Genomic DNA, 57,001 nt, shown 5'->3' with positions numbered 1-57,001 from the left:
CACTCGTCTTAGGGGCGCGGGGAACTGCGCGACAAGCCACAACGGACCCGCGCCCGCCAACGCACCGAACCCCCCGAGCTACTTGGCGCGATCAAAATCAATCGCGCTGTAAGCCCGCAGCTTGCTCAGCCGATGCTCGGAGTTGATCTGCCGCACCGTCCCCGACTTCGACCGCATCACGATCGACTCGGTGGTAGCGGTCTCCGACCGGTACCGAACCCCCCGCAGCAACTCCCCGTCCGTGATCCCGGTCGCCACGAAGAACACGTTCTCGCCGGCGACCAGGTCGTCGGTGGTGAGCACCCGGTCGAGATCGTGCCCGGCCTCGATCGCCCGAGCCCGCTCCTCGTCGTCCTTGGGCCACAGCTTGCCCTGGATCGTGCCGCCCAGACACTTCACGGCGCACGCGGAGATGATGCCCTCCGGCGTACCGCCGATGCCGAGCAGCATGTCTACGCCGGTGCCCTCGCGCAGCGCGTAGATCGACCCGGCGACGTCACCGTCGGAGATCAGCTTGATGCGCGCACCGGCCTCCCGGATCTCCTTGATGATCCCCTCGTGCCGCGGCCGGTCGAGGATCACCACCGTCACGTCCTCCGGCGTGGAGCGCTTGGCCTTGGCGACGCGGCGGATGTTCACGGACACCGGCGCGTCGATGTCGACGAAGTCGGCGGCCTCGGGTCCGGTGACCAGCTTGTCCATGTAGAAGACGGCGGACGGGTCGAACATCGACCCGCGGTCCGCGGCCGCCAGCACGGCGATCGCGTTCGGCATGCCCTTGGCCGTCAGGGTGGTGCCGTCGATCGGATCGACGGCGATGTCGCACTCCGGCCCGGTCCCGTCACCGACGCGCTCGCCGTTGAAGAGCATCGGGGCCTCGTCCTTCTCGCCCTCGCCGATGACGACCACGCCGTTCATCGACACGGTGGAGACGAGGGTCCGCATGGCGCGCACCGCGGCGCCGTCGGCGCCGTTCTTGTCGCCCCGCCCGACCCAGCGGCCCGCGGCCATCGCGGCGGCTTCGGTCACCCGGACGAGTTCGAGGGCGAGGTTGCGGTCGGGGGCTTCGCTGGGGACTTCGAGCTCGGACGGCAAGTGATGATGCTCGGTCATCGAGGCGCACCTTTCTGATACGACGACGGCCGGATGAGGGTTCGACCCTCGACTCTATCGTCAGTCCGACAAAATGAGCAGGGGACCCCACGGATGAGCGAGCCGGGCACCTGCGACGATAGGGGACGTGGCAGGTTCGAACGGCAAGCAGAAGACGGTCCGGGACATGATTCTCTCCCTGGGCCTCATCGGGATCGCGGCGGCACTCATCTACGTGTTCATCCCGCACGACGACTCGCCTCCGGACCTCCCGCGGGTCGACTACCGCGTCGAACTGCTCACGGCGCGCCGCGCCGCCGCCTATCCGGTGGCCGCGCCCGAGGGCCTGTCCAAGGACTGGAAGGCGACCTCGGTCCGCTTCCAGGGCGACCAGTTCGACGCCTGGCACCTGGGCTTCCACACGCCCGACGGCCAGTACGTGCAGATCGAGCAGTCGACTCAGAAGCCGTCGACCTTCATCGACCAGGCGACCCAGGGGTCGAACGCGACGAAGGCCACCGAGGAGATCGCCGGCCGCACCTGGACCCGCTACACCGGCGGCCGCTACGACGCCCTCGTGCTCCCCGGCAAGAGCTCGACGACGGTGGTCGCGGGCACGGGCTCGTTCCAGCAGCTGACGGAGATGGCCCGGGCGCTGAAACTGGAGTAGCCCATACGCATGACGAAGGCCCCCGGCTGTGAAGCCGGGGGCCTTCGTCATGCGTGGTCACGCAGGCCGTCGTTGGCTCAGACCGTGGTGACGACCTGGTCGTAGGCGAGGCGCGGGGAGCGCGGGAACCAGGCGTCCTCGCCCGGCTTGCCGATGTTGACGACCATCAGCGGGGTGTGGTCGTCGTCCAGGAACTCCTTCTGGACGCCCGCGAAGTCGAGGCCGGTCATCGGGCCGGCGGCGAGACCGGCGGCGCGGACGCCGATGATGAAGTACGCGGCCTGCAGCGCGGCGTTCAGGCCGGCGGCACCCTCGCGGGCCGGGCGCTCGGAGAAGAAGACGTCCTTGGCGGCGGGGAAGTGGGGGAAGAGGGTCGGCAGCTCCTCGTGGAACTCGTTGTCCGCGGAGAGGATCGCGACCAGCGGGGCGGTGGCGGTCTTGGGCTGGTTGCCCTCGGCCATGTGCTTGACCAGGCGCTCACGGGCCTCGGCGGAGCGGACCAGGGTGACGCGCAGCGGCGACTGGTTGAAGGCGGTCGGACCGTACTTGACCAGGTCGTAGATCGCCTGGATCTGCTCGTCGGTCACCGGCTCGTCGGTGAAGGTGTTCGCGGTACGGGCCTCGCGGAAGAGCAGGTCCTGGGCGGCGGGGTCAAGAACGAGAGACATGCGGGAACTTCCTCGGTAGGGCGCCGGGATCCGATCCGGACCGTGGTCCGGATCGACTGACGAGAGCGACGGTACGCGAAGGAAGGTTCAAGGTTCAACAATAAACGGGACGTGGTGATCCGCTTCACAGCGGACCGCCGCCACCGCCCCTCGTCGTGCGCTACTCGCCGCCGGCTTCTTCCGCGGCCTCTTCCTCCGCGAGGGCTGCGTCCAGCCGGGCGCGTGCCCCGTCCAGCCAGCGCCGGCACACCTTGGCCAGCTCCTCGCCCCGCTCCCAGAGCGCCAGGGACTCCTCCAGCGTCGTACCGCCCGCCTCGAGGCGTCGTACGACCTCGATCAGCTCGTCCCGTGCCTGCTCGTAGCCGAGCGCCTCATCCACCTTGCTGGTCATCCGCCCACCCTATGCATCGACTCGGACCGTGCCCTGTTCCCGTGTTCTCAGCGTTCCCGGTCGGTCCGGACCACCGTGAACTCGCCCTCGGCCACGCGCGCCCGCAGTGGCTCGTCCGTCCCCACCTCGTCCGGGGCGCGGACGACATGCCCGTCGGACTTCTGCAGCACGGCATAACCACGCTTCAGGGTCGCGGCGGGGGAGAGGGCCACCACGCGCGCGTGTGTGTGCGTCAGCTCGGAGGCGGCGCGGTCCAGGAGATGGCCGAGCGTGCGCCGCGAACGGTCGACCAGCGAGGCGACATGATCGGCCCGCTCGTCGATCATCCGGTGCGGATCCTGTATCGAGGGCCGCGCGAGCGCCTGGGCGAGCCCGCGCTCCTCCCGCTCGACGAGCGCCTCGACGCACCGCCGCGCCCGGTTGCGCAACTGCTGCACGCGCTCGTACTCCTCCCCGACATCCGGTACGACCTTCTTGGCGGCGTCGGTGGGGGTGGAGGCCCGCAGGTCGGCGACGTGGTCCAGGAGCGGGTTGTCGGGCTCGTGCCCGATCGCCGACACGACGGGCGTACGGCACGCGGCGACGGCGCGCACGAGCTGCTCGTCGGAGAACGGAAGGAGGTCCTCCACGCTCCCGCCCCCGCGCGCGACGATGATGACGTCCACCTCGCCGGCCTCGTCGAGCTCCTTCACGGCCTGCACGACCTGCGGGACGGCGTGCACGCCCTGCACCGCGACGTTGCGCACCTCGAAGCGGACGGCGGGCCAGCGGTGCCGGGCGTTCTCCAGCACGTCCCGCTCGGCGGCCGAGGCGCGGCCGCAGACCAGCCCGATGAGCTGCGGCAGAAAGGGCAGTGCCTTCTTCCGCTCGGGCGCGAACAGCCCCTCTGCGGCGAGCGACTTCTTCAACTGCTCCAGCCGCGCGAGCAGTTCCCCGACCCCCACGGGCCTTATCTCGGCGGCCCGCAGGGACAGCTGCCCCCGCGGCGCGTACCACTCCGGTTTCGCGAGTACGACGACCCGCGCGCCCTCGCTCACCACATCGGCGACGGCGTCGAACACCTGCCGGTAGCAGGTGACGCTGACCGAGATGTCGTACGACGGATCCCGCAGGGTCAGGAACACCACCCCGGCGCCGGGCCGCCGCGAGAGCTGAGTGATCTGGCCCTCGACCCAGACGGCCCCCAGCCGGTCGATCCACCCACCGATGAGCCGCGACACCTCACCGACGGGCAGGGGCGCTTCTGCGGACGTGTTGAGAGCCATGCGGCGAGGGTAACGGCCAAGACCGACAACCCCGGCTGTGTCTTTCAGCCCGTCCGGCGTTTGAGGACGAGGCCGTTCAGGCCGATGGCGGGGTCTGGCGGGCGCAGCTCCAGGGACGGGACGGGTAGGGGCGGCGGGGGCGATGTGCGATCTTCGACCCGCCGGACGTGGCCCTACGATGGGTCCCATGACTGCTTCGCCTGGCCGCCGTGTCCTGCTCGCCGCCCCCCGGGGCTACTGCGCGGGTGTGGACCGCGCCGTGATCGCCGTCGAGAAAGCCCTGGAGCAGTACGGGGCTCCGATCTATGTCCGGCACGAGATCGTGCACAACAAGTACGTCGTGCAGACCCTGGAGAAGAAGGGCGCCGTCTTCGTCGAGCGCACGGAGGAGGTCCCCGAGGGGAACATCGTGATGTTCTCCGCGCACGGCGTGGCCCCGGTCGTCCACGAAGAGGCCGAACGCGGCAAGCTCGCCACCATCGACGCGACCTGCCCGCTCGTCACCAAGGTCCACAAGGAAGCCGTCCGCTTCGCCAAGGAGGACTACGACATCCTCCTGATCGGGCACGAGGGCCACGAGGAGGTCATCGGCACCTCCGGAGAGGCCCCCGAGCACATCCAGCTCGTCGACGGGCCGGGGGACGTCGCCAAGGTCGAGGTCCGCGACCCGTCCAAGGTCGTCTGGCTGTCCCAGACCACCCTCTCCGTCGACGAGACCATGGAGACCGTCGACGCACTGCAGGAGAAGTTCCCGCAGCTGATCTCCCCGCCCAGTGACGACATCTGCTACGCCACGCAGAACCGTCAGCTCGCGGTGAAGCAGATGGGCGCCGAGGCCGAGCTGGTGATCGTCGTCGGCTCCCGCAACTCCTCCAACTCCAAGCGGCTCGTCGAGGTCGCCAAGCTCGCGGGCTCGCGCGAGGCCTATCTCGTGGACTTCGCCGACGAGATCGACGAGGCCTGGCTGGAGGGCGTGTCCACGGTCGGCGTCACCTCCGGCGCCTCCGTCCCCGAGGTCCTGGTCGAGCAGGTCCTGGAGTGGCTCGCGCAGCGCGGCTTCGAGGACGTCGAGATCGTCAAGGCGGCCGAGGAGTCCATCACGTTCTCGCTGCCCAAGGAGCTCCGCCGCGATCTGCGCGAGGAGGCGGCGGCGCTGATCGCCGAGCGAACCGGCACCTCGCCGGAGTGACTGTCAGTCGTCCGTCGTAACGTAGAGCCATGCAGATCTTCGGTGTGGACATCGGTGGATCCGGGATCAAGGGCGCCCCTGTGGACCTGGACAAGGGCGATCTGGCGGAGGAGCGCTGCAAGGTGCTCACTCCGCACCCGGCGACGCCCGACGGGGTGGCGGACGGCGTGAAGCAGGTCGTCGACCACTTCGGCTGGACCGGCCCGGTCGGCCTCACCTTCCCCGGCGTGGTCACCGGCGGATCCACCATCCGTACGGCGGCCAACGTCGACAAGGGCTGGATCGACACGGACGCGCGCGCGTTGTTCGGCTCCCGCCTGGGCGGCCTGCCGGTGACGGTGGTCAACGACGCGGACGCGGCGGGCGTCGCCGAGATGCACTTCGGCGCGGGCCGCGGCCGCCGCGGCACGGTCATCCTGCTGACCTTCGGCACCGGCATCGGCAGTGCCCTGTTCGTCGACGGCACCCTGGTGCCCAACACCGAGCTGGGCCACCTGGAGCTGCACGGCCACGACGCGGAGAAGCGCGCCTCCAGCAAGGCCAAGGAGGACGGCGAGCTGACCTGGGAGCACTGGGCGCACCGCGTGCAGAAGTACCTCGCCCACGTCGAGATGCTGTTCTCACCCGAACTGATCGTCATCGGCGGCGGCGTCAGCCGTAAGTCCCAGAAGTTCCTGCCCTTCATCGACGGCATCAAGGCGGAGATCGTCCCGGCGCAGCTGCAGAACAACGCGGGGATCGTGGGCGCGGCGATGCACGCCGCGGAGAGTCAGAACTGGGCCTAGGACCTGCCGTTTGGATCAGCCCGGCGTCGCGGGCCCTGGCACGCACTCCCCCCACTGCCTTAAGAACTCCTATCAAAATGCTGCAACTTGCCTTGGAATCTCGGTGTCTGATGGGTTGTTAGCCTGGACATGAGAAGGGGTGAGCAGCCGCCGTGGATCGTGCCGGACGGGCTGTGGGAGCGGATCGAGCCGTTGCTGCCGGTTGTGCCGCGCCGCACGGATCACCCCGGTCGTAAGCGTCTGGACGACCGGAAGGTGCTGTCGGGCATCCTGTTCGTGCTGTACACCGGCATTCCGTGGGAGTTCCTGCCCCAGGAGCTGGGCTTCGGCTCCGGTATGACCTGCTGGCGGCGCCTGCGTGACTGGAACGACGCGGGCGTCTGGCAGCGGCTGCACGAGTCGCTCCTGGCCGAGCTGAACGCCGCCGGCGCGCTGAACTGGTCGAGGGCGGTGATCGACGGCTCGCACGTCAGGGCGCTCAAAGGCGGCCCAAAACAGGACCGAGCCCGGTCGACCGTGCCCGAACAGGCTCCAAGCACCATCTGATCACCGAAGGGCACGGCATCCCGCTGGCGGTATCGCTGACCGGCGGAAACCGTAACGACGTTACCCAGCTCATCCCCCTGATCCAGGCCGTCCCGCCCGTACGCGGCCGGCGCGGACGGCCCCGACAGCGACCGGTCGCGCTCTACGCCGACCGCGGCTACGACCACGACAAGTACCGCAAACAGGTGCGGGCCCTGGGGATCACCCCGGTGATCGCGCGGCGCGGCGTCGAGCACGGTTCCGGGCTGGGCGTGCACCGCTGGGTGGTCGAGCAGAGCTTTGCGCTGCTGCACTGGTTCCGCCGACTGCGCATCCGCTGGGAGATCCGCGACGACATCCACGAAGCGTTCCTCAGCTTGGCCTGCGGCATCATCTGCTGGCGACGACTGGTCAACCTCTCACTTTGTTAGGAGTTCTAAGGGCGTGGGGGACCCCCAGCCGCGTTGTCGTCACTCTCCCCCACTCTCGAATTCGCTCGAGCGGGAGGGGTCCCCACCGCTCCGCGTCGCCCGCCGCGGCAGCGGCTGAGGTCACAGCTCCTCCGCCTTGCAGCTGCACGCTCCCCACTCTCGGCTTCGCTCGAGCGGGGGGGACCCCATGACCCCGCTCAGGGCAGCCGGGAAACCCCCTTGGCCATAGCCGACCTGATCCGAACGACAGGCCCTAGTACCCGGGCGGACGGCGGCCGCCGGTGCGTCGGCGGCGCATCAGGGCCGCCTTCCGTCCCGTGACGATCAGGCCCGCGACGAGGGTCCCCCCGTACAGCCACCCGGCCTGGGTGGCGAGCGCCGTCACCATGCCCATCAGGCGGCCGAGCAGCCCGCCGCTGCTGTCGGCCACCGGGAACAGGCCCGCCGCGAAGGCGATCGGTACGACGACGGGTGCGGTCGCCAGATCGCTCCTGCGCACCCAGACCGCGGTCAGCAGGCACACCGGCAGGAACAGCACGCCGTACAGGGTGAGCGACGCCCCGAACAGCAGCTGGTCGAGACAGCCGAGCGTGAGCATCACCGCCCCGCTGAACAGCCCGCTGCCCAGCCCGGTCAGCCGCGGGTTGGGCAGCCGCCGTACCGCCTCGGCCGGCGGCGGGCCGGGCTGTCGCGCCGCCGGGCGGGTGGCGGGGCGGCGCTGTCCGGCAGGTCGCGCACCACCGCCCGCACCCCCAGCGCTTCCGCCGCGCTTCGCCTGCGGGGGCAGCGGGGGCGTGCCGCGTCGTGCTCCGTTGTGCGGTGGTCCCGACCCGTGTTGCTCCACCGGACCAACTTAGGTCGGTTTATGTGTGCAATCGGCCCTCAGACACGCCGAGGGGCGGAGCCTGGCCAAGCGTTCGACGGGGAGCCGGGGCGGGGACCGGTACGCCGTAGACTGGTGGATCGGCCCGCCCGCGCACCGAAGAAGGACCGGGCCCACCGCCCCAGTCCCCTGATGTCTCTCACGTACGGGAAGTCGCAACGTGTCGCTCACGATCGGAATCGTCGGCCTGCCGAATGTCGGCAAGTCGACCCTGTTCAACGCCCTGACCAAGAACGACGTGCTCGCGGCCAACTACCCGTTCGCCACGATCGAGCCCAATGTGGGCGTCGTCGGCGTCCCCGACCCCCGGCTGACGAAACTGGCCGAAATCTTCTCTTCGCAGCGCATCCTCCCGGCGACCGTCGACTTCGTCGACATCGCGGGCATCGTGAAGGGTGCGTCCGAGGGCGAGGGCCTGGGCAACAAGTTCCTCGCGAACATCCGTGAGTCCGACGCGATCTGCCAGGTCATCCGCGCCTTCAAGGACGAGAACGTCGTGCATGTCGACGGCAAGGTCTCGCCGAAGGACGACATCGAGACGATCAACACCGAGCTGATCCTCGCCGACCTCCAGACCATCGAGAAGGTCCTGCCCCGGCTCCAGAAGGAGTCCCGGATCAAGAAGGACGTGGCTCCCAAGGTGGCGGCGGTCGAGGCGGCCAGGGAGATCCTGGAGAAGGGCGACACGCTGTTCTCGGCGGGCATCGTCCAGGGCTCCGGCAACGAGGAGCTCCTCCACGACCTGCACCTCCTGACGACCAAGCCCTTCCTCTACGTCTTCAATGTCGACGAGGACGAGCTGGTCGACGAGGACTTCAAGGCCGAGCAGCGCGCCCTGGTCGCGCCCGCCGAGGCGATCTTCCTCAACGCCAAGCTCGAGGCGGACCTCGCCGAGCTCGACGAGGAGGACGCCATGGAGCTCCTGGAGTCCGTCGGCGCCGAGGAGCCGGGCCTCACCACCCTCGCGCGCGTGGGCTTCAACACCCTCGGCCTGCAGACGTATCTCACGGCCGGCCCCAAGGAATCCCGCGCCTGGACCATCAAGAAGGGCGCCACCGCCCCCGAGGCCGCCGGCGTCATCCACACCGACTTCCAGAAGGGCTTCATCAAGGCGGAGGTCATCTCCTTCGAGGACCTGGTGGAGACGGGTTCGGTCGCCGAGGCCCGCGCCAAGGGCAAGGCGCGGATGGAGGGCAAGGACTACGTGATGCAGGACGGGGACGTGGTGGAGTTCCGCTTCAACGTGTAGCGGGTGACGTAGCACCACTTCGCTGATCTGGCAAACATGCAGGTCACAAGGGGTCTGGCTCTTCGGGGTCAGGCCCCTTGATTTTTACCGTGCTGGATAGGTGCTGGATTTTCTGACCTCTCGTCACCTGTCATCACCCCTGCTCATCCCTACCGTGCTGGATCTGTGCTGGGCAGGATGCGAGCGCCCGTGCTGGGGCGCGCACTGTTTGCCTCAGCCTCTTCGGCGTCCTGGGCTGTGCGATCCACCACCTCGCTTGGACGGGTTGTCCGGTCCCGGCAGCCTGCCGATGTCAGCGAGGTGATGGTCGACGACGGCGGCGTCCTCAGTGAGGGTTCTCGTCGGCTTCGCAGGCAGGTGGCATCGACGACGAAGCCACGAGAGTCTGGTGCGCTGAACTACGAGTCCTCGGAGTTGGCGTAGATCCAGTCGGCCGCGGACGTGGCAGCGGTCTCGTGCAACTCGCCGAGCACGTCCAGGAAGCCGCGCCTGCCCCAGCACGGGGACGCGCCCATGGCCGTGATGTGCACAGCCCCGGGAAAGGCCCGGCACGACGCCGCCCGCATCGCCGATTCGTCGCCCCGGGCCCACGCTCGTGCCGCCTCGGCTGCGGCGAACTGGTAGTGGGGTGGCTCCGAGACAGCGACCTCGTCTGCCTGCCGCACGAGATCCTCTAGCTGCCATTGCCTGCCCGTCAGCTCCATGATGCTGATGGTCGAGCGCAATAGGCCGTTGAGGATGGCATACACCTCCAGCGAGCCGCCCGAGTCCAGACCGTCCAGCGCCTCTTGGACCGAGACGGCGTCGTGGCCCACGTAACCCCGTATGACCTCCGGGGATGCGTCGCGGGCGGTTTGCGAGGTGCATCGCTCACGCGGATCAGCCCAGGGATGCCTGGACGGGGGCGGATCCGTCCCGCGGCGCATGGTGCCTCGGGAGAAAGAACTAAACCTACGCCCCCTTCCCTGCCGACCCGTTCTTCTGCAATGTCGGCCAGTGCAGGCTGGTGCGGTGGCAGCTTGCAATGGCGGCACCCTCGCGGGTTCCCATGGGCATGGCGTCGACTCGAGCGGCGGGTGAGGCAAGCCGAGTGCGGCAGCACAGGGAACCGGCCAGGCTCGTGCGTGAATGAGAGAGAGGTCGAACAGATCTCTCAACGGCACGGGAGCTTGGTGTGGTGCGGACGTCGACGGCGTCGCCAGATCAGTGGCCACGCCCAAAACGCTCGATGACAGCCGTCGGAATCATCTCGTCGCTGCCGAGCGGCGGACCGAGCAGGATCTGTCCGTTCTCGGCAGCGGCCTTCTCCAGGATCTCGGGGGTGACGGCCCAGTCGGCCGGCTTCGGTCGGGACAGGCTCCAGCCAGCGTCGCGGAAGAAGTTCTCCACACCCGAGGGGGTGGCGATCGCGAGCATGTCCGCCTGGTCGGACGTCACGTGGTACGCGTGAGGGATGTTGCGCGGCAGGTATACGATGCCGCCTGCGGTGACTTCGAACCGACGGTCTCCGATCCAGAACAGGCCGCTGCCGCTCAGCATCAGAATGATCTCGTCCTCGGTGGAGTGCACGTGCACGGGGGAAGCGGTGGCACTCGGCAAGGTCGACCGGAACATGCTCAGAGCGCCGCCGGTGCGCTGCCCGTCCAGCAGCACTTCCATGATCCCTTCGCCGAGCCACTCCAACTGCTCGTGTTCGCCGGCCTGGGACACATAGGGAAAACTCACTGTGATCCTCCACGATCTGACTGATGATCACCTCGGACGTTATGGGAGCGGTCGTCGTTCAGGCCATCCCAGAATTCTGGGGTCTTCTGGATAGGCTGCGCCGATGGACAGGCTGCACAGCGACATCGAGCGGATATGCAGGCAGGGTCTGGACACACGGGCGTTGCGTTCCCAGGTCATGGCCCGGCTGGAGCAGGATGTTGCTTACGACGCCTTCTGCTTCGGCACCATCGACCCGTGGACACTGCTGCTCACCGATGACGTCTCGGACGGCATTCCGCCCGGCAGCGGGGCGCTCGCATCGCACCACGAGCACTTGGTGCCGGATGTCGACAAGTTTTCCGACCTCGCGCGCACCGGCCGTACCGTCGGAATCCTCAGTCACAGCTCAGGCGGTGACCCCGGTCTGAGTGCGCGGTTCCGCTCGGTTCTGCCGATCTTCGACGCCCGGCACGAGCTGCGTGCTGTGTTCATGGCGGACGGGGAGTGCTGGGGCGCCCTGGCGATGTTCCGACACGGCGACCGGGCGGACTTCACACCACGGGAAGCGTCCCTGGTACGCGCGCTGTCCCGGCCGGTCGCAACGGCCCTGCGCCGGGCTAGCGTCAACGGTCCGGAGCCCACATCTTCGGGGCCGACGGGACCCGGCGTCGTGGTGTCCGACGCGGAGGGCCGCACTCTGGCCGCCAACGACACGGCGCGGCGCTGGCTGGACGAGATCAGCGTCCAGGCCCTGCACGAGGTGTCGGCGGCTGCTCGAGCGGGACGGGGCGAGGAGGCGTATCTGCGGGTGCGGTCCCGCACCGGGCGATGGCTCTCGCTGTGGGGCTCGCCGCTGGACGGCGAACCGCACGCTGGTGCCCCGGCCGGTATGGTTTCGGTTTCCATCCAGCCGACCCCGACCGCCGGCATCACCGAGATACTGACCCTCGTGTACGCACTGACGGCCCGGGAGCGGGAGATCTTGCAGCAGGTGATCTCCGGCCGATCGTCGACGGGGATCGCCTCGGTACTGAGCATGTCCCCGTACACCGTGCAGGACCATCTGAAGTCGATCTTCTCCAAATTCGGTGTACGCAGCCGCGGGGAGTTGGTGGCGCGCGCCCTGGGCATTCAGACCATGCGCATCACACCCCATTGATCCTTGCCACTGGGCGCGGCTCTCGGTTCAAGATGTCCTCGCGGAAGGCGCCTTCACCGTGCGGTGCCGATCCTGGCCGACCGCGCCGTTACCGGTGTTGGGCATGCGTACCGGCCAGACGGCCTGCGGGGAGGCGAACTGACGCTCACCCAGCAGACCGTCAAACTGGCACTGCCGAAGGCACGAGCCTCCGGTCGAGCGTGGCGCTGCCCGTCTGAAATCCTCGAAGGGACGAGGTCGTCACCGGTGGCGTACGTTGAGCCAACTTGCTCAAGGCGCCTGCCGGGAACGGGTCATCGCAGGTCGCTCATGTCCAGCACGAACCGGTAGCGAGCCGCTTTGTCGACGACCTTGGGCCACACAGTACCCACCTGGCGTGCGGGAACCACCTGCACCTGGGGCCGGATGCCGTATCGCGCTGCGAACTGGAGTACCTCGTGCGTCTCGCGGACGCTGCCGACATTGGAGCCGGCCAGAGAGTTCTGGGCGCTGGTAAGTGAGAAGGCCCCGAACTCGTTCGCGATCGTCGTCTTGTCGATGCCGACGCGGCAGAGAGTGCCTCCTCGCTTGAGGAGACTGAGATAGGGATCCAGGGGGACGGTGGCTGGAATGGTGTCCAGGATGAAATCGAAATGGCGCGTGTACTTCGCCATCTGGTCCGGGTCGGAATTCACCACGACGTCGGCGGCACCGAACCGGCGGATGTCACTCTTCTTCTCGGCCGACGTGGTAAACCCGGTGACCTCGGCTCCGAGAGCGTGGGCCAGCTGAATGGCCAGGTGCCCGAGTCCACCCACCCCGAGAATCCCGACCCGGGAGCCGCGCGCGATGTCCCAGTTGCGGAGCGCAGACCAGACCGTGACACCGGCGCACATGATGGGGCCCGCGTGTTTGAGGTCGATCTCCTTCGGGATCGGGTAGACATAGTTCTCGCGTACGACGATTCCGGTGGAGTATCCGCCCTTGGGATATCCACCAGGATAGTCCGCTGCGTCTGCATAGGACGGTATCGGATTACCGTAGGTGAAGAGTGCGCTGTTGATGCAGTACTGCTCCCTGCCGGCCCTGCACTCCTCGCAGGTGCGGCACGAGTCGACGTACGTTCCCACGCCGACCCGGTCGCCGACCTTGAAGCGGCTCACCTCGGCCCCCACCGCTGTGACCACCCCGGCCATCTCGTGCCCGGTGACCAGCGGGTAGTGCTGAGGTCCCCAGTCGCCGTGAGCCGTGTGTATGTCCGAATGGCACACGCCGGAGAAGTCGATGCGCACCTGTACGTCGTCGGCACGTACCGGCCTGCGCTGGAATCGGTGAGGACGAAAGCTGCCCGATGTGTCGAAGTTGGCCATTCCGACGACATTCATCGGCCCGAGAGAACCCGACGGTGTGGCGGCATCTGCCCGCGAAGGAGTGGCGGTCAGTAGTCCTCCCGCCACCGCTGTTGCGGCGGTTCCGTAAATAAAATCGCGACGGCCGACACCTGAGAAACTCTGCGCCTTGGAAACTGACACGAAGTCCACCTTGTTCGTTCGACTGTTTCGCTTAAGAGCCTATCTGCGGAACGGCGCCATAAAGAGACTCAAGGTGACACTGGCAGGACCACCTTGAACATGGTCTGTATCACCAGATCTCGCCTACGGCGACCTCGTCGTTGGCGTCGAGATGCCGGCCATCATCGAAGGCGCACAGCAGGGAATTGTGGCGGAACAGCCTTGGTGAAGAGGGCGGCGACTGCACGCGGCGTTGTCCACTGCGGTAGTGGCTGTCGAACGGGCGCCCGCCCATGAGGCGCTCAACCTCGCCGGCCGGGGAAAGGTGCCATGGGCCGGCCCGGCCGCGGTGGCAAGGTGTCCGCCCCATGCCGGAGACGGATGCGAGGCCCTGGTTTCCTAGGCGTCTCGTTCGGGCGTTCCGGTTGGTTGGGGGGCTGTCCAGCTGGTGAGCAGTCGCAGAGCCTGGGCGGTCGGGGAGCCGGGTTCGACGTTGTAGACGCACAGGGTCTGGTCTGTGTCGCCGGGCACTTGGAAGGACTCGTAGGAGAAGTGCAGGTCGCCGACGAGGGGGTGGTGGTAGTGCTTGGCGCCGTGGGTCCGGCGCAGTACCTGGTGGTCGTTCCACCAGGTGGTGAACTCCGGTGTCTTGACGGTGAGTTCGCCGATGAGGTCGGCGAGCTGGCGGTCATGGGGGTTACGGCCGGCTTCCAGGCGGAGGATGGCGACGGTCTCGGCGGCGATCTGGGCCCAGTTGCCGACGCGTTCGCGCGCGACGGGGTCCAGAAGGTAGTAGCGGGCCAGGTTGCGGCGGGGGGCCGGTAGGGCGTCGAAGTCGGTGAGGACCTCGCGGGCGAGGCGATTGGAGGCCAGGACATCGGTGCGCCGGCCGAGGATGAACGCGGGCACGTGGTCGAGGGTCTGCAGCATCAGGTGCAGTCCGGGGCGCACGCGCTGGGGGCTGGTGGGAGCGCGGCGGGCTGGTGTGGGCCGTGCCAGGAGGTCGGTGAGGTGCTCGCGCTCGGAGGGATCCAGCCGCAGGGTGCGGGCGAGGGCTTCGACGACCTCGGGGGAGGGGTTGAGGGCCCGACCCTGTTCCAGGCGGGTGTAGTACTCGGTACTGACGCCGGCCAGTCGGGCGACCTCGTCGCGGCGCAGGCCCGGTACACGGCGAGCCCGGCCGTCGTCGGGCAGCCCGGCCTGGTCGGGGGTGACCCGGGCGCGGCGGGTGCGCAGGAAATCGGCGAGTTCGGTCCTACGGTCGTCCATGTCCCCAGTGTGGCGGGCGGGGGGAGACCATGGCCGGGGCTGGGTGGTACCGCCAGTACCTTCCTTGGGGGTACCTGCCTGGTCAGGGCCTTTTCCAGCGTCCTGCGGGGCGTCTGCGGGTGGTGTTGTGGTGGAGGGGCCGATGGCGAACAGACCCTCGGCTCTTCGATCCTCATCTCGTTGAAAGGTGTGTCTCATGACCACGCAGACCTCCCGCCCCCTGTCCGGCCGTGTCGCGGTCGTCACCGGCGCTTCCAGCGGTATCGGCGCAGCGTCGGCCGAGCACCTGGCCGCGCTCGGCGCCCGCGTCGTCGTCCTGGCCCGGCGCGCGGACCGGCTGGAGCAGCTGGTGGCCCGGATCAATGAGAACGGCGGCCAGGCCGGCGCCCTGCCCCTGGACGTGACCGACCAGGCGGCGGTCCAGGCGGCGGCTGACCGTGTCGCGGCCGAGTTCGGCGGCGCCGACCTGCTGTTCAACAACGCGGGCATCATGCTGCCCGCGCCGATCGAGGAACGCGCCGGCGAGCAGTGGCAGCACCAGATCGACCTCAACATCACCGGCCTGATGAATGCCATCGGCGCTTTCACCCCTCAGCTGGTGAAGGCCGCTGAGCAGCACGGTGTCGCGGACCTGATCAACACCTCGTCGATCGCGGCGCAGAACATCTACCCGAACTTCGCCGTCTACTCCGCGACGAAGGCGTACGTCACCCACCTCTCCCGGCACCTGCGGGTCGAACTGGGCCCGAAGAATGTGCGTGTCTCGGCGATTGAGCCCGGCATCGTCGGCACCGAGCTGCAGAGCCACGTCACCGACGACGGTGCTCTGGCCTGGCTGGCGGGCGCGAAGGAGACCATCGAGTGGCTCACCCCCGAGGACGTCGCGCAGACCGTCGGCTTCGTGGCGTCCCTGCCCGCACGCGTCAACCTGCAGCAGGTGACCGTCATGCCGACCGCCCAGGCCAGCTGACCGCCCGGGGCGCGCCCTGCAGGCTCTCGCGAGAGCCTGCAGGGCGCGCCGGCCCGACCAGCCCCCGTCCCCGTCGGCCTTGGGCCAGGTGCCGGGAGTACGGGGGTCGGCGGCTGTCAAGAAGGGCCGTCGCGAAGCATCGCGAGGATCACGTCGGCCAGGCGCCGGGCCCGGCAGGGGAGGGTCGGGATGTGGTGCTCACCCTCCCTGATCTTCTCGTCGCAGCAGATGCCGGAGCCGGTGTCGGACGCCTCCGCGACTGCCGACGGCTGGAGCTGACCCGCACACCTGGGATTCCCTTTGCGTCGTTGCACACGAGGCAGAAGGGGCTAGGTGGTTGTGTCCGTACTACTTTGGGTCCGGTTCGCCGGGCGTCTGCCGTCATCCTGAAAGCCACCACGACGCCGGTGTCGCGTTGTGCCGAGCAGCTGCCGCCCACGCCGCATGAAGTGAGCCCGCCGTAGGCGGAGGTGAAAGGAGCTTTCCGATGCACATTGCTGTCACCGGTGCTGCGGGCAAGCTCGGGCGGGCCGTGGTCGAGGACCTTCGAAGGGCCGGTCACGTCGTTTTCGCCCTCGACCGGATCCGGTTCCCGGACACCGCGGCCGAGAGCACCGTCATCGACATGACCGACTACGGACAGGTCGTGGAAGCGTTCACCGGAGTGGACGCCCGCCCGCGCGGCATCGACGCCGTTGTCCATCTCGCGGCGATCCCCGGCCCGGGCCTTGCCGCGAACGCTGCGCTGTTCACCAACAACATCACCTCCACGTACAACGTGTTCTCCGCGGCCCGGCTCGCAGGCATCACCACCATCGTGTGGGCGTCGAGCGAAACAGTGCTCGGCATCCCTTTCGAGACTGCGCCCCCCTACCTTCCCGTCGACGAGGAGTACGCGGCTCGGCCGGAGTCCTCCTACTCCCTCGGCAAGGCGCTGGAGGAGACGATGGCCGAGCATTTCGCGCGGTGGACGCCCGACCTCTCCATCATCGGTCTGCGGTTTTCCAACGTGATGGACGACTCCGACTACCCGGGTTTCGAGACCTGGCAGGACGACCCTGACACGAGGTCATGGAACCTGTGGGGCTACATCGACGCCCGTGACGGCGCGCGCGCCGTCAGGCTCGCGGTCGAGTCGGACCGCAAAGGCGCCGACACCTTCATCATCGCCGCCGCCGACACCGTGATGCGACGGCCCACCTCCGAGCTGATCACCGGCCGCCTGGCGTCGGTGGAACGCTGGTCCGGTCTCGAGGGACGCGCGTCGCTGCTCAGCACGGGCAAAGCACGGCGAGTGCTGGGCTATGTTCCCCAGGTCAGCTGGCTCGACCGTATCTGATCCCCGACGGCGGGCCCGACCCCTGAAAACGGGCGCAGCAACGCATGCGCTCGTATGTCGCCACTCGACGGGAAGACCCTCACCGGGGCCCAGGAAATGAGTCCCGGCCGTGTCAGGCCGATGCGGCGAGCTGCCAGCCGCTGCAGCCTGTGTCCAAGCTCTGACGGTGAGCAGCAGCGTGCGGATCAGCCGGCACGCACCGCCGGCCGGCGGTGTCTCACGGCCACTCGAACACTTCGGACCGGATACGGCCGGACTCCACGCCGACATCCTTGAGCTGTTCCCGCCATCCCGTGACGAACCGGCGGCGACCGCAGATGAAGAACGTCGCGCTGTCCAGGAGGGGGCGCGGGATGTCATCGGCGCGCATGCGCCCACCGCGCCCGCTCAGGACCGGGTGGTAGAAGCGCGGGCCCAACGTGGAACTCAGCCGTCGGGAGAACGCGAGGTCACGCTCGGAGCGCGCCAGGTGGTACAGGTGCAAGCGCCCGTTGGACGTGAGGTGATCCACGAACGGCGTCACCCCGATGCCGCCTGCGATGTAGACGCGGACCGTGGCATCGTCGTCGAGGAACGAGCCGTAGGGGCCGTCGACCCAGCAGCGTTGCGCAGAGACCGCGAACGCCCGGGTGAAGGGGCCGACGGGTTCCACGGCGAGGAGGATCCGCCCGTGTTCGTCGCGGCCGATCGGTGAGAACGGATGAGCGCGCCCCAACCGTGTGCTCCGCACGTACACGAACTGCCCGGGAGCGGGCTGGAGGCGTGGCGGGACGGACACCTCGACGATGCGGACGTCGCCGTCGTGGCCGATGGTCGACGCGTGTCCTGAGGCCGGCCGCAACCGGTGGATGAGCTGCAGCCCCATAGCCGCGGCGAGGGAAGCGGCCAGGACCCACCAGTAGGCGTTGACGAACACGGAGTCCGAGATCAGGGTCCGCACCCCCCACGAGTGGGCGAACACCAGGACGGCGAGTGGGTAGGTGAGCAGATGCATCGCCCGCCAGGACCGGTACCGGATGAGGCGTTTTGCGATGGTGCTGGAGATCCAGACCACTGCGAAGAGCGCGGCGGCGAGCTTGCCGAACGTGACGAACGTGTTGTGCGGGTAGCGGAAGTCGAGCTGCCACAGCCATGCCAGGGGGCGGTTCTGGGTGCCCGCCATGAGCAGGGGATGCAACAGGACGAGAAGGACCCCGGCCGTGCCCAGTGCGGCGTGGACGCGGACAGCGGTGGCCCGGTCCATCCGCAGCACCTGTGAGACCCGCCGCACGCCGAGGATGACCTGCCACCACAGGGTCATTAGCGCCAGTGAGCCGACGACGAGCCCTGCTTGCCGGGCCGTTCCTCGCTGCGCGTCGAGATCTGCCAACGGGGTGAGAAACGGCAGGAAGGAGGCGATGAGGAGCGTGAACAGCGCGCCGCGGCCGGTCATCGCGTCGACCAGCTGCTCCCGGCGGTCGGGGCGTGCGGCGCGGAGGGTGCTCGCGGTCATGACATTCCTGGGATCGAAAGGGCGGGAGGGCCGCGGCCCGAAGGCCCTGGTCATCGCAGAGGGGACGGGTCGGCGGCGATGTCGACGACGATCTTGATGTAAGCGCTGCCGTCCCCCACCGCGGTGTAGGCCGCGGGCAGGTCGTCGAGTGTGAATCTCCGCTCGTCAACGACCGGCCTGAGCCGTCCGGAGTCGACGAGCTCGGCCGTGCGTCGCAGGAAAGCGCCGTGCGCGGCACGACGTCGCCCGGATGTCAGCGGAAGCAGCACGTACACCGGGTGCAGGGTGAGGAACCGGAGTGACGCCTCCTGTAGGCACGGCCGGCCGAAGGCCGCGCAGCTGGCGACGTCACCGTGCTGCCTGGCGAGGAGGAAGGACTGCTCCAGTGCGGGACCGCCCACCGTGTCGAACACGGCATCGAAGCCTCCTTCGCTCGCGTCGCGGAGCCGGGTCATCACGTCCGTCCGGGTGTAGTCCACGGCTGTGGCCCCCCACGCTTCCACGAGCGCGGCTTTGCCGGGGGAGACGGTGGCGGTGACGTCGGCTCCCGACGCGACGGCGATCTGAGTGGCGACGTGTCCCACGCCCCCGGCGCCGGCCTGGATGAGTAGTCTGCTGCCGGCGCCGACCTGGATTGCCTGCAATGCCTCCCACGCCGTGAGGGTCACCAGAGGCAGTGCCGCCGCCTGGCGCAGCGGCAGAGTGTCGGGTGCGTGCGCGAGCAGCGCGGGGTCGGCGCTCTGGAACTGGGCGAGCGAACCCTGCTCACCCCGCACACCGCCGGTGAGGCCGAAGACGCGGTCTCCGGGCGAGAAGCTGTCCACACCGTCGCCGACTGCCTCCACGATCCCGGCGACATCGGTTCCGACGATCGCGGGAAGCGCCGGCTGCGCGTACGGCGACCGGCCCAGTCGGATGCCGTTGTCGATCGGGTTCAGGCCGGCAGCCAGAACACGGATCAGCACGCGACCCGGCTCCGGCTCAGGCCGCAGGACGTCGCGGACCGCCGGTGCATGCGCGCCGAACACGTCCAGCACCGCTGCGCGCATGCCCGTCATGAGGCGGCATCCACGTTCATGCCCGCCTCATTGAGGATGATCCGGTAGGCGGCAAGACGGCGTGCAGCCGTCAGCGGCGTCGAGTCAGCGTTGCTCGGGTCGGTGCCGGCGAAACGTTCGAGCAGGTCGGGGACATCGTCTCCGTCACGGTCCGCGGTAGCCCTGACCGCTTCAGGCATCGCCTCGTACTGCGAGATGTTCCTGCGGTCGATGACTCTTTGCACGGTGACGAACCAGGAGCTGAGCAGTTCCTGGGACTGTGTGGAGAACGACTCGGGGTCGCCCGGATCGCTGCCGAACATCAGCTCGACTCCGTTCGGGTACCCGTCGCCGTCGCTGTCCTTCTCGAGCAGGGGCTCGTAGGTGCTGGCTGCCTCGCGCTGCTCCTGAGACGGATCGAAGATGTCGTCGGATCCCGGCGCGATCGTCTCGAACAGGTCCTCGCGCCAGTCCTCACCGAAGCCATTGAACTCGAACGCGTTCTCGTCCGGGTCGACCGAGTGGCACATCATGCAGTTCCCCCGGAAGGCGGACAGCCCCCATGGGTCATTCAGGGCCTGCTGAGGAAAGGTCGATCCACCGCCTCCCTCCTCGGTCTCTCCGCTCGGCGGGCGACCGCCGCCCTGAGTGCCCCCGGCAGCGGAACCGGCGACGGCCTCCGCACTCCCACGAGAAGGAGCCAAGATCGTTTTCGCCACGGTGAAGACCGACCCGGCCATCAAGAGTCCGGCGCAGATCACCGCCCACATCCCGATCACTCGGCGTCGACGCCGGCGCTCCTTAACACTCACGCCCCAGCCCCCGCTGCGAAGCGCGCGTGATGGTCAGCTTGGACGCCCGCCCCCCGCGCGACCTCACGCCGGCAGACCCCGGTGATCTGGGTTGGGCGGGCCGGGGTGCTCCTGCCGTCGGCGGGTGCAGCACCACGGGTGTGTGCCAGTACGGCGCGAGGAGGAGTGAGGACCTCGCAGTCGTGGATCAGCATGCGTCCATGCTGGGCGATGCCGGCGCGTCCTGGAGCAGTGAAGGTGGTACCGCCGCACACAGGTAGCCGTTCGGTTCCTGCCCTGCGGCCGGCTGCCTGAGCCGGTGTGAGGGGCCAGGTATGGCGTGCTTCAGAAGCCCTGGGGGAGTCGCGGGGTGTAGGCAGCCTCGAGCCGGTCGACCTCGTCCGGTCGCAGCTCAAGGCCGGCTGCGGCGATCGCATCGTCGATGTGGCCTTGCCGGGTCGCTCCCACGATCGGTGCGGATACGGCGGGCTTGGCCAGCACCCACGCCAACGCCACCTGAGCCATCGACACGCCCCGCTCCTCGGCGAGTGCCTGAACTGCTGAGACGATCCGCTCGTCCGCATCCTCCTGACCCTGGTAGAGCCCCTTGCCGAACTCATCGGTCGACTGCCGTGTGCCGGACCCGGGCGCACCCCACGGGCGAGCGAGTCGGCCCCGGGCGAGCGGACTCCATGGAAGGACACCGACACCGGTCGCGGCCGCGAACGGGTGCATCTCGCGCTCCTCCTCCCGCTGCAGCAGGTTGTACTGGTCCTGCATGGACACGAACTTCGTCTGGTGCTGCCGCTCCGCAGCGTGCTGCATCAACGCGAACTGCCACGTCCACATGCTCGACGCGCCGATGTACCGGGCCTTCCCGGCCTTCACGACGTCGTGAAGCGCTTCCATCGTCTCCTCGACCGGGGTGAGCGGATCGAAGCGGTGAATCTGGTACAGATCCACGTAGTCGACTCCCAGCCGCGTCAGAGAGGCGTCGATCTCCGTCATGATGGCGGCGCGGGACAGCCCGGCGCCGTTGCGCCCCGGACGCATGCGGCCATGAACCTTGGTGAAGATCTGCACCTCTTCGCGCGCTCCCAGCTCCTTCAGGAGAATGCCGGTGATCTCTTCGCTGGTGCCGTCGGAGTAGACGTTGGCGGTGTCGAAGGCCGTGATCCCCGCCTCGAAGGCCCTACGCACGAGCGGGCGGGCTTCGTCGATGTCCACGGTCCACTCGTGCAACCCGCTGGCCGGCCTGCCGTAGCTCATCATCCCGAGCACGATCCGGCTGATCTCCAGGCCAGTGGCTCCCAGCCGTACTGTCTGCATCAAAAGCTCCTCACATGTGTCCGCCACGACGGCGAAACCGCAGACCACCGTACGGCCACATCTAGGGCCGCCCTGCGGGCCAGGTGTGGTGCATACCAACAGCCTCGGACGCTCTTGCCCTCGAGAGCCTGAGCATGGGACCTCGCACAGCAGGCGGTGCAGCTTCATCAACATCCCGTTGGTGCCGCATCACCATCACAGGACGCCGACCGGACGCCCCCGCACAGCGGCTGTCCGAGGTGTGGAACAGCCGTTGCTCCCCGCCGCGAGCGAGCGGGCCGATGAACTGCCCTTACGATCGGTGCTGTGCCCGACCCATCCAGTTCAGCGCAGGAACTGGCGGCGTTCCTGCGCTCGCGCCGTGCGCAGGTCTCCCCTGAGCAGGTCGGTCTGCCGCGAGGCGAGGGCCGCCGTACCAAGGGGCTGCGACGCTCGGAGGTAGCGGCCCTGGCCGGCGTGAGCGTCGGCTGGTACACGTGGCTGGAGCAGGCACGGGCACGCCCGACCACGGCCGTACTGTCCGCCCTGGCGGGAGCGCTTCAGCTCGCCGACAACGAGCGGCGCTACCTGCTGTCCTTTGCCGATGCGTCAACGCCTCCCGAGCGCCGCCCGCTACAGCGTCCCGTGGCGTCCGTCGAGCTCTTGGCGCTGGTGCACACGATGATGCCGAACCCCGCATTCATCCTCGACGAGAACTGGGACTTCCTCGCCTGGAACGACGCCTACACGGCTTTGACGATGAACCTCGCGGACCTGCCCGCGCAGCACCGGAATTTTCTCTGGCTGTTGCTGCGGTGGCCGGAGTACCGGCGACGCAATGTCGAATGGGAACGGGAGGCGCGGAGCGTCGTCGGCCAGTTCCGCACCTCGTACCACCACAACCGCAGGTACGACCCCCGAGCCGATGAGGTCGCGTCGATGATCCTTGAGGACGAGAACGCGGCGCACCTGTGGCAGAAGTTCCACGTGCAGGAGTACGCGCCCGGCGTCATCACCTTCCTCCAGCCGGACGGAAGCGCTCAGCGCTACCGCCACGTCAAGATGCAGACCCTGGACGTCCAGCGGCTACGCGTCGTGGTCTATCTCGCGCTCTGAGCTCGCGCGAAGGAGCCGGGCGGTCTTCAACCGAAACCGACCGCGCCACGCGCAGACGGCAGCGTCGTCCCCGGGCAGAACCCCGCCTTGAGCGAGGCGCTCGCTGAGAAGGTCGCCGATCTGCTGAACGCATGACCCTCCGGCACCCCCTCCGTCCGACGCCGAGCGCGGCCCGGTAGCGGGAGGCGCCCAGTCGTGTCGAGGTCGCGGCTCAGCTCGTGGCGCGGCGCGCTCGTCGCTCCCGTGTTCCGTTGGCCCGACCGAGTTGTTTCGCGAGCTCGGCCGAGGTGGACGCGTCGGGTGTGGTCGCGGCGGCGGCCCGCCACAGCAGATCTTGCAGGGTCTCCTGCTCCGCTGCGCTCAACCCGCGCAACGTGTGCTGCTCGCTCTGCGCCAGCCGATCGTTGATCTTGTCGAGCATGCGCGCCCCCTTGGCCGTGATGGCGATCCGTCGAGCGCGCCGATCGTTCGGGTCGGGGGTGCGCTCGACCAACTTCTCACGTTCGAGGTCGTCGACGAGGTACGTGAACACGGTGCGGTCGATGCCCAGTTGATAGGCGCACGCCGCCTGGGTGGGTGGCGCCTGGTGCGAGCAGACCCCGAGCACCAGATAACCGCGCGACCCGCCCGGCAGGTCGGTGAAGGCGGCTTCGGACGCGTGCAGGAACGCGTGCTGGACCACGGCCAGTGAGATCCCGAACGGAGCCCGTTCCGTCTGTGTGGCCTGGGGTGCGTCCATGGCCGCGAGCGTACCAGATCCTGGTCAAGAATGCGTCTCTGCAGATGGTCGCCTTGACAACTGATCTGAAAAACAACGTATTGTTGTTGCGTACCGCTGGAACGAAGAAGGGCAACACCATGAATCTGTTGCGGGTCGACGCGAGCATCCGGTCGGAAGGATCGGTAAGCCGCCAGCTCGGCGATGCCGTCGAACAGCAGTGGCGTCAGCAGCATCCGGACGGCACGGTCACGCGCCGCGACGTCGGCAGTGCTCCGCTGCCGCCGCTGTGGCACGCCGGCGTCCCCGGCTCGCATCTCCCGCCCGAGCAGCGCACTCCTGAGCAGGCGCGGGCGGCCGCACTCGTGGACGAGCTGGTGGGAGAGCTGCTCGCCGCGGACGCGATCGTGATCGGAGCTCCGATCTACAACTGGGGCGTGCCGCAGGGTCTGAAGCAGTGGATCGACCTGATCTGCCTCGACGCACGTCCCGCCGCATCCGACGGCACGTTCCTGGCCGGTCGGCAGGCGATCGTCGTCGAGTCCAGAGGCGGTGGATACGACCCCGGTACGCCGCGCGAGGGATGGGATTTCGTCACGCCGTACCTCACCCGTCTGCTGGGCGACGCGTGGGGGCTCGAGCTGTCCTTCGCCCGGGCCGAGCTCACATCGGCCGACCAGAACCCGGCGATGGCGTTCCTGCGCGAGCAGGCGAAGGAGCAGCTCGCCGAGGCCGAGACGTCGGCCGCGTCCCACGTCACCGCAGTCCTGGACCGCCTGCGGTCCGGCGCGCGGACGAATCCATCCCGCTGACCGGAAGAAGGCAACCATCATGAGCGACGTCGTGAAGATCGACGTGTGGTCCGACATCGCCTGCCCCTGGTGCTACATCGGCAAGCGCCGGCTCGAACAGGCCATCGCCCGTTTCGACGGCCGGGTCGAGATCGAGTACCACTCCTTCGAACTCGCACCGGACACCCCGGCCGACTACCCCGGGACCCAGGCCGATTTCCTCGCCGAGTACAAGCACATCCCCGTCGAACAGGCGCAGCAGATGCTGAACCAGGTCACCGACGTCGCCGCCGGCGAGGGACTGGCGTTCGACTACGACGCGCTGCGCCCCGCCAACACCGTGCTCGCCCACCAGGCCCTGCGCCTGGCCAAGGCGCACGACCTGCAGGGCGAGCTCAAGGAGCGACTGCTCAGCGCCTACTTCGAGCAGGGACGCAACCTCAACGACCCCGAGGTGATCGCCGGGCTCGCCGCCGAGGTCGGACTCGATCGCGACGAGGTGCTGGCGGCGCTGCGCGAGGAGACCTACCTGCCCGAGGTCCACGCCGATCAGGCCCAAGCCGCCGCCTACGGGATCACCGGCGTCCCGTTCTACGTCCTGGACGGTCGGCTGGCGGTGTCGGGGGCACAGTCGCCCGAACTGTTCCTCTCGGCGCTGGAGCGGGCCACTTCCATGAGCGGGAGGCCGGCATGAGCGCGCCTTTCGAATCCATGGGCGAGGCGACCGGCGCCGTGTGCGTCGACGGTGTGTGCGCTGTACCGCGACCCGACGCGACCCCGGCCGGGCCGGAGATTGTCCCCTTCCGTGTCGAGATCACCGACGACCAGGTGGCCGACCTGCGTGACCGCCTGGCCCGCACCCGGTGGCCGGACGCCGAGACCGTCGACGACTGGTCCCAAGGCGTGCCGCTCTCCTACCTGCGGGAGGTGTGTGGGTACTGGCAGCACGACTACGACATGCAACGCGTCGCCCGGCGCCTGAACGCCGTGACGCAGTTCGTGACGACGATCGACGGACTCGACATCCACTTCATCCACGTCCGCTCGCCGCACGCGAACGCCGTACCGCTCGTGCTCACTCACGGGTGGCCGACCTCGGTTCTCGACTTCGTCGACCTCGTCGGACCGCTCACAGATCCAGTCGCCCACGGCGCCGACGCCGCCGACGCCTTCCACGTCGTCATTCCCTCGCTTCCCGGCTACGGCTTCGGCTCGAAGCCCACCGGCACGGGCTGGGGGGTCGAGCGCATCGCCGATGCCTGGGCCGAGCTGATGACCAGGCTCGGCTACGACCGGTTCGTCGCGCTCGGCGGCGACTGGGGCGCGGCGGTCTCCACCCAACTGGCCGTCCGCCACGGTGACCGCATCGCCGGGGTGACCTTGAACTTCGCGCTGCCGCCTCGCGGCGACACCGGGCAACCCACAGCCGATGAACTCGCCGAACTCGAAAGGTTCGGGCGACTGGGCGCACAGGGCACCGGCTACGCCGTACAGCAATCGACCCGCCCACAGACCCTCGGATACGGACTGGCCGACTCGCCTGCTGCCCAGTGCGCCTGGATCATCGAGAAGTTCTCCGCCTGGTCCGACGCCGACGGCGGCAACCCGGAAGCCGCGTTCTCCCGCGACGTCCTGCTCGACAACGTGATGGTCTACTGGCTCAACGCCACAGCTGTCTCCTCGGCGCGTCTGTACTGGGAGAGCTTCGGCACCACCTTCGGTGCCGCGGCCCAGGACGTCGCTATTACCGCACCGACGGCCTACACCGCCTACCCGAGCGACGTCTACGCCCCCTCGGAGCGGCTCGCGCGGATCCGCTTCGCCAACCTGCGCCACTACGCCCGCGCCCCCCGCGGCGGCCACATGCCTTCCCTCGAAGTGCCCGACCTCTTCCTCGCCGACGTCCGCGCGGGCGTCCGCGCGTTCGAACTCCGCTAGCAGCACCTCCACTCCGGCAGATCCCGTTGTTCGGGAACCACAGAAAGGACGTCAACGATGGCGCTCACCGTCGAGGACCGGCTCAACATCGACCAGCTCTACAGCACCTACGTCCGCCGCATCGACTACCACGACCCCTCGGGCTGGGCCCAGCTCTTCACCCCCGACGGCCGCTGGCAAATGTTCATGGGCGACGAGACCGAGCCCACGCTCGAAGTGCACGGACGCGACGCGATCGCCGAATTCGCCAGGAAGGACAACGAGCTGCGCAAAGGGTCGACTCGGCACTGGACGGTGAACCTCCTGGTCGACGGCGACGGGACAACCGCCACCGGTTACTGCTACGGCTACAGACTCGACGTCTCCGGCGGCCAGACCCGCATCGAGGTCTACGGCGACTACGAAGACGAACTGGTGCAGATCGACGGTGAGTGGCTGTTCGCACGCCGCATGCTGCGCGTACCTGTCGCATAGGTCGAAGCCTTCCGCCACGCTGAGGTCCACTCCCTCAAAGGCGAGTCCTATCGAATGAAGGGCCGCGAACTCGGCCGCCTCCCGACCGCCACCAGCAGCGGCTGACGAACAACAGAGGCTCAGCGATCTGCGCACCGCACGCGGTCCCCTCGCGCGTTTCCGGCGGGGGAGCCTCTGCGGATGAATTCAGGGACCAAGCCACCTGGCATGGGTCAGGACGCTGACTCAAGGTTGAAGCGACGTACTGTCGCTGGCTCGAGGCGGATGTGGCCTGGGCCGCCTAGAATTTGGTAATCGTGGGTCTTCTAGCGTCTTGTCTCGGTGCCCGTGCTGGACAGGTGCTGGATACGCGTGCATTTTCGCAGGTCAGAGCCTTATGGTGGAGTTCCGCTTCAATGTATAAGCCACGTATCTGCGGGGACCTGGCGGACTAGGCGCAGATGCAGGTCGGGCGGGCCGACCCGATTTCGGGTCGGCCCGTTGGCGTACCCGCGGCCGGATGCCGGCTGGACGAACTGACGGGTCGTCACCTGTCGTCATTCGTCCTGCGCGGCACTGGCCCACGCACGGTGAGCTCGTCCACCGGCACACCGTTGTGTGCCCCGGACGCCCCGTGGCCGGGCGTCCGGGGTGAAGGCCCGGCGGGCCTGTCATCGGTCACCGTGCGCCTCGACCGGGCTCCGGCCGCGGCGGACGAGGGCGCGGCGGGCGGCGCGGTCCACCATCGTCAGGCCCCGGGAGCGGCCCAGCGGGCGCAGTGCTCGCTGGAAGGGCGTGGACCAGGGTTGGCGCAGACCGCCGAGCACCGCGAACCGGGTTCCGGAGCCTTCCGGGACGGCCGCCATGCCGCCCACCACATAGCGGCTCTGCATGAGACACCACCCGGTCTGCAGCAGGACGTCGAAGCGGGCGGTGTGCCCCAAGGGGCCGTACGCCCAGGCCAGCTGCCGGTCCTCGGAGGTCGGATAACAGCGGAACGCGCGCAGCGTCGGGACCAGATGGGGCAGTTCGTGCTCCAGGTCGCTGGCGACAGCCCAGACCTCCGTGATCGGCAGGTCCAGGTGGGCGTCCGCGTACATGACGGCGTGCAGTCCCCCCGCCAGGACGCGCAGACGCCGGACGGGGTCGAGTTCGGCCGTCGGCCAGTTGGAGTTCATCGCGGCCACGCCTTTCGGAAGCTGTGTCGGGCCCGGTGCAGACGGGACTTCATCGTGCCCGAGGAGATGTTGAGGATTTCACTCGCCGACCGTTCGTCCAGGCCCTCCAGTTCCCGCAGAACCAGGACGGCGCGGTGTTCGGTGGACATACGCCGCAGAACGTCCCGTATGTCCACGGCGAGTTCGGGGCTGCGCGGCCAGGCGAGGTCGTCGAACTCGCACACCGGTGTCTCACGCTCCGCTCTGCGGGCCACGCGCACCGCCTCGCGTACGGTGATCGTGCGCACCCATGCGTACAGGGCGCGTGGATCCTGCAGCCGGGGCAGCCCCTGGAAAACGGCGATCAGCGCCTCCTGCACGGCGTCGGCGCTGTTGTTGAGGGCGATCGGCCGGCACAGCCTGCTGACATACGGGGTGAGCAGGCCCAGCAGGTCGTTGAGTGCCATCGCGTCACCGGACTGGGCAGTCCGGACAAGGGGGGCTGCCGCAGCCCACGGGTCCTCCTGGGCGACCTGCGGGGGAGCCGGGTCCTGTTGTCGCAGGGTGCCCGCTCGAGCCGTGTTCATCTGCTGTTCTCCTCCCTTGCTCGGCGATGCTCCAGCGGCACCAAGACCACATCGGTGTGGGAGCTTCGGTGGAGAGGAGGAGCGGCAGAGGCCAGGCACTCCCGCATTTCGTGAAACGGCGTGAACTGATGCGGGCGGTGGGGGAGTGCATGGGCTGTCACACGCCTCTATCCGAACGTCGGAGATGCCCGCCGTGGCGGCCTGTACCGGGCCGCCACGGCACCCGAGCGTGGGAGGAGGACGGGCAGGTGCCGAGGGATTCGCGCGTCAAGGCGCGTACCGAGCGGGGTCGGGTGTCCGGCCGGATGGAGCCTGTTGACGGACCGCTGGGAGGCTGCACACGGGTGGCCGCCTTCCGCGGCATCCCGTTCGCGAGACCGCCGTTCGGCGCCCTGCGATTCGCCGCGCCCGAGCAGCCCGAGGCATGGGACGGCGTACGTCAGGCGACGGAGTTCGGTCCGGCGGTGCCGCAGTACGACCGGATGAACCCGATGGGCCCGGCCGCGGACAGCGCGGATCCGGCCCCCGACTGCCTGACCGTCAATGTGTGGTCGCCGGACCCCGGCGCGGCCGGACTGCCGGTCATGGTGTGGTTCCACGGCGGCGCCTATGTCTTCGGGCACGCCGGCGACCCCGTGTACGACGGTTCTGTGCTGGCCGCCGGGGGAGTCGTCGTGGTGACCTTCAACTACCGCGTCGGCATGGAGGGGTTCGGGCACATCGCCGGAGCCCCCGCCAACCGGGGCCTGCTCGACCAGATCGCCGCGCTGCGCTGGGTCCAGGAGAACATCGCCGCGTTCGGGGGCGACCCGGCGCGGGTCACGGCCTTCGGAGAGTCGGCCGGAGCCGGGTCGATAGCGGCGCTGCTGGCCGGCGACGCGGCGACCGGCCTGCTGTGTCGAGCCGTGGCGCAGAGCGTGCCCGGCTCATACGTCACCCCGTCCCTCGCCGCCGATGTCGCGTCAGCCGTGGCCGCGCGGCTGGGCCGGCCCGCCACGGCGGAAGCGCTGCGCACCTCGGACCCCGCGGCGCTGGTGCGGGCGGCCGAGGAGGTGTTCGCCGACCGGGAGAAGCGGGCGGACCGCTGGGGCACCCTGGCCCATGCGGAGACCGTGTTCTCCCCGGTCGTCGACGGTGTGATGCCGGCCTGTGTCCCGTGGGAGGCGGTCGAGCGCGGTGCCGCCCGCGGAATCGACCTGCTGCTGGGGTGGAATCGCGACGAGTACCGGCTGTTCATGGCCAAGCGGGGCGAGTTCGGCAGGGTGGACGAGCAGCGCGCCGGGTGGGCTCTGGAGGTCTTCGGCGCCGCGGCGGGCGGCGAGCGCGCCTACCGGGACGCCTGTCCCGGGCTCGGCGCGGAGGAACTGTATGAGCGGGTGTGCTCCGACTGGCTGTGCCGGGTGCCGACACTGCTCCTGCTGGAGGCGCAGGTCGCCGCGGGCGGACGGGCCTTCGCCTACGAACTGGGCTGGCCCGCGCCGGTGTTCGGCGGCCGGCTCGGCGCCTGCCACGGCCTCGACGTACCGCTCGTCCTCGGCACCCTGGACGCGCCGACGGCCCGGCGGATGCTGGGGCCCGGGCCGTCGACGGAGGCGACGGAGCTGTCCCGCCGGATGCGCGCGGCCTGGGTGCGGTTCGCCGAGACCGGGGATCCGGGCTGGCCCGCCTATGGCACGGGCGGCAGACCGACGAGGATATACGACCGGATTGACACGCTGGCCGAGGATCCTCTGCGGCCGTCCCGCCGACTCTGGGAAAGAACGGGATTCAAGGTTTTGGGTCTTGAGTCTGCCGATAGCCAGGATCCCGTGCCTCTGTGACGGAGGCGCTGCGCAGGTGTGTTCGCCGGTAACGTTCTCCGGTTACTCGCGAGTTGGCCGGGCTGTGCGCTCTCCGGCCTCCAGGATGCCTGTGTCTTTCATGTGCCCGGTGCTAGGGTTGCCGACGGTGTGCGTGTGAATTTTAATTCGCCATCGACGGGGGTGTTGCACATGGTTCTGTGCTTTTCAGGGAAATCCGGATTCTGCGATTGCAATGGGAAGCGGTGTCAATACGGGAAGGTCCGGTGCGGTTCGTCGCAGTGGGGGAGTGGCTTTTCCCGTAGTTTTCCCAACTCCCCTCCCCTTGCGTGTGCGCCGGTGCCGGAAGCGAGGATGCGGTGACGGGGGGCAGGGAATCGCGCACGCTGCACGATCCCGAGCTGCTGGCCCGTCTGGTCGAGGGGGCCCAGCGCGGCGACGCCCTGGCGATGGACGAACTGCTGGGCATCCTCGCCCCGTACGTCGGTCGGATCTGCGGGCCTGTCGCACTCCAGGACGGCGCGGACGCGACGCAGGAGGCGCTCATCGCGGTCTTCCGCAGCATCCGCCAGCTCAAGGAGCCGGCCGCCCTGTTCGGCTGGGCGCGGGCGATCGCGGTGCGTGAGGCACTGAAGTTCACCGGCCGACGCCGCCGGCAGTCGACGGTGCCCATGGAATGGGAGGAGGCGCCGTCCTTCGGAGACCTCCACCTGGCCTCCGACATCGCTGACGCGCTGCAGCGCCTGGCGCCCGAGCATCGGGCTGTGCTGATGCTCCGTCATGTGGAGGGGCTGAGCGAGCAGGAGGTCTCCGCACTGCTGGAGATACCCGTCGGGACGGTCAGGTCCCGGTTGTTCCGCGCCAGGCGGTCATTCCGCTCGGCCTGGGGCTGACCTGGCCGCAACCCGCTCACCCAGGCGGTCGAGCAGTTCCTCGGCCCGACGCGCGGACCACGGTGCGCGCATCCGGCCGAGGAGCTCGCCGGCGGGCAGGCGCAGGCTGGTGAAGAAGGCGAAGCGGCATCCGTCGCCGTCCGCCACCGCCGCCATGCCGCTGGTCAGCACCTGGCCCTGCATCAGACACCAGCCGGGGCGCAGAACGACGTCGAACCGCTCCTTGTAGCCGAGCAAGCCGACCGCCTGCCCGGACAACCGCTCGCCGGAGGACGGTGTGACGGTGAAGGAGCGCAATCCGCTGACCATGAGAGGGAGTTCGTTCTCGAGATCGGAGGCGACGGGCCACAGCTGTTCGAGGGGCACATCGAAACGGCGCTCGGCGTAGGTCGGATGCTTCGCGGTGGACGCGATGACCTGCAGTCGGCGTACGGCATCGAGTTCGGCTGTCGGCCAGCCGCTGTTCACCGAACCGGTCATTGCTTCGCTCCCTCTGCCGCGTATGTCAGGGAGAATTGCACCGCCCGCCCTGCACGGTCAAGGCCCGGCAAAAATGCGACTGCGCCGTCGAACCGGATGGTCGTCGGGTAAGAGATTCACCCCGCGGGGAGTGCATCGGCGCTGCGCCGCCTCTTTGTACCTGAGAGGTCGGGATGCGACTGCCGGAGCCGCAGGGAGGATCGCGTCGGCGTGATGCCGGCGTTCGTGCTGCGTGCCCCCGGAATGCGGGCCGGTACGCGGATGAGGCCGCTGGGGGGCTCGGAAATGCACACCTGGCCACTCCGCTGAGTGATCCGGAGGCCACCGGCGAAACGGGCATGGTCATTGTCCGGACATTCGCCGGTACCCGGGCGCCGGTCCTTTCGAGAGCCATCACCCAAGGACAGGGAAACGAGCATCGTGCAATTCAGTGGGACGCTCCAGATTCTTCCCCGCGTATTCTCCAGCACTGGGCCGCGTATTCCGGGGATGGGCTTCGCGGCCGCCTCGGTCCATGAGGGGCCGCCGGTGGCCGTGGCCGAAGAGGAACGGCAGTTGGCGCGGACGATGCCGCAACAGCGCCGAGCCGACTTCCTCATCGGGCGCAGCGCGCTGCACCGTGCCGTGCGCGCGGCCGGGACGAGCGTCGGTGCCGTGCTGTGCGACGGCCCCCGGCCCCGGCTGCCCGAGGGGCTCTCGGCCTCGATCAGTCACTCCCGCGGGGTCGCGGTCGCCGTCGCAGGACCCGCGGACCGCTTCCCGGCCCTCGGCGTCGACCTCGAACTGGGGGAACTGCCGGTGCCGGCCGCTCACTTGGTGCTGCGGGAGCCCGAGCGGCCGCTGCTCGGCCCGCCCCGGACCGCGGCGTCGCGTCTGCTCACCCTCTACTCCGCCAAGGAAGCCGCCTTCAAGGCCCTCAGTCCGCTCATCGGCGCCGACCTGCGCGGACTGCGGGATCTACGGCTCACACCGGACGGCACCGGATTCCTTGTCGTGGCCACGGGACACCCGGAGCCCTGTGTGCGCGTGAGCGTACGGCACCTGCCGCAGGGCGGTGTGCTGTGCTGGGCGCTTCTCTCCGGCTGACGGCCCGCGCGGTGGAGCGCCGGCCGCCGGCCTTCGTCCGCTCCCCGCTTCCGTACCGCCCCATCTGACTGGCCCGAACTCAGCCGAACTTTCCCTCACTTGACGACGGAGGTCGATTCGCCGTGCCCTCACCCGCTGTACTTGCATCGCACAGACTGCCGGACTGGACACCGTCCGACTGGCGCCACCGCCCGGCCGCGCAGCAGCCCGAGTGGCCCGACACGGCACTGCTGCGCCGGGTCCGCGCCCGGCTGGCCGGCACCGCACCGCTCGTACGCCCGCACGAGATCCTCGATCTGCGCCGCTCGCTGGCCGCGGCCGCACACGGGGACGCCTTCGTGGTGCAACTGGGCGACTGCGCCGAGACGTTCGACGGCCCCACCTTCGCCGCCATCGCGGCCCGGGTCGACCTGATGCATGGCACGGCCGACACCATCGGCGCCGCTCTGGGCCAACCGGTGATCCCCATCGGCCGGCTGGCGGGCCAGTACGCCAAGCCCCGTTCCTCGCCGACCGAGCGGGTCGGCGGCCTGGTCCTGCCCTCGTACCGGGGGCATCTGGTGAACGCCCCGGGGCCGGACCCCAAAGCCCGGGTTCCCGACGCGATGCGGCTGCTGCGCGGCCATGCGCACGCGCGTGAGGTGCTGGCCCTGCTGCGGGAACTCGCCGAGTCGGGCATGGCGATGCCGGGTGTCCCGGCGGACGCGGCGCCCGCCGTGTGGACCAGCCACGAGGCGCTGGTGCTCGACTACGAGGAGCCCCAGGTCCGGCGCGATCCCGTGACCGGTGTCCTCTGCCTGACCTCGACCCACCTGCCCTGGATCGGCGCGCGCACCTGCGACTCCGACGGGGCGCACGTCCGCTTCCTTTCCGGCGTCGTCAACCCGGTCGGCGTGAAGATCGGTCCGTCCACCGGCCCTAAGGACCTGGCCGCGCTGTGCTCAGCACTCGACCCGGACCGGGAGCCGGGACGGCTCCTGTTGATCTCCCGGATGGGAGCGGAGCGGGTGCGCGAGGCACTGCCGCCGCTGGTGGCGGAGGTGGCGCGGCTGGGCCACCCCGTGGTGTGGCTCTGCGACCCGGTGCACGGCAACACGTACGTGAGCGGCAGCGGGCACAAGACCCGGGACGTGGCGGTGGTGGCCGAGGAGATCCGCGGTTTCTTCGAGGCGGTCCGCTCGGTCGGCGGACGGCCCGGCGGTCTCCACCTGGAGGCCACCCCGGCGCCGGTCACCGAGTGCGTCGGCGGTGTCGCCGGCATCGCCGAGGAGGACCTGCCCCGCCGCTACGAGACGGCCTGCGACCCACGTCTCAACGGCTCCCAGACCGCCGAGATCGCCGAACTGACCGCACAGCTGTGCGCCGCCGGCAGCTGAGCACCCCTTGGCGGGCGGGCAGGGCCCCGTAGCCGACTTCCGAGCACCGAGGACACACCGATGCCGCCGGGAATCCGGCGGCATCGGTGTGTCTGCGGGCCGTACGACGACGGTCAGGCGCCGGTCGGGAGGGTTTCCCGGTCGGCGGGCCGCGTGGGCGTCACGGTGGATTCGGCGGACGGCTCGGCGAAACCGGCCGGCAGCCACCGCAGCCACCTCGGCAGGTACCAGTTGGCATCACCCAGCAGCTTCATCGTGGCCGGCAGCAGCACGATGCGGATGAACGTCGCGTCGACCAGCACGGCCGTGGCCATGCCCACGCCCGACTCCTTCATCGACAGTTGCGGCAGCATGCCGAACACGCCCGCCACCGCGACCATCACCACGGCCGCGCCGGTGACCACACCGGCCGTCCCCTTGATGCCCTGTTCGATGGCCCGGGCGGTGGACAGCCCGCGGTCGTGGCCCTCACGTATGCGGCTGACGACGAACACGTGGTAGTCCATCGACAGGCCGAACAGGAAGACGAACATGAACAGCGGCACCCACGAGGCGATCCCGCCCGTGCTGGTGAAGCCGAGCAGGCCCTCGCCCCAGCCGCGCTGGAAGACGAGCACCACGATGCCGTAGGCGGCGCCCACCGACAGAAGGTTGAGCACCAGCGTGAACCCGGCCACCACGAGCGACCGGAACGAGACCAGCATCACCGCGAAGGTGAACAGCAGCACGAAGCCCGCCACCCAAGGAGCCCGGTCCGAGAGGTTCGCGTTGGTGTCGACCGAGGCCGCGGTGGTTCCGCCGACGGCGACATCGGCCCCCGCCACGGTGCCGAAGGTCGCCGGCAGGACCTTGTCGCGCAGGGTCTTCAGCGCGTGTACGGACGTCTCGTCCGTGCCGGTGCCGGCCAGGCCGACGGTGGCGACACCGACCTTGCCGTCGTCCGAGACGCGGTAGGTGACCGGGCCGCTCAGCCCCGGCGTGGAAGCGGCCGCCTCGGTGAACCTCTTCAGCGCCGCTTGGCCCGCGGCTTTGTCCAGGCCGTCGGCCTTGACCACGACCTTGGCCGGTGTCGACGAGCCGGGGAACGCCTCCTGGATGCGCTCGTACGTCCGCAGTACCGGCAGGCTCTTGGCCGACAGGTCGCTCACGCCCGGGTCGGAGGTGTGCAGCGAGAAGCCCGGGGCGACCAGGGCCACCAGCGCGCCGCCGCAGAGCACCAGCGACACGGCGGGACGACGCAGTACGGCGCCGAGCACGACACCCCAGAAGCCGCGACGGCCCGTGTCCTCGTCGTCCACCCGCATCCGCGGCAGCAGGGGCACCCTGCCCTTGTCGATCCGGTGCCCGAGCAGCGAGAGCAGTGCGGGCAGCACCGTCACCGAGCCGAGCACCGCCACCGCCACCACGATGATCGTCGCGGTCGCCATGCCGTAGAAGATGCCGTTGCCCGACAGGAAGAGCCCGGCCAGGGAGACGACGACGGTCAGGCCCGAGACGACGACGGACCGGCCGGAGGTGGCGGCCGCCGCACTCACCGCCGCCTGCGTGGTGTTGCCGCGCGCCCGCTCCTCGCGCACCCGGCGGATGTAGAACAGTGAGTAGTCGACGCCGACGGCGATGCCGATGAGTGACATCACGGAGCTGCCGTTCTGGTCGATGTGCACCAGGTGGCTGCTGAGGGTGAGCAGACCGCCGGCGGCGACCACCGCGGTGATCGCGAGCACCACCGGGAGCAGGGCGGCGACCAGCGCTCCGAAGGCCACCAGCAGGATGCCGAGCGTCACTGGGAAGGAGATGGTCTCGGCGTTCGTGTAGTCGGAGTGCAGCTTTTCCTCGTATTTATGGGCGAACGAGGCCTCGCCGAACTGCTCGACATCGATGGCGGGATGGGACTTGTCCGCCTTCGCCACGGCGTCCAGGACCGGCTGTACCTCCTCCTTGGCCTTGACGGCGTCACCCGCCATGTCGAACTGCACCAGGGCGCTGTGCCGGTCTGCAGAAACGGCCGCGGCGCCCGCCGCGTCGAACGGCGACAGCACGTCGCGCACCTTGCCCGTGCCCTTGATGCGCTGCACGACGTCGGTGACGGCGGTCCGGAACTCCGCGGAGTCCGCGGTCGCCCTGTCGCTGTGGACGAACACGACCTCGTGCGCGGGGAGGGTCAGCCCGGCGTCGTCCAGAATCCGTTCCGCGTGCCGCGCCTCGCCGTTGGTGAGCTCGGCGGGGGTCGGCTCCTGCTGGGTGACCATGCCGCCGCCCACGGTGGCCATGACGACGAACGCCAGCCACAGCAACACGGCCGCCCATCGGTGCGTAGCACTCCAGTGCCCGGCGGCCTGGGCCAGGCCTCGCCTGCTTGTCACGGTCTTCTCCTCTGTTGAGGGCCAGTCGGCTCCAACGAGCCACGCTGGATCAGGAGGAGGCGGGGCGCCGAAACGTTCCGTACGTCTTCCCGTACGTCTTCGCACGGATCGAGTGGGCGATCGGACGGAACCTTTCGTACATCCGGCGACTCCTGACAGACCGACCAGTAAGCAGAGCACCCCCCTGGAGCCGCCGTGGACACCGTGGAGAACAGCACCCCGCCCATGCCCCGACTGGCAGGAGTCCGACATCACCATGTCAGCGTGCGCGGTGTACGGCTGCACGTCGCGGAGGTGGGAGAAGGTGAACCGGTCGTGCTGCTGCACGGCTTCCCGCAGCACTGGTACGGCTGGCGGCGGCTTGTCCCGCTGCTGTCCGACCGGTACCGGCTGCTGTGCGTGGACCAGCGCGGCTTCGGGTGGTCCGACGCGCCGGCCAAGGGCTACGACACCGACAGCAGGGTGGCCGACGTACTCGCCCTCCTCGACGAACTGGGCCTGAAGCAGGTCCGCCTCATCGGGCACGACTGGGGTGCGTGGACCGGATTCCACGTCTGTCTCCAAGCGCCGGAGCGGATCCGGCACTACCTGGCGCTGAACATGATGCACCCCTGGCCGCGGCACCACCGGCTGATGCCGCAGTCCTGGCGGTTCTGGTACACGGCGCTGCTGGAGCAGCCGCTGCTGGGCCGCTGGATGCTGCGCAACCGCCCGGGATTCACGCGCTACTTGATGCGCAAGGGCGTGGTCGACCAGGCGGTGTGGACGCCGACCGCGATGGACGAGTTCGTGCGCTCCAGCCAGGAGCCCGGGCGGGCGCGGGCCGGTGAGGCCCTGCACCGAGCCTTCGCACTGCGGGACATCGCCAAGCTGCTCCTGGGCCGCTACAAGAGGCTGCGTCTGACCACACCGACGGTGGTCCTCGCGGGCGAGCGGGACTTCATGCTCCCGCCCGGCGTCATCACGGAAGCAGGCCGCCACGCGGACGACCTCCGCGTCAAGGTGATCCCCGGCGCAGGCCACTACCTCCATGAGGAACGCCCCGACCTGGTGGCCACGGAGGCGATGAACCTCTTCTCCGACCGCCACTGACACCCGGTCACGGAATCGTCGCACGCGCCCGGGCCCGGCGTGTGCGACGCCGGACGGGCCGCCGGGCCGGTCGGGGCCGGGGAATGCGGGCTTCCGGAAAATCTTGGATTCCGGTGGAGTGCATGGGCGGGATTCGGTCTCTTGTCTGATGTCGGACGCCACCGCCGCGGTGAGCGGATCCGGCCCTCCCCCCACGCACACGCAACAGCGCCACCCGGGCGCGTTTGCGCTGCCCGCACGTCATCGCCAGGCCGAGCAGAGGGAACCGTCATGCCCGACATATCCGCACTCAAGCTCGATGTCGTCCCCGAGCCGACCGCGCCCCTCGGGATCCTCCCGACCATCGCGGCCGAGAAGTACCCCGACACTCCCTTCCTCTCCGACACACCGTGGCGCACCTACGACGGTCCGGTCCGCAACTTCGGCGAGTTCGCCCGGGCGATCGACGACTACGCCGACCGGCTCTGGGCCGGGGGAATCCGCCGCGGGGACGTCGTCGCCGTGGTGCAGCGCAACCACATCGAGGTCGAGGGCGTCATGTGCGCCCTCGGCAAGATCGGCGCGCTGCCCGCCCTGCTCTCCTCCGCCATGGAGACCGGAGAGCTCCTGGAGTGCTTCGCACGGCTCGAGAACCCCTACCTCCTCGTCGACTCCTTCGGGCTGTCCCGGCTCGTCGAACACCGGCACGCGCTGCGGCAGTTGACCCGCAACGTGCTGTGCCTGGAAGAGGCGGAAGAGAACTGGGTCGTACCGCTGCAGGAGCGGATCGCCCATACCGCTGATCCGCGGGACGAGGACGAGTGGTTCGTCATCACCCACTCGTCCGGCACCACCGGTGCGCCCAAGATGGCCGCGCACTCCACTCGTTCGCTGTTCGGCATGGTCGCGCCGATGATCATGATCTTCCGCGACCAGTACTCGCCGCAGGACCTGAACGCCAAGCACCTCTCCTTCGTGCACGCCCGCACCTGTGCCGGCACGCTCGCCTCGCTGGAGACCGCGATGCCCGCGCTGGCCATCGCCGACCCGGACCCGGCGAACGTCAAGCGCCTGATGCTGGAGCACCGCCCGACCTCCATCGAGACCCACCCGAACGTCTACATCCAGTGGGAGTCCCTGGCCCACGACCCGGACCGGCCCTTCCGGCACGTCGAGCGGTTCATCAGCACCTTCGACGCGATGCACCCGCGTACCGTGCGCACCCTGCTGGGCGCCTCGGAACACCCGCGCGCGCACTACTTCCAGGCGTACGGCCAGACCGAGTCGGGCCCCATCTGCCTGCGCATCGTCACCCGCGAGGAGTCCGCCGCCTACTCGCCGCGCAACGTGGGCCACTCCGGCGGCGGGATGGAGATCCGCATCGTCGACGAGAACGGCGTACGGCAGCCGGCGAACACGCCCGGCTTCATAGAGACCCGTTCCCCCGGCCGCATGCGCGGCTACGTCGGCGGCGGCCCCATGCCGCCCGAGGACGCCTGGTGGCCCATGGGCGACATCGGCCGCCTGCTCGACGACGGCTCACTGGAACTCCTCGACCGCATCGTCGAACACGTCGACGGCGTCGGCAGCCTCCTGGAGAAGGAGGACCAGCTGCTGGAGGCCATGCCCGAACTCGTCGAACTGGTCCTGGTCAAGGACGAGGACGACAGCTCCGTGTTCGCCGTGGCCTGTCCGCGCCCGGGCACCACGCCCGACCCGGAGCGGTTCCGCGCCGTCGCCGCCGAGGCCGGCCTGCCCGACCTCCAGGTGCGCTTCTGGGAGTGGGAGGCCATGCCCGTGACCGGCTCCTACAAGGTCCGCAGGTCCGTACTGCGCCGCAAGCTGGCCGGCCGTATCCAGCGCACCGCCACCGCCCGGAAGGAGGCCTGACCACGATGACCCACCTCTGGCACGAACTCGTCCGTGGCCTGCGCGAGGACACCCGGCTGCACACCCCCTCGCGTTCGGAGGAACCCGTCTCGGGTGCCGCCCTGTTCGCCCGCGCCGAGCGCACCGCCGGCGCCGTGCTCGCCGAGTGCGGCGGCCGCGCCCCGCGCCGCGTGGGCCTGCTCATGGCCAACGGCGAGCCGTGGGTACGCGGACTGCTCGCCACGCTCCGCCTCGACGCGGCGGCCGTACCGTTGGCGCTCCCGGTGGCCTTCGGCGGTGCCGACGCCTACGCCGCCCACGTCCGGCGCATCGCGGACGACGCATCGCTGGACGCGATGCTCGTGGACGGCAGCCTCGGCGGCCGTATCGTCTCCCGCGTCGCGGGCGCCGTACCGGACGTCCCGTTCATCGACATCGCCGAACCACCCGCCGGCTGCGGGGAGTTGCCCGCCCCGCAGGGCGGCGGCCGCGCCCCCGCGGTCATCCAGTACACCTCCGGCAGCACCTCGGCACCCAAGGGCGTCGTGGTGAGCCACGACAACGTCTCGGCCGGGCTCGACGCGATCGAGGCCGGCACCCGGTGGACGCCTGAGGACCGGCTCGGTGAGTGGCTGCCGCTCTTCCACGACATGGGCCTGTTCACGCTGCTCGCCGCGCTGCGCAGGGGCTCCACGATCACACTCTGGCAGCCGGGCGACTTCGTGCGCCGTCCGCTGCAGTGGCTCGCCGAATTCGCCGCCTCCCGCTCCACGATCATGCCGGCGCCGAACTTCTTCTACGACTACCTGGTCGCGGCGGCCTCCAAGGGCATCCCCGACGGCCTCGACCTGTCGGCCTGGCGCTACGGCGGCAACGGCTCCGAACCGGTGCGCCGCTCCAGCCTGGAGGCGTTCCAGCGGACGTTCGCCCCCCACGGACTGCGCCCCCAGGTCGTCCAGCCCAACTACGGCCTCGCCGAGGCCACCCTGATCGTCAGCACCGGAGTGCCGGGATCCGCGTACCGCAGCCTGGAGGTGGAGCGCTCCAGCCTGTCCATCGGCGACCAGGTCAAGGAAGCCGCCGCGCCCGGCCCCACCACCCGCACCGTCGTCTCCTGCGGCATCCCCGTCCAGGGCCTCCGGTTGCGTATCGGCGACGCCGAGGGCACCCCGCTCGACGAGGGCGTCGTGGGCGAGGTGCAGATCGGCGGCGGGCCGGTGACCTCCGGCTACCTCGGACTGCCCGCCGAGCAGCAGCCGTTCACCCCGGACGGGCTGCTGCGCACCGGCGACATCGGCTTCCTGCGGGACGGCGAGCTGTACGTCATGGGCCGTCTGAAGGCGATGGCCGTCGTCCGCGGCCAGAACTACTACGCCGAGGACGTCGAAGAAGTCGTCAAGTCCACGCCCGGAGTCGACCGCCGGCACTGTGCCGCCTTCGCCTGGGACGAAGACGGAGAGGAACGCATGGTGGTCATCTGGGAGACGAAGCTCGACGCCGACACAGCCGCCGCCGTCGGCGAGGCCATCCGCACCCGGCTGGCCGAACACCTCGGCCTCACCGCCGTGGAGACCCTCGCGGTCTCCCCCCAGACCCTCCCCTTCACCAGCTCCGGAAAGGTCAAGCGCTCCGGCGCGGCCGACCTCTACCGGCAGCACCAGTCTCTGACCACCGCATCGGAAGGACAGCACTCGTGAACGTCACCGCGACCCTGGACATCGTCGTACGGGCCCTGGCCGCACAGGCGGGCGTCGCCGAGTCGTCCGTCGACCCCGACAAGGCGCTCTCGGCCGTGCCGGGCATCGAGTCCGTGAAGGCCCTGCGCGCCATCACCGAGATCGAGGACGAGTGCGGCGTCGTCATCCCCGACGACTTCCTGTTCGAGACCGCGACCGTGCGTGAACTCGCCGACTTCGTGGCCGAGCTGGCGCGGGAGGGCAGCAGCATATGACCGTGGAGACCGCCGAGTCCCATGCACTGCTCGGCGCGCTGGACCGGTTCAAGCCCGCGCCGCCCGACATCGCCCGCTACGACACCGACACCGCGACCGCGGCGCGTGCCCTGCGCGCCGCCCCCGAACAGGTCGCCCGGCTGGCCGTCGAGGGGTTCCCGCACCGCGTCGACTCCGAGCACGGACCGCTGTTCGACTACGACGACCTGATGAACGTGGGCATGTTCTGCGGCACCGGCCAGACGGTGCCCGAGCTCGGGCTGCGCTTCCTGATGCGCTTCGCGGCCTCGCCACGGGCCAGCTGGTTCGCGCCCCGCGACTGGGAGCTCGGCGTCCACCCGTCCCGTACGGCCGGCGGCGAGGGAGCGGAGGCCCCCGGCGCCGACGACGGACGGCTCGAAGTCACCGTCCGGGTCCCCGACCTGAACGCGCCCGGCGTGGAACTGCTCTCCGGCGGACCGTTCGACGAGCCGCTGCGCACGTCCGGCTACGAGGCGGCCATCCGCCTCACCGGCACCGAGCAGTCGGTGCGCGACCCGCGCATCCACGAGGTGTGGGCCGAGGTCGTCGACGCCCTCGCCACGCGCCGCGTGATCTACCAGACGGTGCCCGAGCCGTTGCGCGCCGACCACCACCGGGCCTGGGAACTCGGCATCGCCGACTGCGTGGTCGCCTCGCGGCTGCTGGCCGACCGGCTGCGGGCCACCGGCCTGGAGGCCACCGCCCGGCGTGGCTACCTCCTCGGGCTCTTCGGCAGCGACCACGCCTGGTGCGACGTCGTCGAGGACGGCGTGCACAAGTCGCTCGACCCGGTCTTCGCCTTCGTCGCCACCGTCGGCGACGAGCGCGGGGTCGCCGAGTCCCCCGAGTTCGCAGCCGCCTGCTTCGGCAGCCGCTTCAACCGGCTCCTGCCCTGCCGCACCGACAGCGCCGAACCTCTCGTGTACTTCGACGGTGAACCCGCCCCCTACTGGGCCATGGTCGGCGTCGGCGCCCGCCCGAGGAGGACCGCATGACCGCCACACACTCCCTGGACGCCGTACGCACCCTGATCAAGGCGAGCCTCGACCACCCCGCTCTGCTGGACCGCCTCGGCGGCGACGACGACTTCGCGCAGGCGGGCATCGGCTCCGGCGAGCTGATCCGGATCGCGCTGAGCCTGGAGGAGGAGCTCGGCCGTCCCCTGGCGGACGAGGAACTCCTCGGGCTCACGTCGGTGCGCGCCGTCGCCGCGCTGATCGGGGCGGAGGCGGACTGACATGTGGCTCAACCATGTGGTGCGCCGCGGACTCGACCGGGACCCCGACGCCCTCGCCCTGCGCGACGGCCGGCGTGACGTCAGCTGGCGTGAGCTGCACCGCGATGTGCGGGCGCTGGCCTGCCGACTGCGCCACGACACGCTGCCCGGCAGCCGCGTCCTGGTGCTCAGCGGCAACCGTGTCGAGGTGCTGGAGACCTACTTCGCCTGCGCTGCGGCCGGCCTGGTCGCAGTGCCGGTCAACCCGGCGCTGACCGACCCCGAGATCGGCGCGATCATGGAGTCGGTGGAGCCGTCCGCGGCGGTCGCCGAGGCGGGCTTCGCGGCCCGCCTGGGCGACCTGTACCCGGGGCTGCCCGTCACCGACGTCGCGACGATCCCCGAACTGCCCGACGAGGACGCCGAGTTCACCATGGAGCCGGGCAGCGGCATGGCCGACCCGGTACTCATCCTGCACACCTCGGCGACGACCGGGCGCGCCAAGGGCGTCGTCGTCGACCAGCGCTCGCTGCAGATCAACGCCCTGTCCTGGCTCGCCGACGTGCGCCCGGCCCCCGGCACCGCCTTCCTCAACGCCGGGCCGCTGTTCCACGGCAGCGTGGTGATCGCCCTGGACCACCTGGCCGCGGGCGGCACGGTCTGCGTCCTGGACCGCTTCACCCCGCAGGGCTGTCTGGCCGCCCTGGAACGCTGGGAGGTGGAGCACGCCTTCCTCGTCCCGTCCATGGTCCGGCTGCTGCTGCAGACCAAGAGCCTGGCCGGCACGGATCTGTCCCGGCTGCGGCTGCTGCTGCACGGCGCCGCGCCGATGCCGGAGGAACTGGCCCGCGAGGCACGGGAGCGGCTCGGCGTGGAGCTGCAGACCATCTTCGGGATCACCGAGGGCGGCGGCCCCGTCCTCACGCTCCGCCCGGGCACCTGCGTCGGCGAACCTCCCGTGCCCGGAGCCGTCTGCGTGGGGGTGCCGATGCTCGGCGCCGGGCTGCGCGTCACCGGCGAGGACGGGCGCGAGGTGCCCGCGGGCACCGTCGGCGAGCTCCAGGTCAGCGGCGACGGCCTGATGCAGACGTACTGGAAGAACCCGGAGGCCACCGACGACGTGCTGCGCGACGGCTGGCTCAACACCCATGACCTGGGCTGCGTCGACGCGGGCGGCCGGGTCTGGGTCGTCGACCGGCGCAACGACCTGATCCTGCGCGGGGGGCAGAACGTCTACCCGGCCGAGATCGAGCACGTGCTGCGGCAGTCGCCGAACGTCGCCGACGTCGTCGTCGTACCCCTGCCGTCCGACCTGTGGGGGCAGACACCCGTGGCGTTCGTGCAGCCCGTCGAGGCCGACCGGTTCGACGAGAGCGAGCTGCTCCAGCTGTGCGTCGACGGGCTCGCTCCCTACAAACGACCCACCCACTTCCTGCCCGTGGAGCGCATCCCGCGCAATCCGGCGGGCAAGGCGCTGCGCACCCGGCTGCGCGAGACCGCCCATCAGACGCTCACCGCCGACAGGGAGCACACCGCATGACCACCACCGAATACACCCGCCCCGAGGTCCTGACGGACCTCGCCGGCGAGTGGGCCGTCCCGGTGCACGGCAACGCCGTCATCCAGTGGGACTACGACCAGCGCAACGACAAGCTGGTACGGCTGTACAAGCAGGGCAAGCAGCGCCAGTGGGACATGGACGAACGGCTCGACTGGGACCACGAGACGGACCCGGACGACCCGCTCGGCCTGCCCGACGAGTTCATCTCCATCGCCGGGTCCAAGCTGTGGGACCGGCTGCCGGAGAGCGAGCGGCGCGTGGTACGGCGGCACAGCAGCGGCTGGCTGTACTCGCAGTTCCTGCACTCGGAGCAGGCCGCCCTGATCGCGGTCGGCAAGATCCTGCTCACCGTGGAGGACCTGGACTCCAAGCTGTACGCCGCCACACAGATGATGGACGAGGCCCGCCACGTGGAGGGCTTCAACCGGTTCCTGCACACCAAGATCGGCCTGCGCTACGGCCTCTCGCCGTCGATCTCCGCGATGTTCGAGCAGGCGATGCGCGAACCACGCTGGGACTTCGGCGTCCTCGCGGCGCACATCCTCGTCGAGAACATGGGCCTGGCCACGTTCGGCGTGCACCGCGAGCGGCTGAAGGACCCGCTGGCGCGGGCGTTCAGCGCGTATGTCGCGCGCGACGAGGCCCGGCACGTGGCGTTCGGGCGGCTGCTGCTGCGGGAGTACTACCCGCAGCTGTCCGAGGCCGAGCTCAAGGAGCGCGAGGACTTCGTCGTCGAGGGCTGCTGGGCACTGCGCGACCGATATGTCGACGACGAGATCTGGAACACACTCGGGTACGGCGAGGAGGCGATCAAGGCGTCGCGGCGCTCGCCCGCCAAGAGGGAGTTCCGGCGCCTGGTCTTCATGCGGATCGTGCCGGGTCTGAAGGAGATCGGGATGTTCGGTCCCCGGGTGCAGGAGGCGCTGGCCAGGATGGGCGTCCTCGGCTTCCACGAGGTGGACGAGGAGGCGTTGCGCGCGCTCGACGACAGGGCCGCCGTCGACGCGCTCACGAAGTACGAGATGGAGCAGCGCCGCCGGGACATCCGCAACGTCATCGACCTTGGCGGCGACGCACCGTCCGACGGCACGGCTCCCGCCCTCTGAACCGGGCGCCGCCGCCCCGGAGTACGTCCCCCGGCTCCGGGAGCGGCGGCGTCCCGCCGGCACGGCCCGACTCCTACACCGCCCTTCACCGCCCCTTCGTACAGCGCGGCCCTTTTGTTCCCTGGAAACGCGGAGATGCCAGCATGCTCGAAACCACCCCGCCACCCGCTCGTCCCACCCGGCTGCGCGGGTTCGCGCCGGCCGGGGCGGACACCAGCGGTCGCCGTGTGCTCACCGGACTGGCCGACGGCACCGTGGCCGATCCGCCGGCGGCCCGCACGCTCGCGCTGCCGCCCGCCACCTCGTGGCTGCCGGGCCTGATCACCTGTGAGACCGCGTTCGACGAGGACCTGACGCTCACCCCCGGTGTCGTCTTCGGCGGCTGGATCGCCTGCCTGGTCGACCACTTCGCCGGACTGGTGATGCTGTCCGCGATCCCGGACGGCTCCGGCTTCCTCACCGCCGGCCTCTCGGTCGACTACCACGCACCGTTGATTCCCGGTCCTGTCACCATCGAGACGGAGCTGACCAGTTGCTCCACCCGGCGCGCGGTCGCCGAGGTCCGCTTCGCGCAGCACGGCACCCGCGCCTGCACCGGCACCGTGGAGCAGATCATCCACCGCACGGCGTCGGCCGCCGTCGGCCGGACGGCGGGGTGAGGGGGCGTGCGTGACACCGAACTCCTCCAGGAACACCGCGACTTCCAGGCAATGGTGCGCGACTTCGTGGAACACGAGATCGTGCCCCGTCACGCCGACTGGGAGCGTGCCGGACTCGTCGACCGTGAGGTGTGGCGCAGCGCCGGCAAGCTCGGCCTGCTCGGCATCGACGTGCCCGAGGAGTACGGCGGTGGAGGCGTGCGCGACTTCCGCTACCAGGTCATCATCAGCGAGGAGATCATGCGCGTCGGCGCCACCGGCATCGGCTTCGCGCTGCACAACGACGTGGTCGCCCCCTACCTTCTCGACCTCGCCACGGACGAGCAGAAGCAGCGCTGGCTGCCCGGTTTCTGCTCGGGCGAACTGATCACCGCCATCGCGATGACCGAGCCGGAGGCCGGCAGCGATCTGCAGTCCATCCGCACCACCGCGTTCCGCGACGGCGACGACTACGTCCTCAAGGGCGCCAAGACGTTCATCACCAACGGCATCCACGCGGACCTGGTCGTCGTGGTGGCCCGCACCCAGCCGGGCCAGGGTGCGCGCGGCCTGAGCCTGCTCGTGGTCGAGCGCGACATGCCCGGCTTCACCCGCGGCCGCAAGCTGGAGAAGATCGGCATGGCCGCACAGGACACGGCCGAGCTGTTCTTCGACGACGTCCGGGTCCCGGCCGCCAATCTGCTCGGCCGGCCCGGCCGGGCTTTCCTGCACCTCGCAGCCAACCTCCCGCAGGAGCGCCTCGGCATCGCCGCCTACGCCGTGGCTGCCGCCGAGACCGCCTTCGCCCAGACCCTGGAGTACTGCAAGAGCCGTACCGCCTTCGGGCAGCCGATCGGTGCCTTCCAGCACGTCCGCTTCGAACTCGCCGAGATGGCCACCGAGTTGGACGTGGCGCGCACCTACGTCGACCGGGCCGTCGCCGAGCACAACGCCGGCCGCCTCGACGCGGTCGCCGCCGCCAAGGCCAAGTGGTGGGCCACCGACGTCCAGCGCCGGGTGCTCGACCGCTGCGTCCAACTGCACGGCGGCTACGGCTTCATGCGCGAGACACCGGTGGCCAAGGCGTTCGTGGACAACCGCGTGCACCCGATCTACGGCGGCACGAACGAGATCATGAAGGAGATCATCGGCCGCGACCTCGGTGTCTGACCACGGCCGTCCGGCCCGGCGCCCGGTCCCTGCGACAACGGGCCCCTCCGGCCCCCGGCCCCCTCCCGCGCCCGCCCGGCAGCCATGCCCCGGCCCTCCGGCTCCCCGACGAGCCGTGCGCGCCCCACTTCCCAGCGAAACGGATAACCAGTGAGCGAAAGGCAGCTCGAAGTCTGCGTCATCGGTGCCGGCCCTCGCGGCCTGTCGGTCCTGGAGCGGCTGTGCGCCAACGCCCGCGAACGGGCCCTGGGCACCGAGGTGGTGGTCCACGTCGTCGACCCCTGCAGACCCGGTGCCGGCCGGGTCTGGCGCACCGACCAGTCGCACCACCTCCTGATGAACACCGTCGCCTCACAGGTCACCCTGTTCACCGACCCGAGCGTGCAGATGGCGGGCGAACTCGCGCCCGGCCCCAGCCTCTACGAGTGGGCGCGCTCCCTCGTGCTCATGGGCGAGCCGGCGGCCGACGACGTCCTCGACGACCAGGTGCTCGCCGAGGCCCGCGATCTGACTCCCGACTCCTATCCGACCCGCGCTTTCTACGGCCACTACCTGCGCTGGGTGTTCGCACGGGTGGTACGCACCGCTCCAGCGCACGTCAGCGTCGTGGTCCACCCCCTGCGCGCCGTCCGGCTGCAGGACCGGCCGGACGGCCTCCAGCGCGTCACACTGGCCAACGGCACCCGCATCGAGGGCCTGGACGCCGTGGTGATGGCGCAGGGCCATCTGCCGAGGCGCGCCGACGAGACCCAGGAGCGGCTGGCCGACTTCGCCCGCCGCCACTCCCTCACCCACGTGCCTCCGGTCAACCCGGCCGACACGGACCTGTCCCACCTGGCCCCCGGCGAGACGGTCGCCCTGCGCGGCCTCGGTCTCACCTTCTTCGACCACATGGCGCTGCTCACCGCCGGCCGCGGCGGCACGTTCGAGCGTGCCGACGACGAGCGGCTGGTCTACCGTCCCTCGGGCCGCGAACCGGTCCTGTACGCGGGCTCGCGCCGCGGGGTGCCGTACCACTCCCGCGGCCGCAACCAGAAGGGCGCCCACGGCCGCCACGAACCACTGCTGCTCACCCTCGGCAAAGTCGCCGAACTCAGGGCGGCCGCCGAGCGGGGCGGACTCGACTTCGTCCGCGACCTGTGGCCGCTGATCGCCAAAGAGGCCGAGACCGTCTACTACACGGCCCTGCTGACCCGCCGCTCGTGTGTGTGCGTGAGCCGGTCGTTCCGCGAAGACACCCTCGCGACCGGCTGGGACACCCCCGCGGAGGCCGCCGTACTCGACCGGTACGGCATAGCGCCGACCGAGCGCTGGGACTGGCGGCTCCTCGCCCGCCCCTACGGCGGCCAGGCCTTCTCGAGCCCCGATGACTGGCGCTCCTGGCTGCTCGACGCGCTGCGCCGCGATGTCGCCGAGTCCGAACTCGGCAACGTCGACGGCCCCCTCAAGGCCGCCCTCGACGTGCTGCGCGACCTGCGCAACGAGGTCCGCCTCCTCATCGATCACGGCGGGCTCACCGGCCACTCGCACCGCGAGCAGCTGGACCGCTGGTACACGCCATTGAACGCGTTCCTTTCCATTGGCCCGCCGCCCAGCCGCATCGAGGAGATGACCGCGCTCATCGAGGCGGGCGTCCTGCACGTCCTGGGCCCGGGGATGCGCGTGCGCACCGACGAGCGGGCCGGCGTGTTCGTCGTCGACTCGGCCGAGGTGCCCGGCTCCCGCGTCGAGGCGACCTGCCTGATCGAGGCCCGGCTGCCCGAGCCGGACCTGCGCCACACCACGGACCCGCTGCTGCGCCACCTGGCCGACACCGGCCAGTGCCGTCCCTTCGTCGTGGCCGATGCCGAGCACGGCGACCACGAGACCGGCGGCCTGTCCGTCACCCGGCGCCCCTACCACCTGGTGGCCGCCGACGGCCGGCCGCATCCACGCCGCTTCGCCTACGGCGTCCCGACCGAGGCCGTCCACTGGGTGACCGCCGCCGGAGTACGGCCCGGCGTCGACTCGGTGACGCTCGGCGACTCCGACGCGATCGCCCTGGCACTGCTCGCACTGGCCGCACCCGTCCCCGCGCCCACGGCCGCCGCACTGCCCCTGGCCCCTGGCCCGCAACTCCGCCGGGAGCCCGAGCTCACAGCCCTTCAGGAGACCGAGTGAGCACCACCCACGAACCCGCGCCCCCACCGCCGTACGGCGAGGCATCCCCGGCTGATACCGGCCTGCTGTCGCCGGTGCGCGCCGGCTCGCCCGCGGAGGCCGCCACGGACGACACCGCCTGTCTGCAGGCCCTGCTCGACGCGGAGGCGGCCCTCGCCCGTGTCCAGGCCGGCTTCGGCACCGTGCCCGAGCGGGCCGCAGGCGTCATCACCGCCACCGCCCGGGCGGAACACTTCGACGTGCGGGCCCTGGCCGTCGCCGCCCGCGCCGCGGCCAACCCGGTCGTCCCCCTCGTCCGGGTGCTCGGCGAGACCGTGGCCCGCAAGGACCCCGAGGCCGCGCAGTACGTGCACCAGGGCTCCACCAGCCAGGACATCCTCGACACCGGTCTGATGCTGGTGGCGGCCCGCACCGTGGAGCTGATCCTCACCGACCTGGACCGCACCGCCGATGCGCTCGCCGCCCTCGCCGCACGGCACCGCGACACGCCGATGGCCGCGCGCACCCTCGGCCAGCACGCCGTGCCCACCACCTTCGGGCTCAAGGCGGCCGGCTGGCTCCAGGGCGTCATGGACGCCTCCGAGCGGCTGCGCCGCGTCCGCTCGACCGGGCTGCCCGTCCAACTGGGCGGTGCGGCCGGCACGATGGCCGGCTACCTCGAGTACGCGCGCGTCGTCGCGGGCCTCGCCCCGGACGCCCTCGACCAGTACACCCGCCGACTGCCCGCCGCCTACGGCGCCGAACTCGGCCTCGCCGCACCGGCCGTGCCCTGGCACACCGTGCGCACCCCGCTCGCCGACCTGGCGGCGGCGCTCACCCTCACCGGCTCCGTCCTCGGCACCATCGCCGCCGACGTCCAGCTGCTGTCGCGCACCGAGACCGCGGAGGTCTCCGAACCGGGCTCGGAGGGCCGCGGCACCTCCTCCGCCATGCCGCACAAGCGCAACCCCGCCCTCGCCGCCCTCCTACGGTCCGCCGCCTACCAACTGCCAGGCCTCGCGGGCACCCTTGCCCACGCGGCCGTCACCGACGACGAGCGGCCTGCCGGCGCCTGGCACGCCGAGTGGGAGCCGCTGCGCGCCGCCCTGCGGCTGGCCGGCGGAGCCGCGCACACGGCGGCCGAACTCGCCGCCGACCTGACCGTGCACGAGGGCCGGATGCGCGCCAACCTCGCCCTCACCGGCGGCCTGGTGGTCTCCGAACGGCTCGCGGCGGCCCTCTGGCCCGACCTCGGCCGGGCCCCCGCCAAGGCCCTCGTCTCCACCGCCTCCGCACGGGCAGCGATCGAGGGCCGCCACCTGGCGGACGTCCTGGCCGAGACACCCGAACTCACCGGCCTGTACGACGCCGACGCACTGCGTGCCCTGTGCGCCCCCGAGCACTACACCGGCGCCGCGGGCGCGCTCGTGGACCGTGTGCTCGCCCGGCACCGCGAGACCCGCCCGCACGTCCGCAGCTAGGGCCTGTCCTCGCATCAGACCGGCTTCGGACGGCGGCGCACCGCTGCCCCGGCGAGATCCGAAAGACAGGAACCGACCCCGGCCGCCCAGGAAACGCCGCGAACCCACGCAGAAGGACCTCATGATGACGGCAACGACACACCGGTGGACGACCCCGATCGGGCTGGAGGTGACCCGCCTCACCGAACCGCTGGACCCGCAGCGGGCCGAGGCCGAACTGGCCCGCATGGAAGACGCGCTGGACACCCGGCGAGGCCTGCTGCTCTCGGGCCGCTGCGACCAGCCCGGCCGCTACCACCCGCACGACCTCGGCCACGTCGACCCGCCCGTCGAAGTGACCGCCGACCAGGACGGCGTACGGCTGCGCGCGCTGAACACACGCGGCAGCGTCCTGCTGCCCGCGCTCGCCGCGGCCCTTGCCCCGCACGGCGCGCGCTGGGACAAGGCCGCCGGCACCGTCACCACCACCCTCGGCGCCGTGGACGTCGCACAGCCCGCAGGGCCCGTCGCCGAGGAGGAGCGCACCCGCCTGCCCTCCGTCTTCACCGTGCTGCGCGCCCTCGTCGCCGCGCTGGCCGGACCCCACGACGAACTGTGGGGCCTGTACGGCGCGTTCGGCTACGACCTCGCCCTCAGCTTCGACCCCGTACCTCTGCACCAGGACCGCGACCCGCGTGACCGCACCCTCGTGCTGCACCTGCCGGACCGCATCCTCCGGATCGACCGGCAGCGCGGCACCGCCACCCTGCACAGCTACGAGTTCTCCTACGCCGGGCTCCGCACCGCAGGCCTCGACCGAGCCACGCCCGACGCACCCTGCGGACCGCCTGCCGAGCCGGCCACCCGCCGTGACCACGCGCCCGGCGTGTACGCACAGCTGGTCCGCCGCGCCAAGGAGCGGTTCCGGACCGGTGACCTGTTCGAGGTCGTCCCCGGCCAGAGCTTCCACCGCCGCGCCACCGCCCCGCCGTCGCAGGTCTTCCGCCGACTCCGTGAGCGCAACCCGGCCCCGTACGGACTGCTGATGAACCTCGCCGACGGCGAGCACCTGGTCGGGGCCTCACCGGAGATGTTCGTCCGGGTCGACCCCCGCGCCCGCACGGTCGAGTCCTGCCCCATCAGCGGCACCATCGCCCGCGGCCGCGACGCCCTGGAGGACGCCGAGCAGATCCGCACGCTGCTCGCCTCAGCGAAGGAGGAATCAGAGCTGACGATGTGCACCGACGTCGACCGCAACGACAAGGCCCGGGTGTGCGTACCCGGCAGCATCGAGGTCCTGGCGCGCCGTCAGATCGAGCTGTACTCCAGGCTCATCCACACCGTCGACCACGTCCGCGGCCGGCTGCGCGCCGACCGGGACGCCCTCGACGCGTTCCTGACCCACATGTGGGCGGTCACCGTCACCGGGGCGCCCAAGCGCGCCGCGATCGCCTTCGTCGAGGAGCACGAGCGCAGCCCGCGCCGCTGGTACGGCGGTGCGGTCGGCCGGATCGGCTTCGACGGCAGCCTGGAGACCGCGCTCACGTTGCGCACCGTCCAGTTCCGCGACGGCGTCGCCACCGTACGGGCGGGTGCCACGCTGCTGTTCGACTCCGACCCGCAGGCGGAGGAGGACGAGACCGAGCTCAAGGCGTCCGCGCTGCTGGACGCGGTGGAGAACCCGTCGGGCCCGGCCCGCGCACGGGACGCCTCCGCCGGCCGGCCGGGGCGCGGTGCCGTGCCGGGGTCGGCCCGGCCGTGGGGCGTCGCCGACCCGGACACCGGGCCGCCCCGGCGCGTCCTGCTCGTCGACCACCAGGACTCCTTCGTCCACACGCTCGCCGACTACGTCCGCCAGACCGGTGCCGAGGTCGTCACCTACCGTGCGGGCTTCCCCGCGGAACTGCTCGACGCCGAGCGGCCGGACCTGCTGCTCCTGTCGCCGGGCCCCGGCCGCCCCGCGGACTTCGGCATGTCCGGCGTGCTGGACGGGGCAGTGTTGCGCGGTATCCCGGTGTTCGGCGTGTGCCTGGGTCTGCAGGGCATCGTGGAGTACTTCGGCGGCACGCTCGGTACCCTCCCGCGACCCGTGCACGGCAAGCCGTCGCCCGTCGAGGTGGTCGGCGACGGCGGAACGGTGTTCCGCGACCTGCCCGCCCGGTTCCGCGCCGGGCGCTACCACTCCCTGTACGCCGACACACGCACGCTGCCGGCGGAGCTGATGGTGACGGCCCGGACGTCCGACGGCACGGTGATGGGCGTCGAGCACCGTGTGCTCCCGATCGCGGCCGTCCAGTTCCACCCGGAGTCGATCATGACGTCGGCGGAGCGCGCGGGCCGTGCCCTCATCGCCAACGCCGTGACCGGCCTGGGCCGTTCCGTACCGGCCGCCGCGACCTCGGGGAGCCTGCGATGACCGGGGCCGGCCCGACTCCGCAGGGGGAGGGGCGCGAGGAGGGCCGGGAACGAGAGCCCGGACAGGACCCCTTCGTTCCACACCCCCGTGACCGTGCGGCCCGTGGCATTCCACGGTCGCCCCTCGCGCGCAACGCGCGGCTGGTCTCGCTGCCGCTCGGCTTCGCGGGCAGGTCCGCGATGCGGTTCGGTCGGCGTCTGCTGGGCCAGCCGGTGGACCTGATCACCAGCGAACTGCAACGCCGTACGAGCCACCACCTCTTCCGGGTACTGGGTGAACTCAAGGGCGGTGCCATGAAGTTCGGGCAGATGCTCTCCGTCTTCGAGGCGGCGTTGCCCCCCGAGGTCATCGGTCCCTACCGTGCCGCCCTGACCCTCCTGCAGGAGGCCGCGCCCGCCCTGCCCGCGGAGCAGGTGCACGCCGTACTGACCGAGGAGCTGGGCGCACGGTGGCGCGACCGCTTCACCGAGTTCGACGACACGCCCGCGGCGGCAGCCTCCATCGGCCAGGTCCACCGGGCCGTGTGGGAGGACGGCCGCCGGGTTGCCGTGAAGATCCAGTACCCGGGAGCCGGCGAGGCGCTGCTCGGCGACTACGCCCAACTCGGCCGTCTGGTCCGGCTGTTCTCCGTGGTCGCCCCTGGTCTGGACGTGGAGCCCATGCTGCGGGAACTGCGGGAGCGGGTCGCCGACGAGCTCGACTACCGACTGGAGGCCGCGGCCCAGCAGGCCTTCGCCGACGCCTACCGGGGCGACAAGCAGATCCTGGTCCCGGACGTGGTGACCTTCACCCAGCGGGTGCTCGTCACCGAGTGGCTGGACGGCACCCCGGTCGCGACCGTCATCCGGGACGGTGAACAGGCCGAGCGCGACCGCGCGGGCCTGCTGTACGCCCGCTTCCTGTTCTCCGGCCCCGAGCGTGCGGGCCGGTTGCACGCCGACCCGCATCCGGGCAACTTCCGGCTGCTCGAGGACGGCCGGCTCGGCGTCATCGACTTCGGTGCCGTCAAGGACCTGCCGGACGGTTTCCCGCCCGCGCTCGGCACGCTGATCAGGCTGGCGCAGGGCGGCGAGTGGGCGGCCGCCGAGGAGGTACTCGTCAAGGAGGGCATCATCACGCCGGGCGTTCCTCTCGACCCCGTCGCACTCGCCTCGTTCCTGGTGCCCCTCGCCACTCCGACGGCGGAGCAGACCTATCGCTTCACTCGCGAGTGGCTCCGCGAGGAGGTGGTGCAGGCCGTCGACCTGCGTGAGGGCGGACTGCTGCGGCGCTTCAACCTGCCGCCGTCGTACGTCCTGGTCAACCGCGTGGTCGGCCAGGCCACGGCGGTGCTGTGCCAGCTGGAGTGCGAGATCCCCTTCCGCGCCGAGGCGTCCCGCTGGCTGCCGGGCTTCACGGAGGAGCAGCCGACCGGGCCCTGACATCGACGCCCCTACGGCTGGTTGCTCGTCGGTGGCGTCAGCCTGTCGAGGTCCAGGCTGATCTCGAACGGCACAGGGCGCTTCAGGGTGCCTCGGAAGATGCCGGCGGGCGCGTGGACCCCAGTCGGTTCGTCGAGTTCGTGGACGTGGACGACAGGGGCGCCGTCTTCGTCCTCGATGCACCAGTAGTGGGGGATGCCGGCCTCCGCGTACTTGCACAGTTTGACCGTCCGGTCCCGGTGCGCGGACTCGGGCGAGACGACTTCGATGACCAGTCGCACCTCGTCCGGCGCGAACCAGGTGCGGTCTGTGTCATAGTCGGCCGTCGTCACCAGCAGATCCGGCTCGGGCCGGTTTCGCTCGTCGAGCTTTACGGTCATCTCGCGGCCGACCCTGACATCGCCGGGCGCCTGCTCCATGAGAGCGACGGTGAGCATGGTGACGAGGTGGCCGTGCCACCACCTCTGCGGCGACAGCACGAAGACAAGCGCTCCGTCGATCAGCTCGGTGTGGCGGGGTGCCTCGGGAAGGCGGTCCAGGTCCTCCGCGAACCAGCCTTCCTCGCGCCGCGGGCGCATCCAGTCGGGCAGTGCGGTCATGGCTCGACCGTAGCGATTCGACGAAGCGCGGGCCACGAGATCGTCGCCGGGGGACTGCCCGTCCTGTGCTCGTCCCGGGCAGGTTCACGCGCCCTCGTCGTGGCTGCTCGTGGCCACTCCCGACGGGCGGCGGGGCCCTCCGCGGCCCCGCTCCGTCACCCGGCGGCAGGCATCCGCGTACGCCCGTACCAGCGGCCTGTGGTCCCCTTTTCGCCAGGCCAGCACGTACCGGCTGGGTGCGAGTCCTCGGACGGGGCGGGTCACCACGCCGCCCAGGGTGATCAGCGGGACGTTGCCCACCGCCACCAGGCAGACGCCGAGGCCCGCGACCAGGGCCTCGTACGTCTCCTCCGTGCTGGCGATCTCCGCGCCGATGCGGGGGAGCCGGCCCGCGCGTTCCTCCACGGCCAGCCAGTAGTCCCGCAGCGGGCCCGCGCTCTTCGGGAGGGCCAGGAAGGGTTCCTCGGCCAGGTCCGTGAAGTCGATCTCGGGGCGGGAGGCGAGCGGGTGGGAGTCGGGGAGGGCGACCAGGCGGGGTTCCTCGGCGACGACCGTCCAGGCGTAGCGTTCCTGGCCGGGCAGGGGCAGCCAGACGAAGGCCATGTCCGTGTCGCCGTCCGCCAGGCCCGCGGTCGGGTCGTCCCAGCTCACCTGGCGCAGACGGACCGCCGCCTGCGGATGCGAGGCGGTGAAGCGGGAGCGGATCGCGGGCAGCAGACCGCCGCGGCCGGGGCTGGTGCTCATGCCCACCACCAGCGTGCTGCGCTGCGCGGCCCGCGCCTGAGCGACCACGGCCGTACCCTGCGCCCACGCCTCCAGCACCCGCCGGGCGTGCGGCAGCAGCGCCGCGCCCTCCGCGGTGAGCGCCACGCCGTGCCGGTCGCGCCGCAGCAGCTCCACCCCCAACTGCCGCTCCAGCGCCCGGATCTGCTTGCTCAGCGCGGGCTGCGAGACGTACAACCGCTCGGCCGCGCGCGTGAAGTGCAGCTCCTCGGCGACCGTGACGAAGTACCGCAGGTCCCGCACATGAACGTCCGCCGTCATAGCCATCGGTTGTCACCGTAGGTCTTGGACGGGCAACTCGCCACAGGAGCAGCCTGGTTCAGGAGTTGCCCAGGGAGGCACTCGGAGCGTTGCTCGGAGAGGGTGGGTTCTCGTGAACAAGGTGTGGCTGATCACCGGTGCCGGCAGCGGACTGGGGCGGGCCATCGCCGAGGCGGCCGTCGCCGACGGTGACGTCGTGGTGGGTGCCGCGCGGCGGCCCGAGGGGCTGGACGACCTAGTGGCCGCCCACCCCGACCAGGTCGAGGCGCTGCGCCTGGACGTCGCCGACACGGCCGCCGCCGAACCGGCGGTACGGGACGTGGTGGCACGGCACGGGCGGATCGACGTCCTGGTCAACAACGCCGGCCGCGGCCATGTCGGGGCCTTCGAGGAGACCACCGAGGACGAGCTGCGCGCCCTGTTCGACGTGCACGTCTTCGGCCCGGCCGCCCTGGTGCGCGCCGTACTGCCGTACATGCGCTCGCGGCGCTCGGGCGCGATCGTGCAGATGAGCAGCATGGGCGGGCAGACCTCGTACCCTGGCTTCTCGGCGTACAGCGGGACGAAGTTCGCCCTGGAGGGCATGTCCGAGGCGCTCGCGGGCGAGGTCGCCGAGTACGGCATCAAGGTCCTCGTCGTCGAGCCGGGCGCCTTCCGTACCTCGCTGTACGACGGGACGCAGGCCAGCGCCGACGCCGGGGTGTACGCCACCGTGGGCGGCACGCGCGCCATGGTCGACGCGGGCTTCGACGAGCGGGCCGGCGACCCGGCCAAGGCGGCGGCGCTCATCCTGGCCGCGCTGGAGGCGGGCCAGACCCCGCTGCGCCTGCCGCTCGGCGACGACGGTGTGAG

At 70.3% G+C, this 57,001-nt stretch carries 52 protein-coding genes (1 of these 52 only partly in view); 32 read left to right on the top strand and 20 right to left on the bottom strand.

Annotated features, from left to right (window positions below):
- Positions 1–78 precede the first annotated feature (78 nt).
- Positions 79–1,113, bottom strand: coding sequence for a class II fructose-bisphosphatase (gene glpX / locus ABD355_RS37775; protein WP_344405575.1), 1,035 nt, complete (start codon positions 1,111–1,113; stop codon positions 79–81).
- A 127-nt stretch (positions 1,114–1,240) separates the two neighbouring features.
- Here glpX and ABD355_RS37770 point away from each other — a divergent pair, with 127 nt between their 5' ends.
- Complete coding sequence (locus tag ABD355_RS37770; RefSeq protein WP_344405574.1) at positions 1,241–1,762, top strand: DUF4245 domain-containing protein; 522 nt, start codon at positions 1,241–1,243, stop codon at positions 1,760–1,762.
- A 77-nt stretch (positions 1,763–1,839) separates the two neighbouring features.
- Here ABD355_RS37770 and ABD355_RS37765 read toward each other — a convergent pair whose 3' ends face one another.
- From ABD355_RS37765 to xseA, 3 genes are all read right to left on the bottom strand, one after another.
- Positions 1,840–2,430 (bottom strand): malonic semialdehyde reductase, encoded by a 591-nt coding sequence (locus tag ABD355_RS37765; RefSeq protein ID WP_344405572.1) that lies wholly within the window; start codon positions 2,428–2,430, stop codon positions 1,840–1,842.
- A gap of 160 nt (positions 2,431–2,590) precedes the next feature.
- Positions 2,591–2,821 (bottom strand): exodeoxyribonuclease VII small subunit, encoded by a 231-nt coding sequence (locus ABD355_RS37760; RefSeq protein WP_115906151.1) that lies wholly within the window; start codon positions 2,819–2,821, stop codon positions 2,591–2,593.
- A 47-nt stretch (positions 2,822–2,868) separates the two neighbouring features.
- Positions 2,869–4,086 carry an exodeoxyribonuclease VII large subunit gene (gene xseA, locus ABD355_RS37755; RefSeq protein ID WP_344405571.1) on the bottom strand — a complete coding sequence of 406 codons (1,218 nt, stop codon included), beginning with the start codon at positions 4,084–4,086 and terminating at the stop codon, positions 2,869–2,871.
- A 178-nt stretch (positions 4,087–4,264) separates the two neighbouring features.
- Between xseA and ABD355_RS37750 the strand changes: the two genes are divergently transcribed.
- The 3 genes from ABD355_RS37750 (at position 4,265) to ABD355_RS37740 (ending at position 7,016) form a co-directional block, all read left to right on the top strand.
- Positions 4,265–5,275 carry a 4-hydroxy-3-methylbut-2-enyl diphosphate reductase gene (locus ABD355_RS37750; protein ID WP_344405570.1) on the top strand — a complete coding sequence of 337 codons (1,011 nt, stop codon included), beginning with the start codon at positions 4,265–4,267 and terminating at the stop codon, positions 5,273–5,275.
- Between the two features lie 29 nt (positions 5,276–5,304).
- Positions 5,305–6,060 (top strand): polyphosphate--glucose phosphotransferase, encoded by a 756-nt coding sequence (gene ppgK, locus ABD355_RS37745; protein ID WP_344405568.1) that lies wholly within the window; start codon positions 5,305–5,307, stop codon positions 6,058–6,060.
- Between the two features lie 129 nt (positions 6,061–6,189).
- Positions 6,190–7,016, top strand: a protein-coding gene (locus ABD355_RS37740) for an IS5 family transposase (protein ID WP_344405566.1) whose coding sequence is annotated in 2 segments (ribosomal slippage) — positions 6,190–6,550 and positions 6,550–7,016 — 828 coding nt in all. Because the reading frame shifts where the segments join, the coding sequence is not laid out codon by codon here.
- A 253-nt stretch (positions 7,017–7,269) separates the two neighbouring features.
- On the opposite strand, the gene ABD355_RS37735 is transcribed toward ABD355_RS37740, so the two are convergent.
- Positions 7,270–7,860, bottom strand: coding sequence for a DUF6542 domain-containing protein (locus ABD355_RS37735; RefSeq protein ID WP_344405565.1), 591 nt, complete (start codon positions 7,858–7,860; stop codon positions 7,270–7,272).
- Positions 7,861–8,059: 199 nt separating this feature from the next.
- Here ABD355_RS37735 and ychF point away from each other — a divergent pair, with 199 nt between their 5' ends.
- Positions 8,060–9,148 (top strand): redox-regulated ATPase YchF, encoded by a 1,089-nt coding sequence (gene ychF / locus ABD355_RS37730; RefSeq protein WP_115906146.1) that lies wholly within the window; start codon positions 8,060–8,062, stop codon positions 9,146–9,148.
- A gap of 398 nt (positions 9,149–9,546) precedes the next feature.
- Here ychF and ABD355_RS37725 read toward each other — a convergent pair whose 3' ends face one another.
- Positions 9,547–9,963 (bottom strand): hypothetical protein, encoded by a 417-nt coding sequence (locus ABD355_RS37725; protein ID WP_344405563.1) that lies wholly within the window; start codon positions 9,961–9,963, stop codon positions 9,547–9,549.
- A gap of 388 nt (positions 9,964–10,351) precedes the next feature.
- The gene (locus ABD355_RS37720; protein WP_344405562.1) at positions 10,352–10,858 is read right to left on the bottom strand and encodes a cupin domain-containing protein; all 507 of its coding nucleotides are present in this window, start codon (positions 10,856–10,858) and stop codon (positions 10,352–10,354) included.
- A 118-nt stretch (positions 10,859–10,976) separates the two neighbouring features.
- Here ABD355_RS37720 and ABD355_RS37715 point away from each other — a divergent pair, with 118 nt between their 5' ends.
- Positions 10,977–12,014, top strand: a complete 1,038-nt coding sequence (locus ABD355_RS37715) for a LuxR C-terminal-related transcriptional regulator (RefSeq protein ID WP_132891152.1) — start codon at positions 10,977–10,979, stop codon at positions 12,012–12,014.
- A gap of 293 nt (positions 12,015–12,307) precedes the next feature.
- On the opposite strand, the gene ABD355_RS37710 is transcribed toward ABD355_RS37715, so the two are convergent.
- Together ABD355_RS37710 and ABD355_RS37705 are read right to left on the bottom strand one after the other, a co-directional pair.
- Positions 12,308–13,525 carry an alcohol dehydrogenase catalytic domain-containing protein gene (locus ABD355_RS37710; protein ID WP_165939465.1) on the bottom strand — a complete coding sequence of 406 codons (1,218 nt, stop codon included), beginning with the start codon at positions 13,523–13,525 and terminating at the stop codon, positions 12,308–12,310.
- Between the two features lie 378 nt (positions 13,526–13,903).
- Positions 13,904–14,773: an MmyB family transcriptional regulator gene (locus ABD355_RS37705; RefSeq protein ID WP_132891150.1), complete on the bottom strand. Its 870-nt coding sequence runs from the start codon at positions 14,771–14,773 to the stop codon at positions 13,904–13,906.
- 196 nt (positions 14,774–14,969) lie between these two features.
- Here ABD355_RS37705 and ABD355_RS37700 point away from each other — a divergent pair, with 196 nt between their 5' ends.
- Both ABD355_RS37700 and ABD355_RS37695 read left to right on the top strand, forming a co-directional pair.
- Positions 14,970–15,743 (top strand): SDR family NAD(P)-dependent oxidoreductase, encoded by a 774-nt coding sequence (locus ABD355_RS37700; protein ID WP_132891149.1) that lies wholly within the window; start codon positions 14,970–14,972, stop codon positions 15,741–15,743.
- 487 nt (positions 15,744–16,230) lie between these two features.
- The gene (locus ABD355_RS37695; RefSeq protein ID WP_344405560.1) at positions 16,231–17,082 is read left to right on the top strand and encodes an NAD-dependent epimerase/dehydratase family protein; all 852 of its coding nucleotides are present in this window, start codon (positions 16,231–16,233) and stop codon (positions 17,080–17,082) included.
- A gap of 217 nt (positions 17,083–17,299) precedes the next feature.
- On the opposite strand, the gene ABD355_RS37690 is transcribed toward ABD355_RS37695, so the two are convergent.
- The 4 genes from ABD355_RS37690 to ABD355_RS37675 form a co-directional block, all read right to left on the bottom strand.
- Positions 17,300–18,574: a ferric reductase-like transmembrane domain-containing protein gene (locus tag ABD355_RS37690; protein ID WP_344405559.1), complete on the bottom strand. Its 1,275-nt coding sequence runs from the start codon at positions 18,572–18,574 to the stop codon at positions 17,300–17,302.
- A gap of 50 nt (positions 18,575–18,624) precedes the next feature.
- A complete protein-coding gene (locus ABD355_RS37685) occupies positions 18,625–19,632 on the bottom strand; it encodes a zinc-binding dehydrogenase (RefSeq protein ID WP_344405558.1) in 1,008 nt (335 codons plus the stop codon).
- Positions 19,629–20,381 (bottom strand): thrombospondin type 3 repeat-containing protein, encoded by a 753-nt coding sequence (locus tag ABD355_RS37680; RefSeq protein ID WP_344405556.1) that lies wholly within the window; start codon positions 20,379–20,381, stop codon positions 19,629–19,631. The genes ABD355_RS37685 and ABD355_RS37680 overlap by 4 nt, the downstream gene beginning before the upstream one ends.
- 366 nt (positions 20,382–20,747) lie before the next feature.
- A complete protein-coding gene (locus ABD355_RS37675; RefSeq protein WP_132888607.1) occupies positions 20,748–21,731 on the bottom strand; it encodes an aldo/keto reductase in 984 nt (327 codons plus the stop codon).
- Positions 21,732–22,037: 306 nt separating this feature from the next.
- Between ABD355_RS37675 and ABD355_RS37670 the strand changes: the two genes are divergently transcribed.
- Positions 22,038–22,826, top strand: a complete 789-nt coding sequence (locus ABD355_RS37670; protein WP_165939343.1) for an MmyB family transcriptional regulator — start codon at positions 22,038–22,040, stop codon at positions 22,824–22,826.
- A gap of 211 nt (positions 22,827–23,037) precedes the next feature.
- On the opposite strand, the gene ABD355_RS37665 is transcribed toward ABD355_RS37670, so the two are convergent.
- On the bottom strand, positions 23,038–23,565 hold the full coding sequence (locus ABD355_RS37665; RefSeq protein ID WP_344405555.1) for a MarR family winged helix-turn-helix transcriptional regulator: 528 nt from the start codon (positions 23,563–23,565) through the stop codon (positions 23,038–23,040).
- 44 nt (positions 23,566–23,609) lie between these two features.
- Between ABD355_RS37665 and ABD355_RS37660 the strand changes: the two genes are divergently transcribed.
- From ABD355_RS37660 to ABD355_RS37645, 4 genes are read left to right on the top strand one after another with little or no spacing between them, the layout of a single operon-like run.
- Positions 23,610–24,356, top strand: coding sequence for an NAD(P)H-dependent oxidoreductase (locus ABD355_RS37660; protein ID WP_132888610.1), 747 nt, complete (start codon positions 23,610–23,612; stop codon positions 24,354–24,356).
- A gap of 19 nt (positions 24,357–24,375) precedes the next feature.
- Entirely contained in the window at positions 24,376–25,029 is a 654-nt protein-coding gene (locus ABD355_RS37655; protein WP_132888611.1) for a DsbA family protein, read from the top strand.
- Complete coding sequence (locus tag ABD355_RS37650; RefSeq protein ID WP_344405554.1) at positions 25,026–26,273, top strand: epoxide hydrolase family protein; 1,248 nt, start codon at positions 25,026–25,028, stop codon at positions 26,271–26,273. The genes ABD355_RS37655 and ABD355_RS37650 overlap by 4 nt, the downstream gene beginning before the upstream one ends.
- 57 nt (positions 26,274–26,330) lie before the next feature.
- A complete protein-coding gene (locus ABD355_RS37645) occupies positions 26,331–26,747 on the top strand; it encodes a nuclear transport factor 2 family protein (RefSeq protein ID WP_132888612.1) in 417 nt (138 codons plus the stop codon).
- A 650-nt stretch (positions 26,748–27,397) separates the two neighbouring features.
- On the opposite strand, the gene ABD355_RS37640 is transcribed toward ABD355_RS37645, so the two are convergent.
- Positions 27,398–27,904 (bottom strand): hypothetical protein, encoded by a 507-nt coding sequence (locus tag ABD355_RS37640; RefSeq protein WP_344405553.1) that lies wholly within the window; start codon positions 27,902–27,904, stop codon positions 27,398–27,400.
- Positions 27,901–28,470, bottom strand: a complete 570-nt coding sequence (locus ABD355_RS37635; RefSeq protein WP_344405551.1) for an RNA polymerase sigma factor — start codon at positions 28,468–28,470, stop codon at positions 27,901–27,903. The genes ABD355_RS37640 and ABD355_RS37635 overlap by 4 nt, the downstream gene beginning before the upstream one ends.
- Before the next feature lie 248 nt (positions 28,471–28,718).
- Between ABD355_RS37635 and ABD355_RS37630 the strand changes: the two genes are divergently transcribed.
- Both ABD355_RS37630 and ABD355_RS37625 read left to right on the top strand, forming a co-directional pair.
- On the top strand, positions 28,719–30,290 hold the full coding sequence (locus ABD355_RS37630) for a carboxylesterase/lipase family protein (RefSeq protein ID WP_344405550.1): 1,572 nt from the start codon (positions 28,719–28,721) through the stop codon (positions 30,288–30,290).
- 338 nt (positions 30,291–30,628) lie between these two features.
- Entirely contained in the window at positions 30,629–31,162 is a 534-nt protein-coding gene (locus ABD355_RS37625; protein WP_344405549.1) for an RNA polymerase sigma factor, read from the top strand.
- Here the strand turns inward: ABD355_RS37625 and ABD355_RS37620 are convergent.
- The gene (locus tag ABD355_RS37620) at positions 31,139–31,642 is read right to left on the bottom strand and encodes a hypothetical protein (RefSeq protein WP_344405548.1); all 504 of its coding nucleotides are present in this window, start codon (positions 31,640–31,642) and stop codon (positions 31,139–31,141) included. The genes ABD355_RS37625 and ABD355_RS37620 overlap by 24 nt on opposite strands.
- Positions 31,643–32,170: 528 nt before the next feature.
- Between ABD355_RS37620 and ABD355_RS37615 the strand changes: the two genes are divergently transcribed.
- Together ABD355_RS37615 and ABD355_RS37610 are read left to right on the top strand one after the other, a co-directional pair.
- Positions 32,171–32,728, top strand: a complete 558-nt coding sequence (locus tag ABD355_RS37615; RefSeq protein WP_344405546.1) for a 4'-phosphopantetheinyl transferase superfamily protein — start codon at positions 32,171–32,173, stop codon at positions 32,726–32,728.
- A gap of 122 nt (positions 32,729–32,850) precedes the next feature.
- Entirely contained in the window at positions 32,851–34,104 is a 1,254-nt protein-coding gene (locus tag ABD355_RS37610; protein WP_344405545.1) for a 3-deoxy-7-phosphoheptulonate synthase, read from the top strand.
- A gap of 113 nt (positions 34,105–34,217) precedes the next feature.
- Here the strand turns inward: ABD355_RS37610 and ABD355_RS37605 are convergent, their stop codons facing one another.
- Positions 34,218–36,467 (bottom strand): MMPL family transporter, encoded by a 2,250-nt coding sequence (locus tag ABD355_RS37605; protein ID WP_344405544.1) that lies wholly within the window; start codon positions 36,465–36,467, stop codon positions 34,218–34,220.
- Positions 36,468–36,731: 264 nt separating this feature from the next.
- Between ABD355_RS37605 and ABD355_RS37600 the strand changes: the two genes are divergently transcribed.
- From ABD355_RS37600 to ABD355_RS37535, 14 genes are all read left to right on the top strand, one after another.
- Positions 36,732–37,559, top strand: a complete 828-nt coding sequence (locus ABD355_RS37600; protein ID WP_344405543.1) for an alpha/beta fold hydrolase — start codon at positions 36,732–36,734, stop codon at positions 37,557–37,559.
- Between the two features lie 270 nt (positions 37,560–37,829).
- On the top strand, positions 37,830–39,428 hold the full coding sequence (locus tag ABD355_RS37595) for a class I adenylate-forming enzyme family protein (RefSeq protein ID WP_344405541.1): 1,599 nt from the start codon (positions 37,830–37,832) through the stop codon (positions 39,426–39,428).
- 5 nt (positions 39,429–39,433) lie between these two features.
- Positions 39,434–41,104, top strand: a complete 1,671-nt coding sequence (locus ABD355_RS37590) for an AMP-binding protein (RefSeq protein WP_344405538.1) — start codon at positions 39,434–39,436, stop codon at positions 41,102–41,104.
- Positions 41,101–41,358: an acyl carrier protein gene (locus tag ABD355_RS37585; protein ID WP_344405537.1), complete on the top strand. Its 258-nt coding sequence runs from the start codon at positions 41,101–41,103 to the stop codon at positions 41,356–41,358. Before ABD355_RS37590 ends, ABD355_RS37585 begins: the two co-directional genes overlap by 4 nt.
- A complete protein-coding gene (locus ABD355_RS37580) occupies positions 41,355–42,374 on the top strand; it encodes a hypothetical protein (RefSeq protein WP_344405536.1) in 1,020 nt (339 codons plus the stop codon). Before ABD355_RS37585 ends, ABD355_RS37580 begins: the two co-directional genes overlap by 4 nt.
- Positions 42,371–42,616: a phosphopantetheine-binding protein gene (locus ABD355_RS37575; RefSeq protein WP_344405535.1), complete on the top strand. Its 246-nt coding sequence runs from the start codon at positions 42,371–42,373 to the stop codon at positions 42,614–42,616. The genes ABD355_RS37580 and ABD355_RS37575 overlap by 4 nt, the downstream gene beginning before the upstream one ends.
- Before the next feature lies 1 nt (position 42,617).
- Positions 42,618–44,135: a class I adenylate-forming enzyme family protein gene (locus tag ABD355_RS37570; protein WP_344405534.1), complete on the top strand. Its 1,518-nt coding sequence runs from the start codon at positions 42,618–42,620 to the stop codon at positions 44,133–44,135.
- Entirely contained in the window at positions 44,132–45,262 is a 1,131-nt protein-coding gene (locus ABD355_RS37565; protein WP_344405532.1) for a diiron oxygenase, read from the top strand. The genes ABD355_RS37570 and ABD355_RS37565 overlap by 4 nt, the downstream gene beginning before the upstream one ends.
- Before the next feature lie 143 nt (positions 45,263–45,405).
- Positions 45,406–45,921 (top strand): PaaI family thioesterase, encoded by a 516-nt coding sequence (locus ABD355_RS37560; RefSeq protein WP_344405531.1) that lies wholly within the window; start codon positions 45,406–45,408, stop codon positions 45,919–45,921.
- Between the two features lie 6 nt (positions 45,922–45,927).
- A complete protein-coding gene (locus tag ABD355_RS37555; protein WP_344405530.1) occupies positions 45,928–47,070 on the top strand; it encodes an acyl-CoA dehydrogenase family protein in 1,143 nt (380 codons plus the stop codon).
- Between the two features lie 150 nt (positions 47,071–47,220).
- Positions 47,221–49,230: an FAD/NAD(P)-binding protein gene (locus ABD355_RS37550; protein ID WP_344405528.1), complete on the top strand. Its 2,010-nt coding sequence runs from the start codon at positions 47,221–47,223 to the stop codon at positions 49,228–49,230.
- Complete coding sequence (locus tag ABD355_RS37545; protein WP_344405526.1) at positions 49,227–50,690, top strand: nitrosuccinate lyase; 1,464 nt, start codon at positions 49,227–49,229, stop codon at positions 50,688–50,690. Before ABD355_RS37550 ends, ABD355_RS37545 begins: the two co-directional genes overlap by 4 nt.
- A gap of 124 nt (positions 50,691–50,814) precedes the next feature.
- Complete coding sequence (locus tag ABD355_RS37540) at positions 50,815–53,085, top strand: anthranilate synthase component I (protein WP_344405525.1); 2,271 nt, start codon at positions 50,815–50,817, stop codon at positions 53,083–53,085.
- Positions 53,082–54,506 (top strand): ABC1 kinase family protein, encoded by a 1,425-nt coding sequence (locus tag ABD355_RS37535; protein WP_344405523.1) that lies wholly within the window; start codon positions 53,082–53,084, stop codon positions 54,504–54,506. Before ABD355_RS37540 ends, ABD355_RS37535 begins: the two co-directional genes overlap by 4 nt.
- An 11-nt stretch (positions 54,507–54,517) precedes the next feature.
- On the opposite strand, the gene ABD355_RS37530 is transcribed toward ABD355_RS37535, so the two are convergent.
- Together ABD355_RS37530 and ABD355_RS37525 are read right to left on the bottom strand one after the other, a co-directional pair.
- Positions 54,518–55,105, bottom strand: coding sequence for a Uma2 family endonuclease (locus ABD355_RS37530; protein ID WP_344405522.1), 588 nt, complete (start codon positions 55,103–55,105; stop codon positions 54,518–54,520).
- A gap of 84 nt (positions 55,106–55,189) precedes the next feature.
- Positions 55,190–56,155 carry a LysR family transcriptional regulator gene (locus ABD355_RS37525; protein WP_344405521.1) on the bottom strand — a complete coding sequence of 322 codons (966 nt, stop codon included), beginning with the start codon at positions 56,153–56,155 and terminating at the stop codon, positions 55,190–55,192.
- Positions 56,156–56,261: 106 nt separating this feature from the next.
- Here ABD355_RS37525 and ABD355_RS37520 point away from each other — a divergent pair, with 106 nt between their 5' ends.
- Positions 56,262–57,001: the 5' portion of an SDR family NAD(P)-dependent oxidoreductase gene (locus ABD355_RS37520; RefSeq protein ID WP_344405520.1), read on the top strand. 85 nt of this gene lie beyond the right edge of the window; only the first 740 of its 825 coding nucleotides appear in the window; it begins with the start codon at positions 56,262–56,264; the stop codon falls past the right edge of the window.

This window comes from Streptomyces longisporus (assembly GCF_039532765.1).
In the GTDB taxonomy this organism is placed as follows: Bacteria; Actinomycetota; Actinomycetes; order Streptomycetales; family Streptomycetaceae; genus Streptomyces; species Streptomyces longisporus.
This window is presented reverse-complemented; position numbering and strand designations above follow the sequence as displayed.

Bases quoted from the DNA above. Each gene is read 5' to 3' on its own strand.
- ABD355_RS37560 (WP_344405531.1), top strand. From the start codon at position 45,406: ATGCTCGAAACCACCCCGCCACCCGCTCGTCCCACCCGGCTGCGCGGG.
- ABD355_RS37640 (WP_344405553.1), bottom strand. From the start codon at position 27,904: ATGAACTCCAACTGGCCGACGGCCGAACTCGACCCCGTCCGGCGTCTG.
- ABD355_RS37580 (WP_344405536.1), top strand. From the start codon at position 41,355: ATGACCGTGGAGACCGCCGAGTCCCATGCACTGCTCGGCGCGCTGGAC.
- ABD355_RS37680 (WP_344405556.1), bottom strand. From the start codon at position 20,381: ATGTGGGCGGTGATCTGCGCCGGACTCTTGATGGCCGGGTCGGTCTTC.
- ABD355_RS37525 (WP_344405521.1), bottom strand. From the start codon at position 56,155: ATGGCTATGACGGCGGACGTTCATGTGCGGGACCTGCGGTACTTCGTC.
- glpX (WP_344405575.1), bottom strand. From the start codon at position 1,113: ATGACCGAGCATCATCACTTGCCGTCCGAGCTCGAAGTCCCCAGCGAA.
- ABD355_RS37750 (WP_344405570.1), top strand. From the start codon at position 4,265: ATGGGTCCCATGACTGCTTCGCCTGGCCGCCGTGTCCTGCTCGCCGCC.
- ABD355_RS37700 (WP_132891149.1), top strand. From the start codon at position 14,970: ATGACCACGCAGACCTCCCGCCCCCTGTCCGGCCGTGTCGCGGTCGTC.
- ABD355_RS37705 (WP_132891150.1), bottom strand. From the start codon at position 14,773: ATGGACGACCGTAGGACCGAACTCGCCGATTTCCTGCGCACCCGCCGC.
- ABD355_RS37650 (WP_344405554.1), top strand. From the start codon at position 25,026: ATGAGCGCGCCTTTCGAATCCATGGGCGAGGCGACCGGCGCCGTGTGC.
- ABD355_RS37665 (WP_344405555.1), bottom strand. From the start codon at position 23,565: ATGGACGCACCCCAGGCCACACAGACGGAACGGGCTCCGTTCGGGATC.
- ABD355_RS37685 (WP_344405558.1), bottom strand. From the start codon at position 19,632: ATGACGGGCATGCGCGCAGCGGTGCTGGACGTGTTCGGCGCGCATGCA.
- ABD355_RS37765 (WP_344405572.1), bottom strand. From the start codon at position 2,430: ATGTCTCTCGTTCTTGACCCCGCCGCCCAGGACCTGCTCTTCCGCGAG.
- ABD355_RS37620 (WP_344405548.1), bottom strand. From the start codon at position 31,642: ATGACCGGTTCGGTGAACAGCGGCTGGCCGACAGCCGAACTCGATGCC.
- ABD355_RS37675 (WP_132888607.1), bottom strand. From the start codon at position 21,731: ATGCAGACAGTACGGCTGGGAGCCACTGGCCTGGAGATCAGCCGGATC.
- ABD355_RS37575 (WP_344405535.1), top strand. From the start codon at position 42,371: ATGACCGCCACACACTCCCTGGACGCCGTACGCACCCTGATCAAGGCG.
- ABD355_RS37715 (WP_132891152.1), top strand. From the start codon at position 10,977: ATGGACAGGCTGCACAGCGACATCGAGCGGATATGCAGGCAGGGTCTG.
- ABD355_RS37690 (WP_344405559.1), bottom strand. From the start codon at position 18,574: ATGACCGCGAGCACCCTCCGCGCCGCACGCCCCGACCGCCGGGAGCAG.
- ABD355_RS37635 (WP_344405551.1), bottom strand. From the start codon at position 28,470: ATGAACACGGCTCGAGCGGGCACCCTGCGACAACAGGACCCGGCTCCC.
- ABD355_RS37535 (WP_344405523.1), top strand. From the start codon at position 53,082: ATGACCGGGGCCGGCCCGACTCCGCAGGGGGAGGGGCGCGAGGAGGGC.
- ABD355_RS37645 (WP_132888612.1), top strand. From the start codon at position 26,331: ATGGCGCTCACCGTCGAGGACCGGCTCAACATCGACCAGCTCTACAGC.
- ABD355_RS37565 (WP_344405532.1), top strand. From the start codon at position 44,132: ATGACCACCACCGAATACACCCGCCCCGAGGTCCTGACGGACCTCGCC.
- ABD355_RS37530 (WP_344405522.1), bottom strand. From the start codon at position 55,105: ATGACCGCACTGCCCGACTGGATGCGCCCGCGGCGCGAGGAAGGCTGG.
- ABD355_RS37760 (WP_115906151.1), bottom strand. From the start codon at position 2,821: ATGACCAGCAAGGTGGATGAGGCGCTCGGCTACGAGCAGGCACGGGAC.
- ABD355_RS37695 (WP_344405560.1), top strand. From the start codon at position 16,231: ATGCACATTGCTGTCACCGGTGCTGCGGGCAAGCTCGGGCGGGCCGTG.
- ABD355_RS37595 (WP_344405541.1), top strand. From the start codon at position 37,830: ATGCCCGACATATCCGCACTCAAGCTCGATGTCGTCCCCGAGCCGACC.
- ABD355_RS37660 (WP_132888610.1), top strand. From the start codon at position 23,610: ATGGTCGCCTTGACAACTGATCTGAAAAACAACGTATTGTTGTTGCGT.
- ABD355_RS37655 (WP_132888611.1), top strand. From the start codon at position 24,376: ATGAGCGACGTCGTGAAGATCGACGTGTGGTCCGACATCGCCTGCCCC.
- ppgK (WP_344405568.1), top strand. From the start codon at position 5,305: ATGCAGATCTTCGGTGTGGACATCGGTGGATCCGGGATCAAGGGCGCC.
- ABD355_RS37570 (WP_344405534.1), top strand. From the start codon at position 42,618: ATGTGGCTCAACCATGTGGTGCGCCGCGGACTCGACCGGGACCCCGAC.
- ABD355_RS37540 (WP_344405525.1), top strand. From the start codon at position 50,815: ATGACGGCAACGACACACCGGTGGACGACCCCGATCGGGCTGGAGGTG.
- ABD355_RS37590 (WP_344405538.1), top strand. From the start codon at position 39,434: ATGACCCACCTCTGGCACGAACTCGTCCGTGGCCTGCGCGAGGACACC.
- xseA (WP_344405571.1), bottom strand. From the start codon at position 4,086: ATGGCTCTCAACACGTCCGCAGAAGCGCCCCTGCCCGTCGGTGAGGTG.